Genomic DNA, 57,671 nt, shown 5'->3' with positions numbered 1-57,671 from the left:
GTAGAATCAAAACGCCCACCCAAGCCAGTTTCCATGATTACGAAATCAAGACTTGCCTGCTTGAAATATAATAGAGCCATGGCAGTAATGACTTCGAATTCAGTTGGTTCACCTAATGGAGTCTGGGCTAATTCTTCAGCTAAAGGCTTGATTGTCTTTACAAGCTGCAGCCAGTCATCATCTTGGATTGGTTTTCCATTTACACTGATCCTTTCATTAAAGTGAATGATATAAGGAGAGGTGAAAGTACCGACATTCTTTCCTTGAGCTTCTAAAAGATTCCGTAAAAAAGACAGTGTCGACCCTTTCCCATTAGTACCAGCAATATGGATGGCATTCAGTTCTCGTTCTGGATGATCCAGCTTTTCCATCATCCATTCCATCCGTTTCAAACCTGGTTTAATTTTGAATTTTTCTCGACTATGAATCCATTCAATTGCTTGTTCATACGTCAACATCTGATATTCCTCCCTTCATAACAAAGAGAGGGCATCCCAACTTGGAACACCCTCTAGTTTTCCTGTTCTTTACGCTTTCAACTCATTGATACGTGCTTCCACTTTTGCCCGCTTATCTAAGTAGTCGGTTTCTTTTTCACGTTCTTCTTGAACCACGTGCTCAGGAGCTTTATTGACAAAACCTTTATTCGAAAGTTTCTTCTGTACTCGCTCCACTTCTTTATCCCATTTTTCCTTCTCTTTTTCTAGCCGTTGGATCTCATCTTCGATATTGATCAGTCCAGCTAAAGGAAGGTAAAGTTCTGTACCTGTTACAACAGCAGACATCGCTTTTTCTGGAGCTTGTAGACTTGTTGCAATCGTAAGTTCACTTGGATTACAGAAACGCTCCAAATAGTGGCGGTTTATTTCTAATTCTTTTTCCACTTCTTCATTTTTTGCTTGAATCAGCAACTGAATTTCTTTGGACATCGGCGTATCTACTTCCGCGCGAATATTACGGACTGCACGAATGATGGTGACGAGTCGTTCCATTTCACCGACAGCTTTCTCATTATCGAATTCCGGCTTCACTTTTGGCCAGGCTGCTTGAGTAATAGACTCGCCTTCGTGAGGCAAGTGCTGCCAAATCTCTTCTGTAACAAATGGCATGAATGGGTGCAGCATTCTCATGATGTTATCCAATGAATAAGCAAGCACGGAGCGAGTTGTTTTGATCTTCGCTTCATCTTCACCATATAGAGGCAGCTTTGCCATTTCAATATACCAATCACAAAACTCATCCCAGATGAAGTTATATAGGTGACGTCCAGCTTCCCCGAATTCATAGCGGTCGATATTTTTTGTCACTTGTTCTACCGTTTGGTTCAAGCGAGTCAAAATCCATTGATCTGCTACCGATTTTTCCCCGGACAAATCAATATCTTCATAGGTCATATCTCCCATATTCATTAATGCAAACCGGGAAGCATTCCAGATTTTATTGACAAAGTTCCAGGTAGATTCTACTTTTTCCCATTGGAAGCGCAGGTCCTGCCCAGGCGCTGATCCTGTAGATAAGAAATACCGTAGTGAGTCCGCTCCATATTTCTCAATGACATCCATTGGGTCTACCCCGTTGCCAAGAGACTTACTCATCTTCCTGCCTTCAGCATCTCTGACCAGACCATGAATTAAAACGTCTTTGAAGGGGCGACGATCTGTAAATTCGATGGACTGGAAAATCATGCGGCTTACCCAGAAAAAGATGATATCATAACCGGTTACCAATGCATCCGTAGGGAAGTGACGTTGAAAATCTTCATTATTTTCATCCGGCCAGCCCATTGTTGAGAATGGCCACAATGCAGAGGAGAACCAAGTATCCAATACATCATTATCCTGTTTCCAATTTTCTGCATCCTCTGGAGCTTCTTTACCTACATAAATCTTACCAGTTTGTTTATGATACCAAGCCGGGATGCGATGCCCCCACCATAATTGTCTTGAAATACACCAATCCCGGATATTTTCCATCCAATGAAGATAAGTTTTTTCAAAACGATCCGGTACAAAGTGTACTTTATCATCACCTTGCTGCAAGTTAATCGCTTCCTTCGCAAGCGGCTCCATATTCACAAACCACTGAGTAGAAAGGTAAGGCTCAACGACAGCCCCGCTACGCTCGGAATGGCCTACCGAATGATGATGATCTTCGATATCGAATAAAACGCCTTGTTCCTGTAAATCCTTCACCAGTTGTTTCCGGCATTCGAAACGGTCCATTCCCTGGTACTTGCCTGCATTTTCATTCATGGTGCCGTCTTCATTCATGACAAGAATACGTGCCAGATTATGACGATTCCCGATTTCAAAATCGTTAGGGTCGTGGGCTGGTGTGATTTTCACTGCCCCTGAACCAAATTCCATATCTACATAATCATCTGCAACAATTTCTATTTCACGGTCAGTAACAGGCAATGTAACCTTTTTACCGATCAGATGCTTGTAACGTTCATCTTCAGGATGCACAGCAACTGCGGTATCTCCTAACATCGTCTCCGGCCGGGTAGTAGCTATTTCAATATGACCAGAGCCGTCACTTAAAGGATATTTCATGTGATAAAAATGTCCGGTGACATCTTTATAAATGACCTCGATATCAGAGAGGGCGGTTTTCGTAGCGGGATCCCAATTGATGATGTATTCACCGCGATAGATCAAATCTTTTTCATAAAGTTTCACAAAAACTTCTTTAACCGCTTCAGACAACCCTTCATCTAATGTAAAACGCTCACGGGAGTAATCAAGTCCCAGCCCTAATTTCTCCCACTGCGTACGTATGAAATCCGCATATGCTTCTTTCCATGACCAGGCCTGTTCCAAGAACTTTTCCCTGCCTAAATCATAACGGGAAAGGCCCTGTTCTTTCAGCTTGGCTTCTACTTTTGCCTGAGTTGCGATACCTGCATGGTCCATGCCTGGCAGCCATAATACATCGTAGCCTTGCATTCTTTTTGTTCGTGTAATGATGTCTTGCAATGTAGTATCCCATGCGTGACCAAGATGTAGTTTACCTGTAACGTTCGGTGGCGGGATGACAACTGTATAAGGTTCTTTCGATTTGTCACCTGTCGCTTCAAAAAATTTCCCATTCACCCAGTATTTGTACCTTCCATTTTCAACAGTGGTCGGGTCATACTTGGGCGGTAACGATACGTCCTGATTGGTCATAAAGCATTTCCTCCTTTAAATTGCCGTGTTAGAAAACCTTGGCATGTCGCTAAGTCTTATGACGAAAGCCGAAGTTTTTCATATACTTTATTCCTTTAAAAACTTTCATAAAGTCAAAATAAAAAAATCCCCTTCATCCAAAAAAGGACGAAAGAGATTGATCTCCGTGGTACCACCTTTATTCACAAGGTAACATGCTTCTCCCTTGTGCACTTCATTCGTTAACGGCTTCAAACCGGCTCCTCCTACTCTTTTTCGTTTCAAAGAAGCTGCGTCCGGGGCGACCTTCTAGCATACAATATCCTGGAAAACTTTCAGCACATGTTTCCCTCTCTGTAGGTTTGCATCCTGTACTCTTCCCCATCACGGCATTTCACGTGTTCAATTATATTTCATATTGTATAGAGAAATGTAGTTAAAATCAACAGTTACTTAGTTCTTGCTGCTAAAATCCGCATTTTCATCATTTTATCCAATTCATCATATTTTATACAAAGAGGTGATTAAAATGAGTAGACTGTATCGTTACCGACTGCCTCCATGGTGCCGCAGGTGGCTTTACATTATCGAAAAAGCGATGCTGCCGCTTATGATTTTTCAATTACTACGCACGCTCCTCTTTCCGACTACATTGGATGTATTTCTGCTTGGAATATTCATCGGGATATTCATTGCGTTTCATCTGGAGTGGATATAGACTCATTTTCTTTTACTTGCTGAGCTTGAAAAGAAGAAAAAAGAGATTCGGCAATCAACCGTCCATATACCATACGCCGAAAACTTTTCTCTAATTTCTGTACCTTTTCAAGCTCACTTGAATTTTTATCTCCTGCCAATTGATCCAACCGGCGGAAATAATGATGAGGATCAATAAGGTGAATCGCTAAAAGAAGACGCTCTTGGTTAGTCATTCCATATAATTGCTCATAGACAGAAAATTTCTTAATATATGCATCAACGGGACTGTCATGAAAACGGAAATCATTCAAAAAGAACCTGCTGACGTCCAACATGGCAGGTCCAACAAACATTCGTTCCCAGTTAAGAAAATAGCTATGACCGTGATATTGAATGATATGATCGTTTTTCAGGTTGCCATGATTAATGACCTGTGGTATTTTCCCCGACATCTTTTCGCGATCAGGAAACTCGCGAAATAAATCTTTCATAAATTCTAAAGAATAATGAATCTGCTTATACTGCGAACAAACAGCCAGTCCCAGCGGGGGCATATAATGGCGCTTTTCAAATTCCTCTATCTTAACGAGCAGATGTTGATGCGCTTGCTCGCTCGCCTCTCTTCTATTCCATAAATATTCAATATAGGGTTGATTAGCCGGAGATGTCTGCTTCGTTTGTTTATGCAATATCCCCAGGCTGCGATAAAAACTTTCTATATCATGAGTTGGATACTCATCTTTGGTGTGCTGCACCCATGGGGTGAGATAATAAAGCCAATTTTCGCTTTTTACATATGGGCTTCTATCTCTTGTTCGGGCTATCGGTGGCGCAAGCTGTCCCCCGTTAGCTTCGAGCCATTCTGCAATGGAAAGCCATTTATTTTCTTCATTCGAGTGATAGCGGGACTGTTTTAGCGCAAAATCACCATAATCGGTTTGGATACGATATAATTTATTAGTGATTTGTTCGGTTCTTTGAATCGACATCCCATACCTGTGGATAATAGTTTGTAAATAATTCAAAAAATCCCTCCCTCAAAACAGATCGGGCTGTCGAGGAAGGGATGGAATCTTCCAGGACAGCCTTTTAGGAATCCTATTATGATTGCGAAGGAATATAAATGATTTTACCAGGTTTAAGATCATCTTCGAAAACATTATTCACCTTCGTCAAATTAGTAATGGAAATTTGATAGCGGTCTGCAATACTTTCAAGTGTATCTTCCTCTTGAACAATACACATTTTCATCTTTGTGTAAGTTTCTTCCCTGTCTTCAAACATACTGAACAGTAATTGATTGCCTATATTTCGGCTTTCAGCATCAGCTTCTCCTTCATCATCTTGTACTTCCATCTCATCCTCCATATATTCTAAGGAAGGAGATGCCTCATAGGATGGGGACGGGCTAGGCTCATTTTCTTCTACTTCCGGAGCGGATCCATGGTTAAAAAATTCAGAGAGTGTCTGGACTTTTTTATATTTCCAGCGATCCCCACTTGAAGATTCTGATTTAGATTCAACAGCTTCTTCCTCAATAACTGAACTCTCTTGCTCCAACGATAAAGTATTTTCCTCAGGAGACGTAAGTACTTCATCATTTTCTGGGTAATCCACTTCAAATTGAGAAGATTGTTCCCAGGGAGTGTTGTTTTCGCTCCTTACCTTGGACGAAGCAGATTCCTCTTTTTCTCTATCCGCCTCCTCTATTCCATGAATAGCAATAGTTGCATGGAGTTTGAGTTGGTTTGCAGAAGGCAATTCATAATCAAAAACGTCAATACTTACAGATACATCATCTACATTTTCAACACGATTCCTGGGGATGGAAACCTCTACAGGAAATTGATGATAAAACTGGCTTGCACCCTCTTCTTCTTGTTCTACTCTTTCAACTAGCTTCCTGGAAGGGAAAGGTGCTACAGTTTCCGCTTCTGAGTCCTCGTCTGATTTAGCAAAATACTCCCCAGTAAGGTTGATCGCCCCTTGAATCAATACTGTCTCATCCAAGGGATGTATGACGATTTCCGGATCCAGCGAAATCCCCATCAACTCATTGACTTCCTGTCCTCTTTCAAACCATAACGATTCGTCTAAATAAAAAGAAAACACATTGGTATTATCATTAGTCACGTACTTTTCCTCCTCCCTTATGACGCAACATCCATCTCTGTTCCACTTTATGCACAGGGAAGGGAAAATATACGAAACAAAAAGAAACCTCCTTACAAAAAGGCTTAGAGGAAAATCTCCTCTAAGCCTTTTTATGCTATGTGAATAATCAAAAGTAAATCCATGTCCTTTTATTATGAGTGATTATTTTTTACTGTTATCCGCAAATACTTTTCTCGCTGCTTCGATTGTCTTTTCGATATCTTCATCCGTATGAGCAGTGGATAAGAACAAACCTTCAAATTGAGAAGGCGGCAAGAAAATTCCTTCTTCAATCATTCCACGATAATATTTTGCAAATAATTCTAAATTAGAGGAGCTGGCTGTTTCAAAGTTATAAACGCCTTCTTTATTGAAGAAAAAGCCTACCATGGATCCCGCACGATTTACCGTAAGTGGTATATCATTTTCTATTGCTGCGTCCGTAAAGCCTTCGATCAGGCGGTCCACTTTTTCATTGATTGCTTCATAAGCAGCCCTATCCATTGCTTTTAATGTTTCGTATCCTGCTGTCATTGCTAATGGATTTCCAGACAATGTACCCGCCTGATAAATATCACCCGTAGGTGCGACTCGCTCCATGATTTCTTTTTTGCCGCCGTATGCGCCAACAGGAAGTCCGCCACCGATGACCTTGCCCAGGCAGGTCATGTCAGGCGTTATACCGAAATGGCCCTGCGCACAGTTATACCCTAGGCGAAAGCCGGTCATCACTTCATCAAAAATCAGTACCGTACCATTATCCTCTGTGATTTTACGAAGCTCCTGCAGGAAATTATCCTGTGGAGGTACAACGCCCATATTTCCAGCTACAGGCTCAACAATTACCGCTGCCAGATCATCACCAAATTGTTCAAATGCATAACGGACACTCTCCATGTCGTTATACGGCACAGTAATCGTGTTTTTGGCAATTCCCTCTGGGACCCCTGGAGAATCAGGAAGTCCAAGTGTAGCTACTCCTGAGCCTGCTTTAATCAGCAGAGAATCTCCGTGACCGTGATAATTTCCTTCAAATTTCAAAATTTTGTTCCTGCCCGTGTAGCCTCTTGCAACACGGAGCGCACTCATAGTTGCCTCCGTACCTGAATTAACCATCCGAATCATTTCGATAGAAGGTACACGGTCGATGACTAATTGAGCAAGCTTATTTTCAATTTCTGTCGGGGCACCAAAGCTTGTCCCTAATTCTGTAATAGATTTAAGCTTTTCTACAACACGGTCATCCGCATGGCCCAGAATCAATGGTCCCCAGCTTAATACATAATCAATATACTTATTTCCATCAATATCGTAGATTTTTGAACCTTTTCCACGTTCCATGAACACCGGGTCCATATGGACAGATTTAAAAGCACGTACAGGTGAGTTCACTCCACCTGGCATCAGCTGCTCGGCTTCTTTATATGCTTCAATTGAACGATCAAATTTTTTCATTGCTCCGCACCACCTTAGAAATATTATTCATTCAGCCAGTCTGCTGCATCCTTAGCAAAGTAAGTGATGATCAAATCAGCGCCAGCACGTTTCATCGAGGTCAATTTCTCCATGACGATTTCTTGTTCATTGACCCAGCCGTTCATCGCTGCTGCTTTGATCATAGAGTATTCTCCACTGACATTATAAGCAACAAGCGGTGCATTGAATCGGTCTTTCACTTCCCGCATGATATCCATATAGGATAAGGCGGGCTTGACAATAAGAAAGTCAGCTCCTTCTTCGATGTCAGATTCCGCTTCTCGCAACGCTTCCAAACGATTGGCAGGATCCATCTGGTATGCCCGACGGTCACCAAATTGAGGCGAACTATGGGCAGCATCCCTGAACGGGCCATAAAAAGCCGAAGCGTATTTAACAGCATAGGACATTATCGGGATCTGACTGTAGCCCGCTTCATCCAATCCTTGTCTGATAGCAGCGACAAACCCATCCATCATGTTGGAAGGAGCAATAATATCAGCTCCTGCTTCAGCCTGGCTGACAGCTGTTTTGACCAACAACTCTAATGAGGGATCATTCAATACTTCTCCGTTTTCTACAAGGCCGCAATGACCATGATCCGTATACTGACAAAGACATGTATCGGCAATCACAGTCAGGGAAGGAACGTCCCTTTTAATTTGCCTGATTGCTTCTTGTACAATGCCGTGTTCGCAATAAGCCTGGGAGCCTTGCGAGTCTTTTTCATTCGGTACCCCGAAGACAATTACCGAACGGATTCCTTTTGCCTCCAGCTCCTTCATTTCTTCAGTCAGATAGTCCAGGGAAATATGGAATACTCCTGGCATGGAGGATACCTCATTTCTGATTCCTTTCCCTTCCACCACAAAAATAGGATAGATGAGATCATCTTTCGTTAATTTAGTTTCTCTGACCAACGCACGAAGGGACTCTGTACGGCGCAGGCGTCGATGTCTTTTAAAGCCTTTATTGTCCATCAATATCTTATCCTTTCTCCCTGAAATAACATTCCATAAGCTCTGTCATGCCTTCTATCGTGTAACTTTGTTCTGACATCAGGATGTTCAGAAATCCTTCCTGTTTCGCTTTCTCCTCTGTGGTAGGTCCTATACACACGCAAGGAACAGAGAGAAATTTATAAAAGGCTGTGTGTTTATCACACAACCTTACGAACGCTTCAACCGTAGAAGGGCTTGTGAAAGTATAAGCGTCGATTTCAAGGTTTTCCAGTGTCTTGATTAAGGGGCTATGATCCTTCGCTAATAGCGTATCATACACGGTCATTGATTGGAAAAAAACATGCCCTTTCATTGCTTCAGGCAATACATCCCTTGACCTATTTCCACGAACTAATAATAGGGGGCCTGGGTTATTATAATTTTTAAGAAATTCATCTGCCATAACTTCTGCGGTATATGTACTTGGAACGAAGTCTGCAGATACCCCATATTTTAACAGCATTTTTTCTGTTTTCTCGCCTACAGCTCCTACCTTCAATTGTTCAGGCCATGCTCTAGCTTTCTTGTCCCATAACTTGAAAAAAAACCTCACGCCGTTAGAGCTTGTAAAAAAAATCCAAGCGTATTCGTGAAGTTGTTCTACATAGTGCTTATTTTCTTGGTTATTGCGTAAAGCGAAATGAAGCAGCGGGACCTCTATCGGGGTCCCTCCTGCTTGCATTATTTTTTCAGATAATGAGGCGGCCTGAGATTGAGCACGGGTGACAAGAATATTCCTCCCCGTCAGTGCTCCCATTATTGATCAAGCTCCTCTTTCGCATCATCCACAATTTTTTGGGCACCGTACTGTTTCAGATGATCAGCAGCTTCTTTCCCCACATCGATTGGATCGGCCCCTTTGAAAGTCTCCTTCAAAATGGTCTTCCCATCCGGGGTAGCTACCAGCGCAGTCAAAACAATTTCATCACCTTCAAGGTATGCATAGCCACCGATCGGAACTTGACAGCCCCCATTCAAGTCGTGAAGAAATTTACGTTCTGCTGCCACTGTCTTCTCGGTATAACTGTCATTAATTTTGGCCAACAATTCGCGTAACTCAGTGTCAGATTCTCTTGTTTGAATCGCTAATGCCCCTTGACCGACAGCCGGGACACAAACGTCTTTATCCAAATACTCCGTAACCAGGTCCTCGCTCCAGCCCATACGCTTCAAACCAGCAGCAGCAAGAACAATCGCATCAAATTCACCATCTCTCAGCTTTTTTAGACGCGTATCGATATTACCGCGAATCCATTTCACTTCCAGATCAGGACGGGCTGCACGAATTTGTGACTCTCTTCTTAAACTGCTTGTCCCAACGACGGCACCGGCCGGCAGGTCCTTCAATTTTATATGGTTATTAGAAACGAACGCATCGCGGTGATCCTCACGCTCTGGCACAGAGGCAATCATCAAGCCTTCAGAAATGACGGAGGGCATATCTTTCATGCTGTGTACAGCCATATCGATTTCTTCTTCATACATCGCTTTTTCAATCTCTTTAACAAACAAACCCTTGCCACCAACCTTGGATAGAGTGACATCCAAAATCTGATCTCCTTTAGTCGAGATACGCTTAATTTCAAATTCAGCGTTTGGCTCCACCTTTTTCAATTGATCGATGACCCATTCTGTTTGAGTAATTGCTAAATTGCTTTTTCTTGAACCAATAATAATTTTTCGCACCAAATTGCCTCCTCAATCTTAAAAGTGGAAGTTCGACAGTGAACCGAATAAAAAGAAATTTACAAGCAAAAACAAAAATGCCGCAGCATTATACATAGCTATCGACCTGCCTTGATACCCTTTCACTATCCGTAAAAATAAAAAGATAATATAAACGAATAACACAATGAACGAACCCATTGTCTTCGAGTCATACCAATAAAAAACATCATCCGAGTTATAACCCCATACAACACCGAGTATGACAGCTAACAACAGTAAAGGAACGCCTCCAGTCACTGACAGGTAAGAGTAATGATCGAGTTTCGATAAATCTCCCAAACGCCACAACCGCTTATCCCATTTTTTTCTTTTCAACAAGCGGTATTGCAGCAGGTACATTAAAGAAAAAATAAACGAAAACGTAAAAAATCCGTAAGAAATAAGTGCCAATGTGATATGAGCGACAAGCATTTCATCTATAAAACGAACCCCTTGTTCAACTAAATCAGCCCGGGCTTTCGTAGTAATGTGAAGCAGCATGACTGAGAAACCAAGCACATTCGTAAAAAATACTAGAAAATCTACACGGTACAAGCGGTTAATAATCAATGAGAAAGTCACTAGAATCCAAGCGTAAAAATATAATCCGTCGTAGACGCTCATTACTGGAAAGTTATCTTCAATAAAAACTTGTGTTAATAAAAAAATGGTTTGTAAAGACCAAACCATACTAAGTAACCAGAAGGCTGCATGGTTCGCCTTCCGGTTTTGTTGAATGAAATCAATAAAATAGCCAATAACACTTAGAGCGTAAATGAAAATAATAAACTCATAAAGCCATTTCACATCAAGCATATAGTAATCCTTCCTTACTAGTGTGTGGAAGCATTTCTTATGGTAGGAAGGGATAGTTCCCCATTACGATCCAGGGACACCACTTTATTATCTTTCTGTTGCTGCTCCTGGATTTCATTCTGCACACGCTCTTCGATTCCGAATATCTGCGTGAACAGGCGCAGTGACTTATCCGCATCCGGTTGAGCTGCCAGTTCCTTGGCCTGCAAAATAGGATCTTTCAACATCTGATTGATAATACTTTTCGTGTGCTTATTCAACACTTTCTTCTCCCGCTCAGTCAAATCTGGCATTTTACGCTCAATGCTTTTCATTGTTTCTGATTGGATCGATAATGCTTTATTCCTTAAAGCGGAGATGACGGGCACTACACCAATGGTTTGCAGCCATTCCTTAAATGCAATTATCTCTTCTTCAATCATGATTTCGATAACCTCCGCTGCCTGTTGTCTTGCAGCCAGGTTAGCATCAACAATCCCCTGCAGATCATCAATATCATATAAAAATACACTTTCCAATGCTTCCATAGCTGGATCCAGATCCCGTGGCACAGCAATGTCTACTAAGAATAACGGCTTCCCTTTGCGCGCTTTCTGAATAGGAGCCATCACTTCTTTTGTAATCACATAATCTTTAGCACCAGTGGAACTGATTAGAATATCCGCATCTTTCAATGTCTTTGACAAATCATCAATCGTTTTAGCTTCTCCATTGAATTGGTCAGCAACTACTTGTGCTTTAGCTAGCGTTCGATTGATTACCGTAACCTGTTTCACCCCGGAGCCTTGCAGGTTCTTGGCAGCAAGTTCACCCATTTTCCCTGCACCTAAGATGACCACATGCTTGTTGACGAGGTCACCGAAGATTTTCCGAGCTAGTTCAACAGCAGCGTAACTGACAGACACCGCATTTTCTCCAATTTCTGTTTCTTTATGGGAACGCTTAGCGAGTGTTACTGCCTGCTTGAATAATTGGTTGAAAATGGTACCAGTGGTTTTCACTTCTTGCCCCTGTAGGAAGGCCTGCTTCATTTGACCAAGAATCTGAGTTTCACCCAGGACCATAGAATCTAAGCCACAGGTTACGCGCAGCAAGTGCTCCATGGCACCATCACCTTCATAAATAGACAAGTATGGGGAAAATGTCTCTTTCTCCACCTCAAACCAATCAGACAAGAACTGTTTGATATAATAGCGTCCTGTATGAAGTTGATCAACGACAGCATAAATTTCCGTTCGATTACATGTGGAAATAATCACGTTTTCTAACACACTCTTTCGCTGGTTCAATTCAACCATAGCTTCCGAAATGTGGTTTTCAGAAAACGTGAGTTTTTCCCTGATTTCTACTGGGGCTGTTTTATAATTTACGCCGACAACTAAAATGTGCATATCATCTACCCCCAAAAAACTTTCCTGACGAGCAGTATTTTATAAAGTACATTATAACATGAGAAATAGTACTAACTGATGGAAATTATGAACAGAATATGAAACTCTATGGTAGGATTAAATAAAAGACAAATAAATGTAATCCCTTCGTAAACAAATCAAACCCGACTGTAATGTACCACAACCTAGGTATATACGCAACAATTCGACATATGTAAAGGGAGGCTGGACATGAGAAGGCAGAACACTTTTACAGGTTTTCTATTGATTGGTTTAGGAGCTTATTTTTTACTGCGACAATTACATATTCCCCTATTAACTGATTTTTATTCTTGGCCGACAATTTTAATGATTATCGGTATTTCGTTTTTATTACATAGTTATATTACGAATGAATTCCATAATATTTTTGCTGGCGCTGTACTGTTAGGATTCGGGATCCATTTCCACGGGCTTACTACTTACCGGTTTTGGCTCGATCACTGGGGTGTCTACCCGCTCATTATCGGAAGTGCGTTCGTACTTCGCTCTAATAAAACAAAGCAGGGTTTGGTACCAGGTCTGTTATTAGTCGTTCTTGGATTATTCGCCTTATTTTCTCCGGTTAATCCAGGGTGGTTTCATTGGGTCTATCAGTTATTTGCCCTTATCGAGCAATTTTGGCCATTAGCGCTGGTCATTATCGGCCTGTTCCTCTTAAAGAATAAGAAGAACACTAAGAATAAAAGAAACAAATGAAATCCCGGGCCTTTATGGTGTCCGGGATTTTCATTTGAAAGTCAAAGTAAGGCTAGTATTAATATTAATTCAGGATGAACCTAGGCTATAACTTCTAAGATAACCCAGAAAAACTCATTTATAAGATAGAACTCAAAAATTCCTGTGTCCGTTTTTCTTGAGGGTTATCAAACAATTGGTTAGGCTCACCCACTTCAACAATACGCCCGTCATGCATATATACAACTTTATCGGCAACTTCACGAGCAAAGCCCATTTCATGGGTGACAACAATCATCGTCATCCCTTCTTTCGCAAGTTCCTTCATAGTTGCCAGCACTTCCCCTACAAGTTCTGGATCGAGAGCGGAAGTGGGTTCATCAAATAGCATGATATCCGGTTTCATCGCCAATGCACGTGCAATGGCCACCCGCTGTTTTTGTCCACCAGATAAACGGGAGGGATAAACATCGGCTTTATCTCCCAGCCCTACCTTAGCTAATAATTCCTTTGCTTCTTTTACCGCCTGTGCTTTTTTAATTTTTTTTACTTGAGTAGGAGCCTCTATGACATTCTCCAGCACTGTTTTGTGAGGGAATAAGTTGAAATGCTGAAATACCATTCCCACTTTCTGTCTTACCTCATTCAAGTTATCTTTTTTGGGGTCTGTCTCTTTCCCTTCAATAATAACTTTCCCATCATTTTTCAACTCTAAAAAGTTCAAACAGCGCAGCAGTGTACTCTTCCCTGAGCCACTTGCCCCTATGAGTACAACCACTTCACTTTCTTTGACTGTAAAATCTATATCTTTCAAAACATGAAGAGCACCAAAAGATTTATTCAGTTTTTCTACTCGAATCATTTCTCTAACATCTGACACGCTTTTGTTCCTCCTCCTTTAATCACTTGCCGCCATTTTCTTTTCGATGAATGATACTACTAAGGTCAACAAGAAGACTAGTATCAAGTAGTAAACAGCACTCACCAATAACCAGGTCATATAATCAAAGGTATTGGCACCCATCGTAGTAGCCGCTCCAAAAATTTCTGTCAATCCAATAAATGCCGCGAGAGAAGAGTCCTTTAAACCGATGATGAACTGGTTGCCAAGTGGAGGCAGGGCTCTTCGGAATGCCTGCGGCAGAATGATTCTTTTCATCGTCTGAGAGCGGTTCATTCCAAGAGATCTGCCCGCTTCTGTCTGGCCTTTTCCGATCGACTGAATCGAGCCTCGGAAGATTTCAGCTATATAGGCTCCGTTATGGAAAGCCAGCCCCAATGTTGCCGACCAAAATCCTGAAATCATCGCTATTTCAGTAAGTCCATAATAGAAAACAAATATTTGTACGATTAATGGTGTACCTCTTACTATAAAAATATAAAAGTTCGCTATCCATTCCAAAACTTTTATTTTTGATATTTTAATTAATGCAAAAAATAGTCCGATAAATATGGCAATGAATATCGAAACAGCAGTCAGCTTAAGCGTCAGCCATGCAGCTTCAGCAAAAAGATTTCTACTTTCGAATAAGGCTTCACCAAATTTGATGATATTCAAGTACAAAACGTTCAGCTCCTCCTAATGTTTAAAAAAAACAGGCTTAACGCCAGACCCTTATGGCGATAGACTTAGCATTTCTTATACTTTAACCATTCAGCCAGGTTAAGCTTATTTAAAGTGTAAAAAGAGCACGCCCGGCGTGCTCTTCTATTGACTTTTTACTCTGGTTTTGTGGTGATATCTTCTCCAAAATATTTTTTACTGATTTCTGTCAAAGTCCCGTCTTCACGCAGCTTTTCAATAGCTTCATTGACTGCTTCCAAAAGTTTCTCGTTATCTTTTGCGACTGCTACTGCCTGTTCACTACGCTCAATCATTTCTTTCCCTTCGATATTCAAGCCTTGGCCCATTGCTTCTTTACCAGTCAAAAAATCAGTGATCACCGCATCATGACGACCTTTATCCAGTGATTGCAATGCCACGACATCACTGTCATAACTTTGAACCTTATCGGTTACCTGATTTGCGAATTCTACATAAGTAGAACCTTTAGAAACTGCAATTTCTTTACCTTTTAAATCATCCAGTGATTCTACATCACTATCGGGACGAACAAAAACCTGGGCACCTGAGTAGTAGTAAGGGGTGGAGAAATCAACTTCCTCTTGACGTTCAGGGGTGATTGTGTGGCTGGCAACTGCGGCGTCAAAACGACCGGTTTTTACACCTTCTACAATAGATGCGAACTTGAACTTCTTTTGATTCGGCTCTAAGCCCAGCTCTTCAGCAATTGCATTAGCAACGTCTATATCAAATCCTTCCATCTCACCAGAAGGTCCGGTTGAACTGAATGGACGAAATTCACCCGATGCAGCAAAAGTGAATTTCCCATCTTCTACTAAATTATATTCGCTTCCACCTTGAGATTCACCGTTCTGTTTTTCTGTCGATTCTTCTGACTCACCGGCTCCACAGGCAGCGAGTACGAAAAGCATTAATACGCTAAATAAAAACAAAGATATTTTTTTCATTTCTCGTAATCCTCTCCTTTTCTTTTTTTTAGAATAAGAACACCCTTCATCATAACAACCAATCTGATTTTTCTCAAAATTCAAATTAGGCTATTATAGCGAACAAAGCTCGTCTGAACCAGGAAGAGCCAGGTGAACATTGCTTTTCCTTAGAATTTCAGGGAAATACTCGACTTACTAGGTAAATATTTTAATTACCAGACCTTATAATAACCATTTTTGTCCAAGTTAAACCTTTTTTTATAAAAATACCCGGTCATCCTGTGTAGATGGCCGGGTATTTATTTAGTTCAAATATGACAGCATAGCTGTCCATGCTTTATCTTTGCCTTCCCCTGTCTCTGAGGAAAAGGGAATGACTATATCCTCTTCTTCGACTTCTAGAGTTTTCCTTACAATTTTTATATACTGATCACGTTTATTTTTTGGGATTTTATCAAGTTTTGTAGCGATTACCATTACCGGTAATTCAAAATATTTCAGGTAATCGTACATCATGATATCATCTTCGGTCGGCTGGTGACGTATATCGATGATTAAAGCGGTAGCTCGCAAGTTTTCTCTTTCCGCGAAGTATTCTTCCATCATCTCGCCCCATTTTTTTCTTTCTTTCTTGGATACTTTAGCATACCCATAGCCAGGAACGTCTACAAAATAAAACTTTTCATTTATTTTATAAAAATTCAAAGTCTGAGTTTTTCCAGGCTTAGAAGAAGTCCTGGCAAGACTTTTCCTTTGTATCATCTTATTAATAAAAGATGATTTTCCGACATTAGATCGGCCTGCCAATGCTATTTCAGGTAAGTGATCAGATGGGTACTGTTTTTTACTGACAGCGCTGATGACAAGCTCAGCATCATTTACTTTCATTTTTATCCTCCAATAAGGCATGTTCCAGCACTTCATCCAAATGTTTGACGGGCACATATTCTAAATCATCACGGACACTTTTAGGAATATCCTCTAAGTCTTTTTTATTATCTGCAGGGATAATAATTTTACGAAGACCCGCTCGATGAGCACTGAGGGATTTTTCCTTCAGACCTCCGATCGGTAATACCCGTCCACGCAGTGTTATTTCCCCGGTCATACCCACTTCTTTTCTGACCGGACGACCAGTTAATGCTGAAACAAGCGCAGTTGCCATTGTGATTCCTGCTGATGGTCCATCCTTTGGTGTAGCCCCTTCAGGTACGTGAATATGAATATCATTTTTTTCAACAAAATCCACATCGATTTTTAATTCTTCTGCTCGGGAACGAATATAGCTGAAAGCTGCCTGAGCCGATTCTTTCATTACATCTCCAAGCTTACCTGTCAGCGTCAGCTTGCCCTTTCCAGGATAAATCGATACTTCAATAGAAAGTGTATCTCCACCTGCAGAGGTATAAGCCAGGCCAGTAGCTGTTCCGATTTGATCTTCCTCTTCCGCCTGCCCATAACGATATTTGGGACGGCCTAATAATTCTTCCAATAAGTTCTCTGTTACAACTACACGCTTCTTCTCCCCTGCAACAATGATTTTTGCAGACTTCCTGCAAATAGAGGCAAGTTCCCGCTCCAAATTACGAACGCCAGCTTCACGGGTATAGGTTCTGATCAGTTTTAGCAAAGCTTCCTCCCGGAATTGCAATTGGCCTTTCGTCAATCCATTTTCTTTAATTTGCTTAGGAAGCAAATGCTCCTTAGCAATATGAAGCTTTTCAACTTCTGTATAGCCGGCAATCGAAATGACTTCCATACGATCAAGCAACGGGCCTGGAATAGCAGACATATTATTGGCTGTTGCGACAAACATTACTTTGGAAAGATCATAACTTTCTTCAATGAAATGGTCACTGAATGTACTATTTTGTTCTGGATCAAGAACTTCAAGCATGGCTGCTGATGGGTCCCCCCGGAAATCGCTTGCCATCTTATCAATTTCATCCAGCAAGAAGACTGGATTGATTGATTCAGCTCGCTTCATACCCTGAATAATCCGCCCAGGCATAGCTCCGATATAGGTACGCCGATGGCCGCGAATTTCAGCATCATCGCGTATTCCTCCCAGGGAAACTCGTACAAACTTACGGTTGACTGCCCTAGCAATGGATTTTGCCAGTGAAGTCTTACCGACCCCCGGAGGACCAACCAAACATAAAATAGGTCCTTTGATAGACTGTGTCAGCTGTTGGACAGCTAAATATTCTAATACTCGCTCTTTCACTTTTTCAAGTCCATAGTGATCTTCATCTAAAATCCTTTGGGCGTTGTGTATTTCCAGGTTGTCTTCCGTTTCGGTACTCCACGGGAGTGATACCAGCCATTCGATATAGTTACGGATCACAGAGCTTTCTGCTGAACTTTGTGGTACTTTTTCATAGCGGCCTAACTCTTTTAGTGCTACTTCTTCAATACGTTCTGGCATGTTAGCTTCATGTATCTTTTCTCGTAATTCAGCTACTTCTCCACTTTTTCCGTCTTTATCTCCCAGCTCACTCTGGATTGCTTTCATTTGCTCCCGGAGATAATATTCTTTTTGTGTTTTCTCCATAGAACGTTTGACTCGTTGACCGATTTTCTTTTCAATTTGAAGGACTTCTTTTTCATTACTTATTTGTTCGATTAGATGCCGTAAACGGTCTTTTACGTTGACGGTTTCCAGAACTGCTTGCTTTTCTTTCAGTTTTAATGGTAAATGGGAAGCGACCATATCGGCTAAGTGACCTGGTTCATCGATATCAGCTACCGTATCTAAGGTTTCTTTACTGATTTTCTTTGAAATTTTAATATATTGTTCGAAATGTTGTAACAGCGTACGCATTAGTGCTTCTTCTTCATTGATATTACCATGCTGGTCTTTATGTGTTTCGACTTCCACCACATAAAATTCATCGTCGGATAAGAAATTGACGATTTCAGCACGAACGAGACCTTCTACAAGTACACGATTTGTTCCATTAGGAAGTTTAACCATTTGTTTCACTTTAGCTATGGTGCCAAATGGATAAATGTCGTCTTGTGTTGGGTCATCGATATTCATTTCTTTTTGAGAAGCTAAAAATATCTCATTATCATTCATCATTGCCTGCTCTAGGGCTTTGACGGACTTATCTCTACCTACGTCAAGGTGTAACACCATTGAGGGATATACAAGCAGTCCTCTTAGGGGCAGGAGGGGAATCTGTTTCTTTTGATTAGCTGTCATATTTTGCGCACCTCCAAATGGATTAGCAATTTCGTACTTTTATCGTATTAAATAGCATGTACATTGTAAAATGAGTGAGGTCTTTTGACCGGTTTCTTCCTGATATTTAGTGTTACCTATGTAGTACATTTCATCCTATATAAGCTACTCTATCATCATTCTGTATCACTCTAGAAAGCAGTAATGAAAGCAGGCCGCGCTACAGTCTAATTGCAGCGCGGCCTGAATCTTCAGCTCATTCGCTTTGACGATAACTACCTAAGCTTAAGCACTTTCTTTTGGTGATTCTTTATTTTCATCCTGTACGGTTCCATCGGTCAAAACCAGCTTCGGCTTACCATCCTCATTCAACACAGTTTCTTTGGTGATGATACATTTTTCTATATCATCCCTTGATGGTAGTTCATACATGACATCTAACATGATGTTTTCAATGATGGAGCGTAGTCCACGAGCACCCGTCTTCCGTTCAATTGCTTTTCTTGCAATTTCACGAAGCGCATCTTCTTCGAATTCCAACTCGACATCATCGATTTGTAGCAACTTCTGGTACTGTTTAACAAGAGCATTTTTCGGTTGGGTAAGAATTTCAACCAATGCATCTTCATCTAGAGGCAACAAGCTTCCAATGACAGGAAGACGTCCGATGAATTCTGGAATTAACCCATAACGAAGGAGATCTTCTGGTAGAATTTTTGAGAGTAATTGACCTTTATCCAGTTCTTCATTTGTATCTTCGGAACCGAAACCGATTACCTTCTTACCAAGACGGCGTTTGATGATTTGATCGATTCCATCAAATGCTCCCCCAACAATGAATAAAACATTAGTAGTATCAATCTGAATGAACTCCTGATGTGGATGCTTTCTTCCACCTTGAGGAGGTACACTAGCCGTAGTACCTTCCAGGATCTTAAGCAACGCCTGCTGTACCCCTTCACCTGAAACGTCACGTGTAATAGAAGGGTTTTCTGACTTACGGGCCACTTTATCAATTTCATCGATATAAATGATACCTTTTTCAGCTTTTTCTACATCATAGTCTGCAGCCTGAATTAGTTTAAGCAGGATATTTTCTACATCCTCCCCTACATAACCAGCTTCAGTCAAAGATGTAGCATCTGCTATCGCAAATGGCACATTCAATATACGTGCTAATGTTTGAGCAAGTAACGTTTTACCACTACCTGTAGGTCCAATCATACAGATATTACTTTTCGCCAGCTCGACATCATCATTCTTAGGAGTTGCATTTACACGCTTATAATGGTTGTATACTGCAACCGACAAGTTCTTCTTCGCCTGATCCTGCCCGATGACATAATCGTTCAGGATTTCACGGATTTCCTGTGGTTTAGGTACCTCTTTAAATTCTACTTCTTCTTCATTCCCGAGTTCTTCTTCTACAATTTCTGTACATAACTCGATACATTCATCACATATATAAACACCTGGTCCAGCTACAAGTTTTCGAACTTGCTCTTGGCTTTTTCCACAGAAAGAACATTTCAATTGTCCCTTTTCATCATTAAATTTAAACATCCAATTCACCCCTTATTTATATCAGCCAAAAAATCTATAATCATTTCGGTCTCACCAATTGCAACAGTTTCTTTAGCCTATCATAACAAATATAAGTTGGCATACAAAGTAAAACACTATAAGAATGACACAATTTCTGTTACTTGCGTCAACCCCATTATGTAGATTTGTTAGAGATAAGTCAAACAATAGAATATCCCTAAATTCGACAGAAAATGTTGTTCTAAATGCTGGCTGTCCCACTTTTTATACTATATGTAATTACAACCCACCTTCATTCTTATCGTTACAAAATAGTCTATCTTTCCGGGAGCTAATATATACATGGATATGAGAAAACAAGGCACGTTAGCCGCGCCTTGTTTTTGATAAAAAATTATTTAGTTTTACTGTTATTCACTAGGACATCGATTGCATTACGGACTTTCAGATCTTCTTTAATCATGTCCGTATTGCCACCAAGCATTTGGGTAAGATTAGCTACATCTGTTTGATACATAGCAGCCATGTTTTCCAACTCAGCGTTGACATCTTCATCAGAAACTTCCACATCTTCTGCGTTAGCAATTGCTTCTAAAGTCAAATTAGTCTTAACCCGCTTTTCAGCATCTTCTTTCATTTGCTCACGAAGACCTTCTTCATCGGAACCAGTGAACTGGAAGTACATATCTTTAGTCATGCCTTGCATTTGCAGGCGTTGCTCGAATTCCTGGATCATACGGTCAAGTTCTGTATCAACCATTGAATCTGGAATTTCCACACTCGCATTTTCAGATGCTTGCTGAACTAATGAATCACGCTTCGTATTTTCAGCGTCTGTCTTTTTCTGTTCTTCCAGGCGCTCACGAGTTTTCTTTTTCAATTCGTCCAATGATTCAACTTCTTCATCTACATCTTTAGCGAATTCATCATCAAGTTCAGGCAATTCTTTTGCTTTTACTTCATGAATTTTAACTTTGAAAGTTGCTTCCTTACCAGCAAGTTCTTCTGCATGGTATTCTTCAGGGAAAGTAACTTCTACTTCTACTTCTTCCCCAGCTTTTTTACCTTGCAGCTGTTCTTCGAATCCTGGAATGAAGCTTCCTGAGCCGATTTCTAAGGAGTAGTTATCTGCCTGGCCGCCTTCGAATGCTTCACCATCAACAAAGCCTTCAAAGTCCATGACTACCGTATCGCCTTCTTCCACTTCTCCTTCTTCTTTTACCACAAGCTCTGCTTGCTTCTCTTGAAGTGTTTTCAATTCGTTTTCGACATCTTCGTCAGTTACTTCTGTATCCATTTCTTCCACTTCAAGTCCTTTGTATTCGCCAAGTTCTACTTCAGGCTTTACAGTAACTTCGGCTGTGAAAGTTACTCCCTTACCCTGTTCAATTTCTTGAACATCTACTTCCGGACGATCGACAGGTTCAATTTCAGTTTCCTGTACAGCGTTCATGTAAGCTTCTGGTAGAACGATATCCAAAGCATCCTGGTAGAGAGATTCTACACCAAAGCGCTGTTCAAATAGTTTACGTGGCATTTTCCCTTTACGGAATCCTGGCACTTGTACTTGCTTCACTACTTTTTTAAACGCTTGATCCAACGCACGATCAAATTCTTCGGCAGGGACTTCTACCGTAAGGACCCCTTGATTACCTTCTTTTTTTTCCCATTTTGCTGACATAAAAATTCCCTCCAACATCTATGATTTCCTTTCGCCACTGGCGAGGTTCATTTTTTCTCTGATTCTATTTACATACGAATCTAAATTTGCAACCACTACATTATAACATAAAAGAAACACCTTTCAACATATGTATCCCTATCGATCAAGGAATTTACTTTAAAGGTAATGCTACTCTTCCATAATAAGTGTATAGTGCTGCTCGCATAAGAGAATTTCGTGTTTGTACTCCTCCACTTTTTCTGATTCTTCGACCACTGGAGAAGGCAGCTGCAAGTATTCATGTCCGAGCTGTCTTAAGGCAGCTACAATTTGCGGCACTTCTTCGTCCCCCGGAAATAATGGATACCGGACAAACAGGTAGCGATAAAGCAAATTTTGTACAATTTCATACATCGTCGGGTTCTTTTGCTCCATATCCCCCAGCCTCATTTTCATTTGCTGCATCACATAATCGGAATGAAGTTCCTTCAATTGAGATGGATTGATACGTTCAGTCAATCCAAATTTAGAAACTTCCATATTACGATTGACCTGATGCTCCTGAAACCATTGGATAATCCCTGTTTTAATTATCGGATGCAGCTGCTCTGATGTAAGGAGGTCCTCAAAAGGCTGGATATAGGGAGAAGCACTTAATTTTCTAAGTTTAATGATCGATCGCCATTGCTTATGTATATCTTCATCACTCAAGCCTTCAAAAAATTCATCTACTAACTTGTTGTTTTGCTGTTCATCATCCTCCTGGACCAGCTTCCTGCTAACTTCATATAACTGCCAGAATTGGGTGCGCATTTGTTGAGGCATATCTTCTTCCTGGAAGACTTCATCCAATAGACCTACCAATTCTTCATATCGGCTAGTTTGAAATAAAATCGTTAAATAAATATGTAAATATTGATAATAATTATCCTCATCGTGTTTCATGAGGTATTCACAAAGCTCCTCAGCAGCTTCATACTTTCCCAGCTCCATCAAACTGACCAGTTTCCCTGTCACGACATCGTGTGAAGCAACATCATGTTCAAACAAAGGTTCAAATGTTTCCAGCGCTTCCTCATAACGCTTCTCTTGTATGGCCTTTAATCCCTCATTTTCCAGCCTGGTTTTCCATTTGGGGAACATGACAATATTCCCTTGTTTCTTTTTCATAGGACACCCTTCCTAACCGCTCTATGTATTATTCTTTATTATCTTTCTATCTTTTCCCGAGTTCAAGTAAAACAAACATTTAATTTATAAAAAATACATCCTGAAATTTCTTTGCTTTAAGGACTATGATACTTTTATTCTTTTGTCTCTGTTAAAGGCTGTTATTGGGTTTTGTAAGAGGTATATTCAACATTTTGACTGTAAAGTCGAAGACTTTATTTCGAAATATTGTTGGAGTTTAGGTACTTCGGGAAAGATTCGCTTTCCGTGGGCGTGTGCTGAGTCTCCTCAGGCTTCGCCTTGCGGGGGCCTCAGCGATCCCGCATTTCCCACAGACTTTGAATTGTCATCCCTGAGAAACACCGCACGAAGCAATTCCTAGCATTTCGAGGAGTCTCACCGTTTCTCTACGCCCCTTGTGCACTATTCTCTTAATTAAGGGGCCGTTTAGTACAAAACTGGCTGGATGGGAAGGGAAATGGCGAGACTCCCACGGAAGAAAGGCCTTCTTCCCGTTGATGGACTGCTTATGTCGCGAGTGTTTAGGCGATGAAGCTGGAAAGCGATTTGTTTCCTAGACCATCCCATTTCTCTTGTGGTAACGGACCCACTATCTCGAAACTGAGTCTTCATGTAAAGGAAGCTTATCTGTAAAATCAACACTAAGATTAAGCACAGGCTTTTTTTAGGTAAATAAAAAAAGCACTGGGCTTCCCCAACGCTTTGTATGTAGTAATAAAATGGCGTCCCAGGAGAGATTCGAACTCCCGACCCACGGCTTAGAAGGCCGTTGCTCTATCCTACTGAGCTACTGGGACGTGTATTTAGAAGATTAATGGCAGGACCTATTAAGTTGTTTATTGAATTTATTTAGAACTTCTACACAGTCTTTAGAAGAGCGGGTGATGGGAATCGAACCCACATCATCAGCTTGGAAGGCTGAGGTTTTACCACTAAACTACACCCGCACGATATAAAAAGGTGGTTTTTTGTCTTGCTTACACACTATCATGCCTCTTCCTCTACCAGTTAAATCACTGAAGTGAATCCGTCGAGGCAACTCGCAGCCTATTCGGTGGAGGTTTTACCACTAAACTACACCCGCATGATATAAAAGGTGGTTTTTTGTCTTGCTTACGTACTGTCATGCCTCTTTCTCTTCTTAATTAATGGAAGTAATCAAGCTGCTCGAGGCACCGAAAAGTATAGAAATATAACAACATGGTCTTTTTAGAGACAAGACCTATTATATTAACTCTCTTTTAGTTTGTCAACACCTAAATCGGGTCAGGGGTCTAGCCCTCTGACCTTAAAGATGTATGAAATTTCAACTCTGTTGGCTGATGATTCATATTGTAATACTTAAGCTTTATATCGCTTTTATCCGTCCAGCTTAACAATGCATATGTGGGCTCTCTATGGTCTCTCGGCTGACGACAACTGCCAGGGTTAATGAATAACCGGTTGTCCACCTTTTCAGCGCCCGCCATATGGGAATGGCCAAAACAGACAACATCAGCTCCTGCTTCTTCAGCCCGATAATTCAACGGCATTAATGTTGACTTTATGTTGAAAAGATGGCCATGGGTAATGAAGAATGTGATTCCTTCAATAGTAAAAGACTTTTCCTCTTCCATACCAGGATCAAAGTCTACATTGCCTTTAACATAATAGAAGCCTTGCAATTCTTCAGAGGAAAGTTCGAGCTCAGAATCTCCACAATGAATCATACCATCTACTTGCCCTTCATACTTTTGTTTAATATCCATTACCTCTTCAGTCATTCCGTGGCTGTCACTCATAATAAGAATACTTGGCATAGAACGTCCTCCTCTCACTCTAGTTCTTTCAGCCAATCCTCTACTTTTAAAATTGCATTCCTGCGATGACTGATCGTATTTTTTTCCTCTGGTTTAAGTTCGGCCATGGATCGGTCATACCCATCCGGAATAAAGATAGGGTCATACCCAAACCCATTTTCCCCTTTCGGCTTCAAACCGATACTCCCCTCGCAAGTCCCTCTTTTCACAAGAGATTTCTGACCTGGCTGGATAATAGCTATACTGCATACAAACCGGGCGCTCCGATTTTCTGGAGCTACACCTTCCAATTCAGCTAAAACCTTTTCCAGGTTTTTTTGATCATTTTTTTCTTCACCGGCATATCGTGCGGAATATATCCCTGGCCTGCCATCCAGGGCATCTATTTCAAGACCTGAGTCATCCGCTAGTACTGGGGTGTTCAACTGATTGGAAATCGCTTCTGCTTTTATAAGAGCGTTCTCCTCAAATGTTCTGCCTGTCTCTTCAATGTCACCAATCGGTTCCTCTAAATCATGAAGCGATCTGACTTGGATGTCATATTTATGGAATAATTCCTGAAACTCTTTGACCTTGCCAACATTTTTAGTAGCTATAATCAGTTCTTTCATTTTTTATCACTTGCTATTGCTTTATCAACTTGGTCTGTATAAGACCCAATTGCTTCTTTTTGAATAGTAATTATCTCTTCCATTCCTATTTTTGCTAATTCAAGCATATTCTGCAACTGGGACATAGAAAAAGTCGCTTCTTCCCCCGTACCCTGTAATTCTACAAACTCTCCGTTTCCTGTCATGACCACATTCATGTCTACATGTGCTTTACTATCTTCTTCATAACATAAATCAAGAATTTCTGAACCATCAGGAAGCACCCCGACAGAAGTTGCTGCTAAGTAATCTTTAATCGGCATTTCTTTCAATACCTTTTTATCAAAAAGCTTTCCAAAAGCAAGTACTACTGCTACAAAAGCTCCAGTAATGGAGGCTGTACGAGTCCCTCCGTCTGCCTGAATCACATCACAATCTACCCAGACAGTTCGTTCACCGATTTTATCCAGGTCAACCACAGCTCGTAATGCCCGACCAATCAGGCGCTGTATTTCCATTGTTCTCCCAGAAACCTTTCCTTTGGAAGATTCACGGATGTTCCTCTGATCCGTAGCACGAGGAAGCATTGCATATTCAGCGGTAATCCAACCTTTGCCTTGGCCACGCATAAAAGGGGGAACGCGGTCTTCGACACTGGCATTGCAAATAACCTTTGTGTTTCCGACCTTGATCAACACAGATCCTTCTGGATGCATTACATATTCCGTTTCTATTTCAATTGGTCTCAACTGATTTCTCTTTCGCTCGTCTGCTCTCATGATAACGTCCTCCTTTTTCCATATCCTTGCCCATCTTAACATAATTAATCAGAAATGCGTAGCATCAGCATGCCTCGTATCAAGTCAAAAAGCCCCCTTTTTCGGGGGCTTTATAAACTTATTATAAACTATCTGCTCCAATGATATCATTTCTTGTAACAGGTTCAGCGTACGGGGAACCTTCTTCACTGTATACCTGATCCACTCCATCCACCTGTACTTCCACCGCTTCTACATCAGCTTGTTCAGTCATTGTCATGACTAAACTCTTCATTACATGTTTGGAAACAGATTGCTTTTCTTGATTGGAGAGTAGGGCTTCGTTAAATGATAATGTTAAAACCCCATCCTCCAAGCTTGTCCCTTTTAGTTCAGCTTCATCGTTAAAAGCTGACAGAAGGGGAAGGTCGAATGCAGGTCCTTCCACTAATGCTTTGACGATTGACTCATAGGATTGATCATTCGATGTATTGAGATGAGTGGTTACAGGTACATAATAGAATTCTTGATTGTCGTTTTGTGCAGGATAGTAAAGCGTAACTGCTTTACTATCCACAGGGTCAGCATCGTCACTCGCATATACATTAATCCCATCCGCTCTGGAAACTCCACTGGAGATCGGGGTGCCATTAACCGGCATAACCTCTTGCTCATGGCCATTGATCCACAGTTTAATGCGCTCGACACTATCAAATTGGGTAAGCGTATAGGTCATCGCTTGTAAAATCTTTTGTTCATCCTTTGGTGCATAATCTGCAAATTCTTTTGAGACATCGACAATCATTGTCCCATCCTTAAGGTTCAATCCCAATATTTCTGTACCTGCAGGCAGTACTGCTTCAAACCCATTAGGAAGCAGCTCGGTTACTGGACCGCCCTTCACCAGGTACTGCAGCGATTGGGTAGCCACCTCTTTACTGGAAATGTTAGGAAGTTCCAGAGTTTGAGGTACTACCATTCCATTGGCATCTAATAAATAGAGTTGACGGCTGGTAGTTCCTGTCGCTTCTTCGCTTGCTTCTTCGCTTGTATCCTCAGCCGTTTCACCGGCGTTCATCTCTGCTTCCTCACCATTTTGATCTATATAGTCTACGTCCTGAGGTGCGTCCATCTTTTCTATGGACTGCTCGCCTTCAAAAAAACATCCTGTTAATAACAAAGTGCTCGACAGGCCGATCACCAGTGTGCCAATAACACGCATTTTCATGCATTCCCCTCCTATGATGGTTTGTACTATTATATATACGAGCTCGTGGGGAATTTAGACCAATGACCTGATTATTAAAAGTCAAAAAAGCCGGCTGGAAGATTACCAGACGGCTTCATAAAGGTAAGTATCAGTCTATAATAACTGGTTTCAAGTATTGTATCGGTTCTTCAAACCAAACATTGGCTACTCTTTCAAATTTATCCAAGTCGCCAGTGGAGTAAAATTCATGATTCGGTTTCTCTTCTCCCTGATAAGTTAAATCCTGATAAGCTAAAATTAAACTCACTTCACGGGCTGTTTCTTCTCCGGAACAGATGACTTGTATGTTTAACCCCATTTCTTTCTGAATCAGATGCCTTATTAATGGGTAATGGGTACATCCTAGAATCAGTGTGTCGATGCCATTGTTCACCTTTAGTGGATGAAGAGAATTTTTAACAGTTTCCTCAGCTACTTCACCTTCTAATATCCCATCTTCTACCATCGGTACAAACGCCGGACAGGCCAGACCTTTTACGACAATGCTTTTATCAATATAGTGTAATGCTTTTGTATAGGCTTCGCTGCTGATTGTTCCTTCCGTGCCTATTACACCTATCCGTTTATTCTTACTTACCTTAATAGCAGCTCTCGCTCCGGGTTGGATGACTCCGATAACCGGAATATCCAATTGTTGTTGTAATTGCTCCAAGGTAAATGCTGTGGCGGTGTTACAGGCAACTACCAATAATTTAATATTTTTTTCAAGTAAGTGATTAACCATTTGCCACGTAAATGCAACCACTTCTTCTTTGGACCTGGGACCGTATGGGCAGCGCTTTGTATCCCCCAGATAAATCAATTGTTCATTAGGCAGCTGTCTCATCAACTCTCTCGCCACTGTTAACCCGCCTACTCCAGAATCGATAACACCAATTGCTTGTCGCACAATCCTTCCTCCTCTTTCTTAGATGACTGATCATTCTGTTGCTTGTTGATCGGATTCCAGCATTTGGTCATGAAGCATATGCAATAGCTGGTTTAAAGTTTCGACCTGTTCAGCAGGTACATTTTTTAAAACACCTTCTAAATAAGCCTGTCGTTTTTCAATAACTTCATGAATGATTGCCGTCCCCTTGGCTAAAACATGTATGCGCACTACACGCCGATCCTTAGGGTCTCTTATACGCTCTACCAGTTCGTTTTTCTCCATTCGGTCCATAAGGTCTGTGGTAGTGCTGCACGCAAGGTTCAGATGATTAGAAAGTTCACCAATTGTCATATCCCCTTTTTCTAATAACCATTGCAATGCTAGAAATTGCGGGGCAGTAATCGGATAATGGTTTAATATTTCCCGGCCTTTTTGTTTTATAATGCCGGATATGTATCTCATTTCTTTCTCGATCTCAGAAATTACGGTTGTTGTTTGGGTCTTTGCCAAATCCACGCACTCCTCAATGAATAAGCTTTTCCTACATTCTCATTGTTTCCATGTAAAATTTCAAGAAAGAAGTTTATATAATTCTTCGTCTTCTAAAAATATGCAATCAAATATTAGAAAAACTGTCATGTCACCAAGTACTTATGGCGAAAGCCTTAGTATTTTCTTAAGTATTTTTATCCTTTAACTAACAAAGTTAAACTTTATTAGTTAAAGGATAAAAAAAGAATCACAAAAAACTTGTGATTCTTAAAGGAACGGCAGTTCATTAACCGTCAATTAAAAGTGAACTAAAGCTTTAATTCCCCCATCCTTAACAGCTCAATGACCGCTTGGGATCGCCCCTTGACACCCAGTTTTTGCATGGCATTTGAAATATGGTTGCGAACAGTCTTTTCAGAGATAAAAAGTTCTTTTGCTATTTCTTTTGTAGTCTTATCTTGGACAAGGAGCTCAAAAACTTCTTTTTCGCGTTTCGTCAGGATTTGTTTTGGCCTGTAGTCGTTCTCCTTCAAATGTGTACCCCTCCTTGCTCTCTGAGCTGCCCTGCGAGGGAATTATTTAGTCATGATATCGTATGAAGGGAGATTGACTGCTGTTCCGCTTCTATGAAGATTTAGAGATTAATCCTAATTCTTGGGCTTGTAATAGTGCTTCCGTGCGTGATCTGACATTCAATTTATTAAAAATTCCAGTTAACGTATATTCTACACTACGCTGGGACATATGGAGCTTTTGTGCGATTTCCCTATTCGTCAGGCCGGCAGCGATTTCTTGAAGAATCGATTGCTCCTTTTCATTCAATGAAATAGCAGCCCCTTCGGGTGAATCTGCCTGATTGCTCGGACAAGCTTCAGTCCGGCGTAATTGCTTGAATAAATGAAGCGGGATAACTACTTCATCCCGCAACGCACACCGAATGACTGTCACTAATTCTTCTTTGCTGGCAGTTTTACTTACAAATCCAGAAATATCAGCTTCAACCAGCATATTGAAATGAGTACTCAAATCAAATCCTGTATAAATCAATATGATGATATCGGGGAAGCGACGCCTCACCTTCTTTGCTAATTCGACTCCATTTAAACCTGGCATGTAAAGATCAAGCAAGAGGACATTGTATTTGTTTTCTGCCAAGTAGGTGTCCGTCTCTTCACTGTTTGCAATTACGTCCACTTGAATATCCTCTTCTTGTTCTAACATCGCTTTTGTACCTTCGCCAACAGCTGGATGATCGTCAACAATTAATATTTTATTCATGCCAATACCCCCTTGTTAACTGTAAGCGGAATGGAAACATGCATCTGAAAACCTTCCCCAGGTGCTGTTTCTACATTCATTTCTCCGAAAAATCCGTTGATCCTTTGCTCGATTCCCGATAGACCGAAATGAGAGAAAAGATCCTTTTGTACGGAATAATCCATCCCTATCCCGTTATCAGCATACTGTAAATAAATGTTGTTTTCGTCACTATATAAATGCAATTTTACAATCTTTGCATCCGAGTGTTTCATGGCGTTAGATAGCAATTCCTGTACAATTCTATAAATTGCCAGGATTCTTTCCTGATCTAATTCTGCCTTAAACCAGCGATCATCAAAATAAACAGTAAAATTTGAACGTAATTGGTATTGTTGAATCAAGTTGCGGAGCGATTGAACTAATCCTAATTCTTCAATGAAGGCAGGGCGTAATTCATTACAAGTTTCTCTGATCAAATGAATACTGTCTAGTAATGATTCTCTGAACATGTCCAACTCGGTTTTCAAACTTTCAGATAAAGCGGGACGATTTTGTAATAAATCATCTACTTTTCTATATAAATATAATTGTTCCTGAAGTACCGTATCATGAAGGTCGATGGATAATTGCTTTCTTTGATTTTCTGCTATCGTAAAAAGCAAACGTGACAACCAAGTCGGGTATTGCTGAGTTTGGTCATTTTTCAATGCTTTCAGTTCTTTCACCAGGTCTTCTATCAACGATAGGTTCTCAAGCGCAATATTTGTATTGTGAGCGATAGTTTGAAGGTACGTCTTTTCATCACGATTCAACGTCGTGAAATCTTTCTTTCCTGTACACCAAAGTAAGGTCATTTTATTTAATGAATGACCGACCACTATCCCAAATCCTTCATCGGTCTCAATCAAATCACCGATTTCAGCTGGCGAATCTTTCAAATACTTCTCGACATATTCAAATACCCCTTCAGGTACGTGTTTATACACACAATAAAACTGGTCTTTCAAATTTTTCGAGAAGACATAAACTTCTCTTACATTCAATACATTTTTTATTTCATAACGCAAACGTTTCAGTAATTCCACTACGTTTGTTTCCTTTTTCATATCCTGCGATAACCGGTGCATACTATCCTGATAGCTATATTTAGCTGCAATCAGCCTGCGCTGCAATCGAAAATCGAGACTTTCTTTTAAAGATAAAAAAATGATGAAAACGACATGGATAAATAGATATAACTGCACAAGTGTAATGGCAGGTAATAAAGGGTCTACTAACAAAGATCCAACCACTAAGATAATAATACTGGGCAAAAAGCTGATAATTGTATAATATCGGACCCTTCCCATGACAAAGGTAATATCCATCAATCGTTGTCGTGTAACCAAATACACGAACGTAACCGGTAATGCAAAAGCAAAAATAGCTGCTACATCCAATGGAATAATATGCTCTCTAATAAGCAAACCCGGAATTAGATAAAATAAAATATAAGGCAAAAAAGCGATGCCCATTCCAAGGTTCATATATTTGAACATAGGACCATAACGGGTCGTCCTGTATTTAAAATATCCGGAAAGGATCAATCCAAGTGAAAATAGAATTAGAAAGAATAAAATGATTGCCGGTAACCTGTCCATAAATGACGGATAATAAAGCGTCATCAAAAAGTACGCTTCCGCAGAAGATATCACACCTACAATAATATACAACAGTTGATAGATATAGCGGGAAAACCATTTAACATCAAATTCATTAAAGTATTCATATAAGAAATGCAACAGTATTACTGGAGCAAAAAGAAACATAGCTACATTGAGAAAAGAAGCATATAGATCATCACGAATTGCCCCGCTATTCGACATATACCCAAGAGCAATAGTCAAAAAAAACAATATCAACAAATGAGAAGAATGCCGTGGGCGTCCTTGTCCATATAAAAAATAGGCAATACCTGATATCACTAAAAAGAACAATACAGGCAGGATGATATAGAGCAGCCAATGCTGCAGACTCACTCCATCGATATTTTCATATTGAACACGTTGTCCCTCGTGTTCGATCGTAAATGTATGTACCTTTTCAATTTCTCCATTCAAGGGTACAGAGAAGTGTTCAAGTGGAGGCTTACCGTCAATGGTAATGACACTACTACCAACAGGGACATTATTATTGATTGCCCATCCTTGCTTTTCTAAGTTTACTATTGTCACTTCTTCAGCCCGCTCCTCTACTTCAATTCCTATGTAGGGGTAAGCTAATGAAACGTATAACAAGTAACAAGCTGACAAGACAAAGAATAAACTTATGATTAAACTTTTCTTGCTGAAGATCCCCACGCCGCTCTTCCCTCCCTTAAGAAAAATACTTCATTATAAAAAGAAGTCAGCAGTCAACCGCTGACCTCTCTATTATACAAAAATATAAAAGATTTTTCGCTGTCAAATACAAGCAGTCGATTGTTCTGCCAGTTTCTCTTTGAATACTTCATCTAGAGGGACAGATTTCCCTGTCACCGAGTCTACTTGCACGAGTCTCCCCCGTCCGGTTAAAGCTATGTCACCGTCCTGGTTGACTGCAAGGTAATGAAGGTCAAAGGAAGTTTTTCGATATGATCAGCTTTTACATAGATGTCCAGTGTGTCATCAAAATATAACTGTCTATGAAAATCACATTGAAGGTCTGCGACCACCGGCACTACTTTCGGTTCTTTATCCTTGTGCAGAAAAAAACCTAAGTGCTTCATAAATTCAATCCGCGCTTCTTCAAAATACACAAATGGAACTGTATTATTCATGTGTCCGAATTGATCGGTTTCAGAAAAGCGGATACGAACTTGAGTATTAAATTGAAAACCAGCTCTCCACTTCTCTAAGTCATTAATATATGCTGCCCTTTTCATCGGAACTTCCTCCATTCAGGTAATATTACTATGTAACAAAAGAGCCTCTCCATGATAGGCGAGGCTCTTTTACAATGGATAAGCGTATGATTACAGCTTATTGTCGCTACCGAAAAAGCTTTTGAAAGATTCAATAGCAGTATCACGATAGATGGCTGCAAGAGATGTGGTCAATGGAATCCCTTTCGGGCAGGATTGCACACAGTTTTGTGCATTTCCGCAACCCATGATTCCTCCATCTCCCATTACTGATTGCAGACGTTCACTTTTATTCATTTCCCCGGTTGGGTGGGAGTTGAATAAACGTACTTGGGAAATAGCAGCAGGTCCTATGAAATCTGACTTACTGTTAACATTCGGACATGCTTCCAAGCAGACACCACAAGTCATACACTTGGATAATTCATACGCCCATTGCCGCTTACTTTCTGCCATACGAGGACCAGGTCCTAAATCATAGGTTCCATCAATCGGTATCCAGGACTTCACACGCTTCAAGGAATCGAACATCCGGCTGCGATCGACAGCTAAATCCCTTGTTATTGGAAAGGTACTCATTGGGGCAAGGCGAATAGGCTGCTCTAATTGGTCAACTAGTGCTGTACAGGATTGGCGTGCTTTCCCGTTAATGATCATGGAGCAGGCCCCACATACTTCTTCCAAACAGTTCATATCCCAAAAAACAGGTGTCGTCGCTTCTCCTTTTGCATTTACAGGATTACGGCGAACCTCCATCAAAGCGGAAATCACATTCATATTTTCACGATAAGGGACCTCGAAAGTTTCTTCATATGGGGCAGAATCAGGACTATCTTGTCGTTCGATGATGAGTGTGATCTTTTTCTCTTCACTCATGATCATTTACCCCCTTTGCTTTTTGAATAGTCACGCTTACGTGGCTTTATCAAGGAAGTGTCCACTTCTTCATAGGTGAACACAGGTTTGTTCTCAGCTTTATCATACGTTGCAATCGTTGTCTTGAGCCATTCTTCATCATTACGCTCTGGGAACTCTGGTTTATAATGGGCCCCACGACTTTCATTACGATTGTATGCTCCAAGTGTCATTACTCGAGCTAACTGCAGCATATTTTGCAACTGACGGATGAACATAGCTCCCTGGTTGCTCCAACGGGAAGTGTCATTGACGTTGATACGCTCATAGCGTTCCATAAGCTCCTGGATTTTCTTATCTGTTTCAAGCAATTTAGCATTGTCACGGACAACCGTTACATTATCTGTCATCCATTCCCCAAGTTCTTTATGGAGCTGGTAAGCGTTCTCGTCTCCATCCATTTTCATGATTTTTTCAAAATTATCTTTTTCCAGCTGTAGTTGTTTTTCAAATACGCTCTCATCGATATCTTCATAAGTCTTCTCTAAGCCATCGATATATTTTGCAGCATTTGGACCGGCTACCATACCGCCGTAAATGGCAGAAAGTAATGAATTGGCACCAAGACGGTTAGCACCGTGTTGGGAATAATCACATTCACCAGCTGCAAAGATTCCTGGAATGTTGGTCATCTGATCGAAATCGACCCACATACCACCCATAGAATAATGGACGGCAGGGAAAATTTTCATTGGAACTTTACGTGGATCTTCACCGACAAATTTTTCATAAATCTCGATGATACCACCCAGTTTGACGTTTAAGAATTCAGCATCTTTATGAGAAAGATCCAGATATACCATGTTCTCTCCATTGATTCCTAATTTCTGATTGACACACACATCAAAAATTTCCCGTGTAGCGATGTCACGAGGAACAAGGTTTCCATATGCAGGATATTTTTCTTCAAGGAAATACCAAGGCTCTCCATCCTTATAAGTCCAAACTCGACCACCTTCACCACGAGCAGATTCACTCATCAAGCGAAGTTTGTCATCACCAGGGATGGCTGTAGGGTGAATTTGGATGAACTCGCCGTTAGCATACTTTACCCCTTGTCGATAAAGCGCACCTGCAGCAGAACCAGTATTGATAACAGAATTGGTTGACTTCCCGAAAATGATTCCCGGTCCGCCGCTTGCCATAATTACCGCATCGGACTTGAAGGCTTTTATTTCATGGGTGTGCAAGTTTTGAGCAACTACCCCTCGGCCAGTACCTTCTTCATCAATGATAGCCGATATGAACTCCCAGCCTTCATATTTAGTAACTAGTCCGTTAACCTCATGGCGGCGGACTTGCTCGTCTAACGCGTAAAGCAACTGTTGACCTGTTGTTGCGCCAGCAAATGCTGTGCGGTGATGCTGTGTGCCACCGAAACGACGGAAGTCTAACAGCCCTTCAGGAGTACGGTTGAACATAACCCCCATACGATCCAATAGATGAATGATGCCAGGAGCTGCGTCAGTCATCGCTTTAACTGGTGGCTGATTGGCAAGGAAATCCCCGCCATATACAGTATCATCAAAGTGTTCCCACGGGGAATCACCTTCACCTTTTGTATTTACGGCTCCATTAATACCGCCTTGCGCACAAACAGAGTGAGAACGTTTTACAGGTACAATGGAAAGCAAATCGACGTGAACGCCTGCCTCCGCCGCTTTGATGGTTGCCATCAAACCAGCCAAGCCTCCGCCGACAATAACTATATTTCGATCGCTCATTTTTAAAACTCACTCCCTCTAAGTACTATCATTTCTATCTAATTACATTATGTTAAACATTTAAACACCATAGGCGAATGTAAATAGTGTACGTACGCCTACATAGGAAACAGCCAAGAACACGATGATGCTTGCATACGTCATGATGCGTTGAGATCTTGGTGTCATCGTAATCCCCCAGCTGACAAAGAAAGACCAAAGTCCATTTGCAAAGTGGAAGGTTGTTGATACTACACCCACTACATAGAACCAGAAGAAGAATGGGTTAGTCAAAATGTTCTCCATCAATTGGTAATTGAGGTCTACCCAGCCCAACCCAATAGCAATACGAGTTTCCCATACATGCCATGCGATGAAAATCAAGGTGATTACTCCCGTGTAACGCTGGAGCATAAACATCCAGTTACGGAAATATCCATAATTGGAAACATTGTGTTTTGCTGTGAATGCAATGTACACCCCATAAATGCCATGGAAAAGGATCGGTAAGAAAATGATGAAAAGTTCAAGTACATACCGATATGGTAAACTTTCCATAAAATGTGCTGCAGCATTGAATGCTTCTGGACCTCGTGTAGCAAAAAAGTTAACCGTCAAGTGTTGAATCAAAAAGATCCCGATGGGAAGGACCCCAAGTAAAGAATGGATTCTTCTGTTAATATAGTCGCGATTTCCCGCCATGTTTTACCCCCCTCAAGTTAAATGAATAGTTGTTATGTGTACATTATCACCAATAATGAGGTTCCATATTTGAAAAAACCCGCCTAAAATGTAAAGGTCGTGTCTCAACAGGCACTCGAACAACATAAAAGCTCCAAGACAGCGCTTCCTTAAACACTTAAGGCTTACTTTCTTCTCTCTATGTGAACACTCATCCATTATAAAAGCGCTTTAAAAAGCGCACGAACAAAATAAAGCATACGCCTGAATCAGGACGCAAACCCGTTCCTCTTACACTTTGCCATGTTAAAGCGATGGTGGCAAGGTATAAAAAATAATGGGGGTGTAAGCCCCGCTTAGCGTATTTTGTTGATAAATGTACAAAAAGTGACATATTTATTGTACTTCTATCGGATGAGAGCGTCAAGAAGCCAACTTAAGAATTTGTAGAAAGAAAAGATTAATCAAAAATAACTAAATCATTCAATTTTGGTTGCACTAAAATTCAAATCAAGTGATAATGGATCATGTAGAAAGGAATGACCAATTATGAGGGGAAACACAACCAAGATTAACCTGGATCAATTACAATCACTTGTACATACAGGAGCGGGGTATGACCTGCTCAGGTACTATACACTTCCGGACTTATTGGGAAAAGAAGCACCTTTTCTTCTTTATTACATGGGAAAAAACCTGGCCAGACAAAGCGACATGACTACTTTAGATGATATCATTCAATATTTCCAGCAATTTGGCTGGGGTTCCTTGTCTATTTCACAAGAAAAGAAGAAAGAGACCCGCTTCGAACTAAGCGGACATGTGTTAGAAAAGAGATTGCAAAATCCTCTACTGGAAGTAGACTTCAGGATGGAAGCTGGCTTTCTCGCTGAGGCAGTAACCGTCATCAACGATGTGAATGGAGAAGGTTTTGAGGAAATTGATGAAAAGAAATACCGGGTTATATTCACTGTAATGCATACATAAATGAAAGAGCCAGCTCATTCTTCCGCTGGCTCCTTTTCTTGTTTTTGATTCAGTTGTTCTAGTATCGTTTTTGCAACTGGTAACGGAATACCTAGTTTAGTGATATCTTCAGGTGACGCATTTCTGATTTCTTGTACGGACTTGAAATGACGCAATAACAACCTTCTTCGTTTTTGGCCGACGCCTTGAATTTCATCTAATTCTGACTGAATTGCCCCTTTTCCTCTTAATTGCCTGTGGAATGTTATAGCAAATCGGTGTACTTCATCCTGGATTCTTTGAATCAAGTAAAACACTTGAGATTTTCTGTCTAATTCTACTATCTCTGGAGGTTCTCCATACAATAGTTCACTTGTTTTATGCTTATCATCCTTAGCCAGCCCACAAAGTGGGATATCTAAACCGAGCTCATTTTCAAGCACGTCCATAGCAGCGCTCATTTGACCTTTAGCACCATCGACTAAAATCAAATCTGGTAAAGGGGCCCCTTCTTTCAATACTCTGGAGTACCTGCGTCGGATGACTTCCCTCATTGTCTCATAATCATCCGGTCCTTTTACATTACGGATTTTATACTTACGATATTCTTTCTTATAGGGTTTACCATCAATGAATACGACCATAGCAGAAACCGGATCAGTTCCCTGTATATTAGAGTTATCAAATGCCTCAATTCGTCCTGGGGTTTCGATATGAAGTTTTTCACCTAGCTTTTCAACCGCCTTGATCGTACGTTCCTCATCCTGTTCAATCAATGCGAACTTCTCATCCAAAGCTATTTCCGCATTTTTCATCGCCAGCTCCACCAGCTCTTTTTTACGGCCCCTCATAGGGATATGGACTTTGGTATCCAATACACCTTCCAGTAAATCGATATTTGTAGCGACTGGTACCAGCACCTGTTTTGGGTAAGGGTGATTCTGATGAAGGTAAAAACGGCCGATATAGGATAAAAAAGTTTCCTCCGGGTCATCGAAGAAAGGAAATAGTGCAATGTCACGTTCGATCAGTTTACCTTGCCTTACAAAGAAAACCTGGACACACATCCACCCTTTATCATAAGCATAACCGAACACATCACGGTCGACTTGATCGTTCAGTGTCATTTTCTGCTGTTCCATTACGGACTCGATATGTTCGATTTGATCTCGCAATTCTTTCGCCCGCTCAAAATCCAAGTCCTCCGAAGCCTGATACATTTTTTTCTTGAGATCTTTTTTTATCTCTTTATGCCCGCCGTTCAAAAAAGAAGTTATGTTTTGAACAATATTTTGATTCGTTTCCTGAGAGACCGGATACTCACAAGGTCCCAGACATTGGTGCATGTGATAATACAGACAGACCCTATCGGGCATGGTATTGCATTTTCTTAAGGGGTAAAGCCTGTCCAGCAGCTTCTTGGTTTCACGGGCGGCTAATACGTTAGGGTAAGGCCCGAAATACTTCCCTTTATCCTTTTTGATTTTTCGTGTAACAATCAAACGGGGCTGCTTTTCTGCTGTAATTTTTAAATAAGGATATGTTTTATCATCTTTCAACAGCACATTATATTTAGGATCATATTTTTTGATAAGATTCATTTCCAGAATCAATGCTTCTATTTCTGATGTGGTGACAATATATTCAAAGTCTACGATTTCCTGAACCAGACGCTGCGTTTTTCCGTCATGAGCTCCTCTGAAGTAAGAGCGGACTCGATTTTTTAACACTTTTGACTTACCTACATATATAATCGTGTCATTTTTATCTTTCATAAGATAACAGCCTGGCTGATCAGGAAGGACAGCTAATTTCTCTTGTATTTGCTGGTTCATAACCACTCCCCTCCCATCTATCGAGTGTAAGATAAATTTATCATATTCTGCCATCTATATACAGCATCACGATTTGTTCCATATTAAAAGCCACGTTACATCATGTAACGTGGCTTAGGGTATGCAAAATTACGTAATATTAAGCATGTTTGTTGATAAGGTCAGTGAGCGCTTCTTTTGGCTGGAAGCCGATTACTTGATCTACTACTTTTCCATCTTTAAAAAGAAGTAGTGTCGGGATGCTCATTACTCCGTATTTGCTAGCTGTTTCCTGGTTTTCATCCACATCCAGCTTCACGATTTTCACTTGATCGCTCATTTCGTCATCAATTTCTTCTAGTACAGGAGCGATCATTTTACAAGGTCCACACCAAGGTGCCCAAAAATCGACTAGTGCTAGACCTTCATTAGTTTGCTCTGTAAAGTTTTGATCAGTTGCAGTTACAATTGCCATTAAAAATTCCTCCTCGAACAATCTTTTTAAACATAGATAGAGTATATCATGTCCTAAAATTAGTGGCTAATACTTTGTTTATACCACAAATCAGCTGCTCTTATGCAATAAAATACCGGAGCATAAAAACTTGCTCCGGTATCTTTCTATTAAGCATTCACTTTAATTTGTTTGATTTCTTCAATCAACTTAGGGACCACTTCAAAGAGATCACCAACAATACCATAATCAGCTACATTGAAAATATTAGCTTCTGGATCTTTATTGATGGCTACAATCACCTTCGAGTTGGACATTCCTGCCAAGTGCTGGATAGCCCCGGATATGCCAGCTGCAATATATAAATCCGGTGTAACGACTTTGCCTGTCTGACCAATTTGAAGGGAATAATCACAGTATCCTGCATCACACGCACCACGGGATGCACCGACAGCCCCTCCTAACACTTCTGCCAGCTCTTCCAATGGTTCAAAGCCTTCCGTACTTTTCACTCCGCGCCCACCTGCTACAATCACTTTAGATTCGGATAGATCGACACCTTCAGACCCTTTACGAATGATATCCTTGATGATTGTACGGAGGTCAGCTATTTCAACGCTCTTAGAAGTTACTTCGCCAGAACGGGAATCATCCCGGTCCAATGAAGCGATGTTATTCGGACGGATCGTAGCAAAAATGACTCCGTCTGTAATGATTTTCTTTTCAAAAGCTTTACCAGAATAGATAGGACGAGTAAATATAACATTTCCACCTTCATTGCTCACTTCTGTGGCATCGGAAATCAACCCGGTTTCAAGCTTACTGGCGAGCTTAGGTGTCAAATCTTTTCCGACAGCTGTATGTCCCATTACGATTCCTTCAGGACTTTCATCATCGATCACAGCTTTAATCGCTTGTCCGTAACCTTCTGATGTATACGTTTTCAATTTTTCGTCTGAAACAGTGATGACTCGATCTGCACCACAATAAACCATTTCATTTCCTTGTTCAGTCAAATCACCATCACCGCATAAAACGCCTACCACTTCACCATCCGGACTAATTTGTTTTGCAGCCGCGATGGCTTCGAACGTTACGTTACGTAAAGCGCCTTCACGTGCTTCCCCAATCACTAGCATTTTTTTACCCATAACTGATTCTCCTTTCCCGGTAACTCCTATATTTATAGTACCTTCGCTTCGTTTCTTAATAAGGAAACAAGTTCTTTCACTTGATCGTCAATTTCACCCTCCAGCACTTTTCCTGCTTCTTTCTCAGGAGGAAGGAAAATATCCACTGTTTTTGTTTTAGGTTCTACGTCATCTTCATCAAGGTCAAGATCATCCAGTTCTAATTCTTCCAGTGGTTTTTTCTTCGCCTTCATAATTCCAGGCAATGATGGATAGCGTGGCTCGTTCAACCCTTGTTGACAGGTCACTAATAAAGGCAGGGAAGTATCTACCTTTTCCACGTCGCCTTCCACATCTCGTTCGATCTGGACAGTTTCTCCATCTATAGTAATGGAAGTAATTGTTGTAACATAAGGGATATCCAATCGTTCAGCTAAACGAGGTCCGACTTGGCCGCTCGCTTCATCGATAGCGACATTCCCGGCAAGGATAAGGTCGACATCTTTATCTTCGAAGAAAGCCTCTAAGATTTTAACAGTAGTATATTGATCGCCATCTTCTAAATCATCTTCTGTATTGATAAGTACTGCTTTATCTGCTCCCATAGCAAGCGCAGTACGCAATTGTTTTTCTGATTCCTCTTCACCAATGGTGACGACTGTGACTTCACCGCCATGTTCATCACGGAGGTTGATCGCTTCTTCCACCGCATATTCATCATATGGATTGATGATGAATTCAGCGCCTTCCTCTTCAATACGTGCATCATTGATGGTGATCTTTTCCTCCGTATCAAATGTTCGTTTCAACAACACATAAATATTCATACAAAAACCTCCTGGACTATTTATCGTTAAAATTAGGTTTTCTTTTTTCCATAAATGCCTGGATACCCTCTTTGGCATCCTCCGTGCCAAACGCTTCTCCAAAAGCTTTCGCCTCTGACAAAGCTCCTTCTTCAAACCTGGAACTGCGGGTGTATGTCGCCAGTTCCATCACTTGACGAATCGTCGGACCACTTTTTTCAGCAATTGCATCTGCTAACTTTTCAGCAGCGGCAAACAATTCTTCTTCAGGAAAACTTTTATTTACCAGACCTGCCCGAACGGCTTCTTCGCAGGTAATAGGAATGCCGGACAACATCATTTCGTATGCTTTTGCAGCACCCACATATGCAGGCAGTCTCTGCGTTCCAGCAAAACCAGGGATGATACCCAGGTTCAATTCAGGTAAACCGAATTTTGCATTATCAGCTGCATACCGAATATGGCAGGCCATTGCAAGTTCCAGACCACCGCCCAGTGATGCACCATGAATGGCTGCTATAACAGGAACGTGGAAATTTTCCACCCGATTGAACAGTGCCTGTCCTTTTTGGGAGAGACTTGTGTAATCGGATTCATTTTGCAGCGAAGTAAATTCTTTGATATCAGCTCCCGCTGAAAAGAATTTACCTTCCCCCTTTAAAATGATCGCTTTAATGCTGCTATCCTTTTCTACCTCATCCAATCTTTCTGAAAGTGCCTCCAACAAGGACGTGGATAACGCATTCGCAGGCGGACTTTGTAATGTAAGTGTAGCTACATGGTTTTCTACATGATAGGATATGTTCCCCAAACCACTACCTCCCCTTGCTAAGATCTATATGTCAAGCCACGGACGATCAAGTCATGGACCGTCCCGGCCTGTTCAACTAAATCGTAATGCTGCTCTTTCATCACCCAGTTAGTGACTGCTTCATCCAAGGTTCCGAAAATCATCTGACGGACCAGCCGCGTGTCGATGTCATCCCGGAAAATTTCATCTTGGATACCCTCTTCTATTATTTGATCAATAACGCTCAAATACCTTTTTAAAACTTCATTTATTTTCAATCGTAAATCTTTATTAGATTGTCTTAACTCCAACTGTGTGACGATGGCAAGATGATGATCTGCTGTCAGCTGTTTAAAATGCATTTCAATCAACTTCAGCAACTTTTCAACCGCCGTCTGCTGTGAATTGGTTTCTTCCTCAATTTTTTCAATGAAGTTTCCCATCTTTTGCTGGAATAAAGACACCAATATATCTTCTTTATTTTTGAAGTACAAATAAATGGTACCATCTGCCACCCCTGCTTGTTTTGCAATCTTTGAAACCTGCGAGGAATGGTATCCATTTTCAGCAATCACTTTGACAGCTGCATCTATGATTTGCGTATACTTCGGCTTATTTTTTTTCACTGCAATCTCCTGCCTTATCTCTTCTGAAAATGAATGAATGGTCATTCATCTATTATTCTACATTCCTATTAGAATCCTGTCAATAAAAAGAGGACAAGCCTCTCAAGATCATACGGGTTCTGTACTTCCCGTACCCTGTTTGTTTTTTTCTTCTTCGATAAGGGTTCTGCGTAATATTTTCCCTACTGCTGTCTTCGGAAGCTCATCTCTGAATTCATAAATTCTCGGTACTTTATAGGCTGCCATATGTTTTCGACAGAAATCATTCAATTCCTGCTCCGAAACCGAAGAATCTTCCCTTTTAACAATAAATGCTTTAACCGTTTCACCACGGTAAGGGTCTGGAATACCTACTACTACAGCTTCCTGGACTGCCTCATGTTCATAAAGCACTTCTTCTACTTCTCTCGGATAAATATTAAATCCGCCGGCGATGATCATATCTTTTTTCCGGTCTACCACATAGAAGTATCCTTCTCCATTCATATAACCCAGATCCCCGGTACGGAACCACCCTTCTGCATTCAACACTTCATCCGTGTCTTCTTTTCGTCCCCAATACCCTTTCATAACTTGAGGGCCTTTCACTACAATTTCTCCTACTTCCTCAAACTCAGCTTCTTCATCACTTTCCATTCTGAAAATCTTCGCATCTGTATCCGGCCACGGTACACCGATACTACCATTTACTCTTCGATCCCATACAAAGTTAGAATGTGTGACCGGCGATGTCTCCGTCAGTCCATATCCTTCTACTAATTTCCCTCCTGTCACTCGTTCAAATCGCTCTTGAACTTCTACAGGTAAAGGTGCTGAACCACTGATACAAGCTTCAATGGAAGATAAATCATACTTTTTCAAACTAGGATGATTCAACAATGCAATATAGATAGTCGGTGCTCCAGGAAACAATGTTGGTCTCTGCTTATCGATTGTTTTCAACACTTCGCCGGCATCGAATTTTGGCAATAGAATCATTTTCGATCCCATCATTATTGATAGATTCATCACTGCTGTCATGCCATAAACATGGAAGAATGGGAGAACGCCGAGTACTATCTCTTCACCTCGTTTACACTTATACAGCCAATTCATTGACATTTGTGTATTAGCTACAAGGTTTAAATGGGTCAGCATTACACCCTTCGGATAACCAGTAGTTCCTCCTGTATATTGTAATAACGCAAGATCCTGCTCGGGATCGATATCAACAGGGATTACTTTGTCCTCAGTAGATTGTAGGATATTCTCCCAAAGATGCGTATCATGCGTCTGTTCCGGTGTAACTACCAGTTTATATTGACGCTTTTGAACGAAAGGGTAGATTCGGTTTTTAGGAAATGGCAAGTAATCCTTGATGCCTGTTATGATCACATGCTCTAAATCAGTATTCCCTTTGACATCACTTACTTTAGGATAAAGGATATCCAAACAGATGATCATTTTCGCTCCGGAATCGTTCATCTGATATTCCAGTTCTCTTTCCATATACAGTGGGTTGGTTTGAACGACAATCCCTCCAGCCATTAAGATTCCATAATAGGCTATCACTGACTGGGGGCTGTTTGGCAGCATGATCGCCACCCTATCTCCTTTTTCTAAACCCAGCTTTTGCATATATGCGGCAAATGTCTCTGTTTGTTGTAGCACTTCCTCGTACGTAATTTCTTTGCCCATAAAGTGAAGCGCTTTCTTTTTCGGATATAGATCAGCTGCTTCATATAAAAATTGGTGCAGGGCTTTTCTGTCATAATCTAAGGTGGCGGGAATTTCTTCTGGGTAATGACGATGCCATGGTCTTTCAAACTTTTCTGTCATCAGAATTCCTCCCTAAACTTCGCTTATATCTATTATAACGATTTATGCCCATAAAATGAATTATTATTTGAAATTTTGAAAAAATAACGTAGGTCTATAGTAACAAAAGAAGGACAAAAGACAGGTTTCAGACCCGTCCCTTGTCAATTTAAAATAACAAAAACCACGCCGACAATAATAAACAGGGCTGATACGACGCCCAGCACCTTTGCTAATGTTTCCATGCTTATTGTTCGCCCCTTAAATAATATTTGCTCCAATAACAAAAGAAAGTCCGACCGATATAACTAAAGAAATAAACCCTACAGCCCGGTTATCATTTTCTATTTCCGCATCTATTTTGAAATTAGGCGTCAAAAATTCGTAAATGAAATAGCCGATCAAAAGTAAGAAGAACCCATACAATCCCCACCCCATGGTTTGCAGCAGAGAATCATTGTGTTCAATGGAATAACGGAAAATATTGGCGATTCCGAATATTTTCCCTCCTGTCGCCATTGCTACAGCTAAATTTCCTTGTTTAATTTCCTTCCAGTTGTTGTACCGGGTCACCAGTTCAAAAACTGCCATAAAAATAACCAAACATAATATAACTACGCTGTACCTTGCCGCAGTCTCAATCAATGGGTGCTCCCAAAAGCTATTCATCTACGATCCCCCCTGTTTCTCAAGCAAATTCTAATATAGTAACCCCACCGCCGCCTTCATTCATTCCGCCAGAACGGTGAGACTTGATAGCAGGATGGTTATCCGCGAAATTTTTAACACCATTCCTTAACGCACCTGTCCCTTTCCCATGAATGATGGAAACTCTAGGGTAACCAGCCAATATGGCATCATCAATATATTTTTCTAAACGGGTTAAGGCTTCTTCATATCTCTCCCCACGCAAATCCAATTCTGTCTTTACATGGTAGCCTTTACCTTTGACTGTAGCCATTGGTTTTTCCTTCAAAGGCTGTTCCGACTTGATATATTCTAAATCTTTCCGCTTAGCCTTTACCTTCATTATCCCAACCTGGACTTGAAACTCATTTTCACTTATGACATCTATAACTGTACCATTCTGATTCAGGGAAAGCAGCTTGACTTCATCCCCAGCTTTTAACTCACGTTTACCTGCGCTTGAAGGTTTGTTTTGTTTCTGTTTCTTATTAGCAAGTTCCGGCCGTGCTTCCTCTAATGTTTTACGTGCTTCAATCCACTCATGCTCTTTGAAGTCTGCCTGCTGTTTCCGATTACGTAATTCTTTTACAATTTCTTCAGCTTCCATTTTAGCCTTTTCTACAGCCTTTTCAGCCTTCTGTTCCGCACGTTGATAAAGTTGTTCCCGCTTGTCTTCGAACTTTTTCCAATTATCTTCCAATTCTCTGTGAAGCTCCTGGGCCTGCTCTAAAATCTTCTCTGCTTCTTCATAATCCCGGTCCGCTCCCCTTGTAGATTCTTCCAGGGAAGCAATCATATTTTCAACACTTTTCGAATCACTGCCAATATGGCCTTTAGCTGTTTCTATTACGTGTTCATCCAACCCTAAACGCCTTGAGATCTCAAACGCATTGCTTCGTCCTGGCACTCCGATCAATAACCGGTATGTAGGCTGTAAGGTTTGTATATCGAATTCAACCGACGCGTTGATGACACCTTCCCGGTTATAACCATATGCTTTTAATTCAGGATAGTGCGTGGTTGCAATCACCCTTGCATCTCTTTGGACCACTTCATCCAAAATAGACATAGCGAGTGCTGCTCCTTCTTGCGGATCTGTGCCGGCCCCCAGTTCATCAAATAACACCAAGGTTTTGTCATTGACGTATTGGAGTATATCCACAATGTTAGTCATATGGGAAGAAAAAGTACTTAGGTTCTGTTCGATTGATTGTTCATCTCCAATATCCGCAAAGACATTTTCAAACACTGCCATTTCTACCCCATCAAAAGCAGGGATCTGAAGTCCAGATTGAGCCATCAACGTACATAGGCCGACCAGTTTCAAGGTAACTGTTTTCCCGCCCGTATTAGGACCGGTGATTACAATAGAAGTAAAAGATTCACCCAGTTCGATATCATTTGCTACTACTTCTTCTTGATTGATTAAGGGATGTCTCGCTTGTTTCATTTTAATGATTCCACGATCATTCATAGCAGGCATGGCTGCTTTCATGGATTGCCCAAGCTTGGCTCTTGCAAACATAAAATCTATTTTTTGGAGAAGTTCCACATTTTGATAAAGGAAAGATTTGTCCGAAGCTATAGCCTCTGATAATTCTTTTAAAATCCGTTCGATTTCATGTTTTTCCTGGACTTTTGCTTCTTGAAGTTGATTGTTCAAGTCCACGATGGCCTGGGGTTCAATAAACAACGTAGCACCTGAAGATGATTGGTCATGCACGATACCCCCAATCGACCCACGGTACTCCTGCTTTACTGGAAGTACATACCTGTCATTTCGGATGGTTACAATAGCATCTGATAACATTTTACTTTTTGACTTTGTATAACTGTCCATTTTATCCCGTACTCTGCTTTCATAGGTACGCACACGAGAGCGGATCGTGCGGAGTTTATCCGACGCACCATCCATCACATGACCGTTGTCATCAATACACCCCCGGATTTGCCGCTCTAATTCATTTAGGGGAACAATCCCTTCTACTAAACCACGCAGGATAGGGACCACAGGCTCTTCCATTTGGTCGATAAATCTTTTCATCTGTTTTCCGCCATATATAGTTGAAGCGACATCCAAACATTCTGATGGGCTCAACACGCCCCCAATGGTAGATCGCTTAATGCTCGGTTTAATATCAAAGATACCTCCGAGCGGTACATTGCCATGTAATCTAATCACTTGAGCAGCTTCATCTGTCTCGTTTTGCCACTGTACTACTTCTTCAAAATCAGTGGATGGCTTTAAGGCGGCAGCTTTAGCTTTACCGAGTGAAGAAGCTGCAAATTCCGCTAATTGATCAATAATTTTTTTATACTCTAATACATGAAATACACGTTGATTCATGAGTGATTGACTCCTTTATTTCTCAGCTTTCCCATGGAAAAGGTTCACTAGCTCCTCCTTTTTCCAGGTATTGATGACATTTTCTTTTCGCAGCCATCCTTTACGTGCTGCCCCAACACCTATTCTCATATGGTCCAGCATGGAATAGTTATGAGCATCCGTATTGATAGCTACTTTGACACCAGCTTCATGAGCTTTGATTAAAGTTTCCCAACTCAAGTCAAGCCTGTTCGGGTTTGCGTTCAGCTCCAACACTGTTCCAGTTTGCTGAGCTGTCTCTATTAATACGTCCAAGTCCACAGCATATCCTTTTCTTCTGCCAATCAAACGCCCGGTCGGATGGGCGATCATATGAACATGAGGGTTCTCCATAGCATTGACTAACCGTTTCATGATCTTATCTTGAGATTGATTGAAACTTGAATGAATCGATCCGATTACAAAATCCATCTCCTCCAGGAATTCATCTTCAAAGTCAAGGGTTCCATCAGGAAGGATATCCATTTCAATTCCTGCAAAAATATGAAAGTCGTCCATTTCTTTGTTCAGCTTATCTATTTCTTTCCTCTGTTTCCGTAAACGTTCCTCATTTAATCCGTTTGCAACTCGTAAATATTTTGAGTGATCGGTAATTGCAATGAATTCATAGCCTTTCGCTTTTGCCTCCTCTGCCATTTCTCGAATGGACTGGGCACCATCACTCCAAGTGCTGTGCATATGAAGGTCTCCTCTAATATCCTTCATATCTACTAAATCAATTTTCTTCTCTGCTTTTTCAATCTCCCCTAAATTCTCCCTGACTTCAGGAGGGATCCAGCTGAGCCCAAAGTGAGCAAAAAAGTCTTCTTCTTTTTTGAACGTTGTCACTTCTCCAGTTTCAATGTTTTCAATTCCATATTCACTGATTTTTTCATTTTGCTGTTTCGCTAATTGGCGCATCGCCACATTATGGTCCTTCGATCCTGTAAAATGGTGGAGTGTTGTCGCAAATTCTTCTGGTTTCACGATCCGGAAATCAATGTTGATATCGTAACCTTCATTTACCACTACGGATACTTTCGTTTCTCCGGATGCGATCACTTCCTCTATATCTTCGTACTCCAACAATTGATCACGAGTTGCTGGAGCATCTTCTGATACGATGATAAAGTCAATGTCCTTGATCGTTTCCTTCATTCTACGTAAACTTCCAGCCCTGGAATAATGTTTTACGGTCTCCAAGCTATCCAGGAATGCTTCGATTTTTTCTGCTAGTGGAAGCATCATGGCGATCGGCAGTCGTTCTGGTCTGCTGTCTGCGTCTTCCAATGCTTTTAAGATCTTTTCTGCTGATTTTTTTCCAAAACCTTGCAGTTGTTCGACGCTTCCATCTTCACACGCTTTCTTCAGGGATGCGGCATCCGTAACACCAAGTTCCTGATATAATTTAGATAGCTTTTTTCCCCCAAGGCCAGGTAAGTCAAGCAACGGCACTAACCCTTTAGGCACTTCTTCCTGAAGTTGGATCAATGTATCCGATTGACCGTTGTTGATATATTCGTTAATAACTTCAGCAGTTCCTTTTCCTATCCCTTTCAACTTAGTGAAGTCTTCGATTTCACTTAAGGATCGCTCGTCCTGTTCTAAGGCTTGAGCAGCTTTTCTGTATGCAGATATTTTAAAAGGGTTCTCTCCTTTCAGTTCTAAATAAACAGCTACCTGTTCCAGTAACTTAATAACCTGCTTCTTATCTACTGCCATGTCATTCAACTCCTCTTTATGAGTTTAGTGATATCGTAAAGAAAAAACTTCTCCAAGTAAGAGAAGTTTTATACTAGTGCTGCTACATGCTCAAACCACAGCGTTTTCAGCTGCTGTGAGAACATTGGCGTGTGTTCGATTATTGCCTGGGCAATTCCGGCGTTATCCAGTGCACTTTGCACTGACTCAATCGGCATCAGGGCTGCGATAGAGAGTAAAATGAACAAAATCAAGTATGTCTCAATAAAGCCTAAAACGCCTCCTAACAATCCATTCAATGTTTTTAAAACAGGCAGATCAGCCACGAAATCCAGCATAGAGGCAATGATTTGAACGATGATTTTCACACCAAAAAATAGAATGGCAAAGGCAACCGCATTATAGAATGCTACTTCCAGCGGCAAGCTATCTAAAAATACGGACCACTCTGCATTTTCAGGCAAATTCGGGTACGGCACCCAAAGTGTCAGTCGTTCTGCAAGGTCATCATAATATAGTACTGCTACTACAAAAGCGGCTATGAAGCCAATAATATGGAACAGCTGAAGAATAAAGCCCCTGCGTAATCCGTTCAGTATTCCAATAATCAAAATTATAATCAGTAATAAATCAATCATCTTGTTTTCTTTCCTTTTCTTCGTTGATTTTCAGCTTATCAAGAAGCTCATTATACGATTCTTTCAAGGCTATGTAATCATTCATTGTATTGACCGCAGTAAGTACTGCAAGTCTGGAAGTATCCAGAGAACGATTTCCCTCTTGGATTTCACGCATTTTTTGATCCACAAGTCCCGCCACCATTTTTACACGGTGAGCTGGCTCATCTCCCACAATGGTATAGGAACGATTATATATTTCAACCGTAGTACGTGATTTTTTATTTTCTGAATGGGACATATTATCCCCCCTGACAATAGAATCCTAAAGTTTATATTAACACGAAGGAGAAAAATTGGGAAACTAAATCTATCGTATACTGCATGGTTCTGTCTTATTCTGTCGTCTGATATACTTATCATGAGTGAAAGCAACCTAAACGTAGAAAGAGAGAGGAATTCATACATGGGCCAAGTTGTACTTAAAGTAACAAAACACACCCTGAACAAAATGAAAAATTATTATAAGGAACAAATAAAACCGGATATGCCTCCAGCTGCCTTATTTGTGGCAAAAACACCTGGAAGTACCATCACAGCCTATCAATCGGGCAAAGTTTTATTCCAGGGGAAAAGTCCTGAAGATGAAGCGGCTAAATGGGGGAAAGCTGACCAGCCCGTAAAGACAAAAGTTAAAAAGCAACACGCATACCATCCGCCAGAATCACTGTTCACGAGTTCCCACATTGGCTCGGATGAGGCCGGAACAGGTGATTACTTTGGTCCGATTACAGTAGCTGCTGCTTATGTAAAAAAAGACCAGGTTCCCTTGTTGAAAGAACTTGGTGTCAAAGATTCTAAGCATTTGACAGATGATAAAATCCGCTCTATCGCAAAGGATATTGTCCACCTGGAAATCCCTTATACATTATTGAAATTAGATAACAAAAAGTACAACAAGCTTCAAGCTAAAGGGTGGAGCCAGGGCAAAATGAAAACGATGCTCCACCATCACGCTTTAGAAAAATTGCTGGAAAAAATCAAGCCAGAACATCCTGACGGTATTTTAGTCGACCAATTTTCAGAACCTGAAGTATATAAGCGTCACCTTGCTACAGAAGGGAATAAACTACAGGAAAATGTCTATTTCATGACCAAAGCAGAAAGCTACTCAATCGCTGTCGCTACAGGATCGATTCTTGCGAGGGCAAGTTTCGTAAAAGCGATAGAAGCACTCTCTACAGAACTTGGACTGACTGTCCCTAAAGGTGCATCCCTTCAAGTAGACAGGACTGCAGCTGCTATCATCAAAAAGTTTGGCAGGAAGAAATTAGAAGAGATTGCGAAAGTACATTTTGCAACTACTCAAAAAGCAAACAAATACTTATAAAATGGTACTTCCCCCATTTCCCTTTGTTAATAAATGACCTTCCAGGTTAATAAATCCCCATAAGGCGGACAGTTTTATTTTTTTAATTGTCCACCTTATGGGGATCATCCCGATGGTACTGAGCTTATATATAGGTTTTATTTAATTAAAACATCCGATAGTTAAAGCACTTAAAAACAAAAACTATAGTTAGCGTTGCCGTTCATTTTTAGGATTACTTAAAGAGAAGAAGGCACGTTGGCGGCACTCTTCGAACTGACTCGCTGCAGCATATATTCAAGCAGGAAGAGATAATCCTTCTGATTCCCTGTATTTTTCGCAAGCTCGGATAATTGCTCTAAAATATACAAGCAGTCATTTTCGTACAGGCTATAGTTATCAAATCCAAAAATGGTCTGACGGGCAAATTCCCATAAATCATGGTGTACCTCATTATCCATTGTTTTACTAAGCAAGGATACCATTGTGATAAGCTCCGTCATCACGGTTGAGTTCTGGTTCGCATACTCACGAATGGAGGCAAAACCCTTATGAAGGTAATAACGAAAATCCTTTTGATTTAAGATAATACGAAGCTTCTGTTCCTGGTCGAAAAGGTAGGGAGATAAATTCGTAGACTGGCCAATGCTTTTTAACAAATCCGCAATCTGATGAATTGTATTTGTAACCGTAAGCGGGTCATTATGACCTAAAGCCTTGATGGCGACTTCGGCAAGCTTATTTAACCCATACTCCAGATCTTGAATTTCGGTTTGTTTGAGCCCGATCTCAATGAACTTGAAGTACCTTTCAGGATTAATGGTTTGTCCGTATTCCCAATAAGTAAACAGCGGTGTTCCTTCTACTACAAACTCCCCGATTCTAACCTCGAACTTCAGGAGGATACTATCTCTATTCGCCTGTTTGATCAGCCTTGAAAAGTCAGCGACTTGAAGATATCCGGATTGATTGGTTTTTATAACCTTCCCATCAGACTCAGGTGGGAGGGATTCTATCTCTACCTCTTTCTCCAGGTGGTAAGGCTTTAATTCTTTTTCCAGAGCAGCCTGCACCGATTTTGACTTGGCATTCATATTAAAGCTGATATTATGAACCTGCATCCAGGTGGTTGTATGGTTGATAAAATAAACAAACGTCACAGCAGCCGTAATAGCTGTCAGAATTGATAAGACTGGTGTCGCGACAATAAACTCCTCTTCTTCATGTGTTACATATAAAAAGTTTAAGAGCACATAAATAAAACTGCCGTTAAAGATACCGAGTACATGCTGTGTCGCTCGGTCACTGACAAAGTTTACAAGCATTTTGGAAGAAAACTGCCCGCTGAACGTCGTCAGGGCGACGAGTAGAGAGTTAATGGTAAAAGCGCTTAAGGTCAGCACTCCTCCTACGAGTGCACTCAAAAGCACCTGCAGGGTCTGTCCGCTGAAACCGATGGCGGCTGGCAGATATAAGCTGACATCCACCCCGTAATCAAGATAAAAGGTAAAAGCGGATAAACCGATCGCTCCAACGATATACCAAAAAGGCATAAACCAAAGTGTTGATTTTAATTCACTTTTCCGCTGACGTCTCGACATTTTAAAATATTTCTTTATATAGTAAAAGAACCCCATATGATCACCATTCTATTCTTAAGATTTAAATTCTCCTATTTCCTACCCTGGAAAGAAGTAAACTAACCTAAGTTTTAATGTTTCCCTCAAAAATAGGGAAAAATCTCCAGACTCCTTAACCTAGAAGGGCTCCGTTCAAGCTCCTTGTTAACTTGCAAATAAGCTCGCTGTTTGCTGATAGTTTTCGTTTCTTTTTCAGTTTAGAAAATGGGGTTTGGGAATAGCTCGCATTCCGCTGGGAAAATCGCAAGTCTTCATCGCACTTCACTCTCTGGGGTTCAACAGTCAATTCTTTCCCGCCCGAATAATGTTTATTACCATTCTGTTTATGTTGTGTGCAAATTCACTTGTTAATTCGGTAGGGTAACAAAAAAACGAGTATAAAATCTTTAAGATTTTATACTCGATTTAACCTGTCATTTATATTGATTTTTTACACATTATCTGAATTTATCCCGTAATACCGGCAAGTTCTTTTTTTCAGCCTCTTAATTCTGCCTGGTGCCTTTCCTTTACTGCGGATAGGATTTTTTCATGCGCTTTTTCAACTTCCTGATCCTTTAGGGTCCGGTTCGGATCCATATACAGGAGATTGAAGGCGATCGACTTTTTACCTGATTCTAGATGTTCTCCTTGATAAACATCGAAAATGCGTACATCTTTCACTAATGGAGCACCTGCTTCCAGTATCGTATCCGCAATTTCTCCAGCGAAAGATTGCTCGTCCACCACTAGGGCAATGTCCCTGTTGATGGAAGGATATTTAGGGATAGCCTGGAATGCTTCTTCTATCTCATAGCTATCGAATAAAACTTCCGCATTCAAGTCAAATACATAGGTTTCCTTTAAATCCAAATCATTTTGCAACTTCGGGTGTATTTGGCCAATAAAACCGATCACTTGATTATTGAGGAATACTTCCGCTGTACGACCAGGATGCATATCTGGGAGTTTAGCCTGTTGGTAACTCAATGGCAAATCAAGTAATTCAGACAACCCCTCTACGATTCCTTTAACAACAAAGAAATCGACGGATTTCTTCTCTTGCTGCCAAGGATGTACGTGCCATTCCCCAGTAAGGGCACCTGACAAACGTAACTGCTCCTTCGGCTGCACAATCACTTGTTCTTCTTCACTGATGAACACTGTACCAAGTTCATAATAAGCGAGATCTGTTTGTTTTCTGGCTATGTTATAAGAAAGAGAGTCCAGCAATTCCGGCAATATGCTCAAACGGAGATGGCTGTGCTCTTCACTCATAGGCATCGCTAACCTGACGGCTGCCTTTGCTTGCTCTTTTACCTCGCGACTGACCAGTTGCTCTGCTCGATTTGCTTTTGTCAACGAGTAAGTAATCGTTTCATCAAGCCCTGCTCCCTGTAGATAATTTTTGACTTTTCGCTTGAGTTGCTGGTGTAACGTGAGACCGCCAGCTTGCGAAGCTCCTCCAGGAAGTGTATAAGGAAGATTGTCATAGCCATAAATCCTTGCAATCTCTTCCAGCATATCTTCAAACAACTCTACGTCCCCACGGCGAGTAGGCACGGTGACCTTGAATAACTCCCCGTTTTGTTCATATCCAAATTGGAGCCGACGAAGAATATCAGCGATTTCCTCATCCGAAATGCCAGTACCCAGTCTTTCATTGATATGAGAGGTGGTGATTTCCACTTGCTCGGGCTCTCTATTCAAGTCATCGAACTCTACTACCCCGTTCAACACTGTTCCTTCAGCATACTTCTCTAGTAATTCACATGCTTTCTTACCAGCAAGGTTTACCCGGTTAGGGTCGACCCCTTTTTCATAGCGGGTACTGGCTTCACTCCTTAGACCATGATCCTTGGAAGATGTACGTACTGCGTTTGGGTGGAAGTAAGCCGCTTCCAGCAAGATATTAGTCGTATCCTCTTGTACTTCTGAATCAGCCCCACCCATGACTCCAGCAATTGCTGTCGGCTGTTCACCATTCGTAATCACTAAATGTTCAGGCTTCAATATGCGCTCCTGCTCATCTAATGTAGTGATTGTTTCATTTTCCTTCGCTCTCCGTACTACGACCTGGTCAGAGCCGAACCGATCCAAGTCAAAGGCATGAAGCGGCTGCCCATATTCAAGCAACACATAATTCGTAATATCAACTACGTTATTGATCGGGCGTACACCGGCAGCTATTAAGCGGTTCCGAAGCCATAAAGGCGATGGACCGATTTTTACATCCTTTATAATAAAAGCGCCATAATAAGGGTTTAAGTCAGGTGCCTCTACTTTCACAGAGATATAATCTGCAGCTGGCTCTTCCACAGGATTGATGACTTCTTCCTGTGGTGTGAATGGCTGATCTAAAATAGCCGCCACTTCATAAGCGACCCCTAGCATGCTTAGACAATCCGCACGGTTTGGAGTTAGTCCTAGTTCGATAATAATATCATCCAGATTCAACAACTCCACCGCATTGTCCCCGATTTTCACTTCGTCATGAAATACAAAGATGCCATCTGCAAATTCTTTTGGTACATCTTTCTCATCTACGCCAAGCTCTTGTAAAGAACAGATCATCCCATTAGATTCTACTCCGCGGAGTTTAGCTTTTTTAATTTTGAAGTCCCCTGGAAGAACTGCTCCTGGCTTGGCAACCGCCACTTTTTGGCCGGAAGCGATGTTAGGCGCACCGCAAATAATTTGCAGCGTCTCTTCTCCAACATCTACCTGACATAGATTTAATTTATCTGCATTCGGGTGCTGTTCGCAGGACTGCACATGCCCCACTACTACATCGGTCATTTTTTCAGCTATCGGGGCGACACTTTCTACTTCAATGCCTGTTTTTGTAATAAGCTCTGCCAACTCTTCAGGCGTATGACCATTTATATCAACATATTGTTTCAACCAATTTAAAGATACTAACATGGTAGACCTCTCCCTTACGCTTTATGGTATTGCTTTAAGAATCGAATATCGTTGGTATAGAAGTGGCGGATATCATCGACACCGTACTTCAACATGGCAATCCGCTCTGGACCCATTCCAAAGGCAAAACCGGAATAAACATTCGGATCGTATCCTGCCATTTCAAGCACATTAGGATGTACCATTCCTGCACCTAAGATTTCAATCCAACCGGTTCCTTTACATACAGAACATCCATCACCACCACAAACCTTACAGGAGATATCCATTTCGACAGATGGTTCAGTAAAAGGGAAAAAGCTGGGACGAAGGCGGATATCACGTTCTGATCCGAACATCTGCTTGGCAAATGCATTAAGTACTCCCTTTAAATCACTCATCTTGATATTTTCATCCACTACCAGACCCTCTACCTGAGTGAATTGATGTGAATGGGTAGCATCATCGGTATCACGCCGATAAACTTTACCAGGGCAAATCATACGAACTGGTTCATGCCCGTCTTTCTGCTTCATCGTACGAGCCTGTACCGGGGATGTATGTGTACGCAGCAGTAATTCTTCGGTAATATAGAAAGAATCCTGCATATCGCGTGCTGGATGACCCTTCGGAAGATTAAGTGCCTCAAAATTATAATAATCCGTTTCTACTTCAGGTCCTTCTTTAATTTCAAAGCCCATTCCGATGAATAGATCCTCGATTTCTTCAATGATACTGGTCAACAGATGAGGTCCGCCTATCTGAACTGGACGTCCCGGCAAGGTTACGTCAATACTTTCCTCTTCCAGTTGCTTTTCCAAAGCTTCTTCTTCTAACTTATTCTGCTTCGTTTGAATAGCCTCGGATATTGTTTCCCTTACTTCATTGGCTAATTGTCCGATTACCGGACGTTCTTCTTTGGATAATTTCCCCATCCCTCGAAGGACTTCTGTAATCGGTCCTTTTTTTCCAAGATATGCGATGCGTACATCCTGTAAAGCTTTCAAATCTTCGGCTTGCTGCACTTTTCCTAAAGCTTCTGATTGTAATTCCTGCAAGCGATCCTTCATCATTTGCTCCTCCTTTTTTACATTAGAAAACCCAGATAACCGTCAAGTCTTACTAGCGAGCCTAAGTTGATAATTTATACTTTACTTTTTTAACAATGTTAAATTTTCATAAAGTATAAAAAAAAGTCTCATCCCCTGGTAAAGGGACGAGACTTGTATGGTCATTTCGCGGTACCACCCTTGTTGACACACGTGTTGTGTGTCCACTTCATTACGGATAACGGAATTACATCCGGGACATCTTTATAATCAGATGCCAGCTCCAGAGTGAAAGTTCAATAATCACCACGATGGAAGTGCTCGCAATCTCTGGCACTTCTTCCCTGTATCGATCTTATGATCATCTACTGGCTCCTTCAACGCTATTCGCTCTATAACTATTCATATATTATAGAAAATCATTTTCAATCTTGCAAGTCTATATTTTCATCTGATACATTAAAATGCCTGCGGCGATGGCAACATTCAATGATTCTGCCTGGCCAACAATAGGAATGTACACCTGGCTATCAGCTAACCCAATCAT

General features: G+C 41.0%; 50 protein-coding genes, 2 tRNA genes, 1 pseudogene and 2 other annotated features (2 of these 55 cut by a window edge). Of the genes and pseudogenes, 4 read left to right on the top strand and 49 right to left on the bottom strand.

The features are described 5' to 3' along the window. Positions 1–458: the 5' portion of a bifunctional folylpolyglutamate synthase/dihydrofolate synthase gene (locus BLV00_RS08270; protein ID WP_093044331.1), read on the bottom strand. It extends 832 nt beyond the left edge of the window; 458 of the gene's 1,290 nt are visible here — the first part of the coding sequence; it begins with the start codon at positions 456–458; its stop codon lies off the left edge, out of view. 69 nt (positions 459–527) lie between these two features. Next, a complete protein-coding gene (locus tag BLV00_RS08265) occupies positions 528–3,170 on the bottom strand; it encodes a valine--tRNA ligase (RefSeq protein ID WP_093044329.1) in 2,643 nt (880 codons plus the stop codon). 140 nt (positions 3,171–3,310) lie between these two features. Beyond that, positions 3,311–3,546 (bottom strand) — a binding site (T-box leader). A 132-nt stretch (positions 3,547–3,678) separates the two neighbouring features. Here BLV00_RS08265 and BLV00_RS08260 point away from each other — a divergent pair. Beyond that, the gene (locus BLV00_RS08260) at positions 3,679–3,867 is read left to right on the top strand and encodes a hypothetical protein (protein ID WP_093044327.1); all 189 of its coding nucleotides are present in this window, start codon (positions 3,679–3,681) and stop codon (positions 3,865–3,867) included. Here the strand turns inward: BLV00_RS08260 and BLV00_RS08255 are convergent. The 8 genes from BLV00_RS08255 to hemA form a co-directional block, all read right to left on the bottom strand. Then, positions 3,839–4,873 carry a protein kinase family protein gene (locus BLV00_RS08255; protein WP_093044325.1) on the bottom strand — a complete coding sequence of 345 codons (1,035 nt, stop codon included), beginning with the start codon at positions 4,871–4,873 and terminating at the stop codon, positions 3,839–3,841. The genes BLV00_RS08260 and BLV00_RS08255 overlap by 29 nt on opposite strands. Before the next feature lie 76 nt (positions 4,874–4,949). Next, positions 4,950–5,981, bottom strand: a complete 1,032-nt coding sequence (spoVID, locus tag BLV00_RS08250) for a stage VI sporulation protein D (RefSeq protein WP_176791403.1) — start codon at positions 5,979–5,981, stop codon at positions 4,950–4,952. 183 nt (positions 5,982–6,164) lie between these two features. Then, complete coding sequence (gene hemL, locus BLV00_RS08245) at positions 6,165–7,457, bottom strand: glutamate-1-semialdehyde 2,1-aminomutase (protein WP_093044321.1); 1,293 nt, start codon at positions 7,455–7,457, stop codon at positions 6,165–6,167. A gap of 23 nt (positions 7,458–7,480) precedes the next feature. After that, a complete protein-coding gene (hemB, locus tag BLV00_RS08240) occupies positions 7,481–8,458 on the bottom strand; it encodes a porphobilinogen synthase (RefSeq protein ID WP_093044319.1) in 978 nt (325 codons plus the stop codon). A gap of 7 nt (positions 8,459–8,465) precedes the next feature. Continuing rightward, a complete protein-coding gene (locus tag BLV00_RS08235) occupies positions 8,466–9,236 on the bottom strand; it encodes a uroporphyrinogen-III synthase (protein ID WP_093044317.1) in 771 nt (256 codons plus the stop codon). Then, on the bottom strand, positions 9,236–10,165 hold the full coding sequence (gene hemC, locus BLV00_RS08230) for a hydroxymethylbilane synthase (protein ID WP_093044315.1): 930 nt from the start codon (positions 10,163–10,165) through the stop codon (positions 9,236–9,238). Before hemC ends, BLV00_RS08235 begins: the two co-directional genes overlap by 1 nt. An 18-nt stretch (positions 10,166–10,183) precedes the next feature. After that, positions 10,184–11,002, bottom strand: coding sequence for a cytochrome c biogenesis protein (locus tag BLV00_RS08225; RefSeq protein WP_093044313.1), 819 nt, complete (start codon positions 11,000–11,002; stop codon positions 10,184–10,186). Positions 11,003–11,019: 17 nt separating this feature from the next. Continuing rightward, positions 11,020–12,393: a glutamyl-tRNA reductase gene (hemA, locus tag BLV00_RS08220; protein ID WP_093044311.1), complete on the bottom strand. Its 1,374-nt coding sequence runs from the start codon at positions 12,391–12,393 to the stop codon at positions 11,020–11,022. A 231-nt stretch (positions 12,394–12,624) separates the two neighbouring features. On the opposite strand from hemA, the gene BLV00_RS08215 reads away from it, so the two are divergent. Further along, on the top strand, positions 12,625–13,131 hold the full coding sequence (locus BLV00_RS08215) for a LiaI-LiaF-like domain-containing protein (RefSeq protein WP_093044309.1): 507 nt from the start codon (positions 12,625–12,627) through the stop codon (positions 13,129–13,131). 118 nt (positions 13,132–13,249) lie between these two features. On the opposite strand, the gene BLV00_RS08210 is transcribed toward BLV00_RS08215, so the two are convergent. The 23 genes and pseudogenes from BLV00_RS08210 to BLV00_RS08100 all read right to left on the bottom strand — a co-directional run bounded on the left by BLV00_RS08210 (position 13,250) and on the right by BLV00_RS08100 (position 36,451). Next, positions 13,250–13,972 carry an amino acid ABC transporter ATP-binding protein gene (locus BLV00_RS08210; RefSeq protein WP_176791418.1) on the bottom strand — a complete coding sequence of 241 codons (723 nt, stop codon included), beginning with the start codon at positions 13,970–13,972 and terminating at the stop codon, positions 13,250–13,252. 36 nt (positions 13,973–14,008) lie between these two features. After that, on the bottom strand, positions 14,009–14,659 hold the full coding sequence (locus tag BLV00_RS08205; protein ID WP_425441660.1) for an amino acid ABC transporter permease: 651 nt from the start codon (positions 14,657–14,659) through the stop codon (positions 14,009–14,011). Positions 14,660–14,829: 170 nt separating this feature from the next. After that, positions 14,830–15,642, bottom strand: coding sequence for a transporter substrate-binding domain-containing protein (locus BLV00_RS08200; protein ID WP_093044303.1), 813 nt, complete (start codon positions 15,640–15,642; stop codon positions 14,830–14,832). 285 nt (positions 15,643–15,927) lie between these two features. Beyond that, a complete protein-coding gene (yihA, locus tag BLV00_RS08195) occupies positions 15,928–16,512 on the bottom strand; it encodes a ribosome biogenesis GTP-binding protein YihA/YsxC (protein ID WP_093044301.1) in 585 nt (194 codons plus the stop codon). Continuing rightward, positions 16,499–18,832: an endopeptidase La gene (gene lon / locus BLV00_RS08190; protein WP_093044299.1), complete on the bottom strand. Its 2,334-nt coding sequence runs from the start codon at positions 18,830–18,832 to the stop codon at positions 16,499–16,501. The genes yihA and lon overlap by 14 nt, the downstream gene beginning before the upstream one ends. Before the next feature lie 264 nt (positions 18,833–19,096). Next, positions 19,097–20,374, bottom strand: coding sequence for an ATP-dependent protease ATP-binding subunit ClpX (clpX, locus tag BLV00_RS08185; RefSeq protein ID WP_093044297.1), 1,278 nt, complete (start codon positions 20,372–20,374; stop codon positions 19,097–19,099). A gap of 376 nt (positions 20,375–20,750) precedes the next feature. Further along, positions 20,751–22,037 (bottom strand): trigger factor, encoded by a 1,287-nt coding sequence (gene tig, locus BLV00_RS08180; RefSeq protein ID WP_093044295.1) that lies wholly within the window; start codon positions 22,035–22,037, stop codon positions 20,751–20,753. Between the two features lie 171 nt (positions 22,038–22,208). Beyond that, positions 22,209–23,189: a tetratricopeptide repeat protein gene (locus BLV00_RS08175; RefSeq protein ID WP_093044293.1), complete on the bottom strand. Its 981-nt coding sequence runs from the start codon at positions 23,187–23,189 to the stop codon at positions 22,209–22,211. A gap of 741 nt (positions 23,190–23,930) precedes the next feature. Continuing rightward, positions 23,931–24,007 (bottom strand) — tRNA-Arg (locus BLV00_RS08170). Positions 24,008–24,086: 79 nt separating this feature from the next. Next, positions 24,087–24,157 (bottom strand) — tRNA-Gly (locus BLV00_RS08165). A gap of 327 nt (positions 24,158–24,484) precedes the next feature. Next, positions 24,485–25,009: a metallophosphoesterase gene (locus BLV00_RS08160; protein ID WP_093044291.1), complete on the bottom strand. Its 525-nt coding sequence runs from the start codon at positions 25,007–25,009 to the stop codon at positions 24,485–24,487. 14 nt (positions 25,010–25,023) lie between these two features. After that, positions 25,024–25,620 (bottom strand): XTP/dITP diphosphatase, encoded by a 597-nt coding sequence (locus BLV00_RS08155; protein WP_093044289.1) that lies wholly within the window; start codon positions 25,618–25,620, stop codon positions 25,024–25,026. Further along, the gene (rph, locus tag BLV00_RS08150) at positions 25,617–26,378 is read right to left on the bottom strand and encodes a ribonuclease PH (protein WP_093044286.1); all 762 of its coding nucleotides are present in this window, start codon (positions 26,376–26,378) and stop codon (positions 25,617–25,619) included. The genes BLV00_RS08155 and rph overlap by 4 nt, the downstream gene beginning before the upstream one ends. Before the next feature lie 121 nt (positions 26,379–26,499). After that, the gene (locus BLV00_RS08145; protein ID WP_342722297.1) at positions 26,500–27,585 is read right to left on the bottom strand and encodes a GerMN domain-containing protein; all 1,086 of its coding nucleotides are present in this window, start codon (positions 27,583–27,585) and stop codon (positions 26,500–26,502) included. A 130-nt stretch (positions 27,586–27,715) separates the two neighbouring features. Continuing rightward, positions 27,716–28,516, bottom strand: coding sequence for a glutamate racemase (gene racE, locus BLV00_RS08140; protein WP_093044284.1), 801 nt, complete (start codon positions 28,514–28,516; stop codon positions 27,716–27,718). A gap of 30 nt (positions 28,517–28,546) precedes the next feature. Continuing rightward, a complete protein-coding gene (locus BLV00_RS08135) occupies positions 28,547–29,008 on the bottom strand; it encodes a MarR family winged helix-turn-helix transcriptional regulator (RefSeq protein WP_425441658.1) in 462 nt (153 codons plus the stop codon). Between the two features lie 290 nt (positions 29,009–29,298). Beyond that, positions 29,299–29,523 carry a helix-turn-helix domain-containing protein gene (locus BLV00_RS08130; protein WP_028783382.1) on the bottom strand — a complete coding sequence of 75 codons (225 nt, stop codon included), beginning with the start codon at positions 29,521–29,523 and terminating at the stop codon, positions 29,299–29,301. 91 nt (positions 29,524–29,614) lie between these two features. Beyond that, on the bottom strand, positions 29,615–30,268 hold the full coding sequence (locus tag BLV00_RS08125) for a response regulator transcription factor (protein WP_093044282.1): 654 nt from the start codon (positions 30,266–30,268) through the stop codon (positions 29,615–29,617). Continuing rightward, positions 30,265–32,589: a sensor histidine kinase gene (locus BLV00_RS08120; RefSeq protein WP_093044280.1), complete on the bottom strand. Its 2,325-nt coding sequence runs from the start codon at positions 32,587–32,589 to the stop codon at positions 30,265–30,267. The genes BLV00_RS08125 and BLV00_RS08120 overlap by 4 nt, the downstream gene beginning before the upstream one ends. A 102-nt stretch (positions 32,590–32,691) precedes the next feature. Then, positions 32,692–33,152: pseudogene (locus BLV00_RS08115) on the bottom strand (acyl-CoA thioesterase). Between the two features lie 90 nt (positions 33,153–33,242). Then, entirely contained in the window at positions 33,243–34,007 is a 765-nt protein-coding gene (gene sdhB, locus BLV00_RS08110) for a succinate dehydrogenase iron-sulfur subunit (RefSeq protein WP_093044278.1), read from the bottom strand. Between the two features lie 2 nt (positions 34,008–34,009). Continuing rightward, on the bottom strand, positions 34,010–35,770 hold the full coding sequence (gene sdhA, locus BLV00_RS08105) for a succinate dehydrogenase flavoprotein subunit (RefSeq protein WP_093044276.1): 1,761 nt from the start codon (positions 35,768–35,770) through the stop codon (positions 34,010–34,012). A 60-nt stretch (positions 35,771–35,830) separates the two neighbouring features. Continuing rightward, positions 35,831–36,451 carry a succinate dehydrogenase cytochrome b558 subunit gene (locus BLV00_RS08100; protein ID WP_028783388.1) on the bottom strand — a complete coding sequence of 207 codons (621 nt, stop codon included), beginning with the start codon at positions 36,449–36,451 and terminating at the stop codon, positions 35,831–35,833. A gap of 528 nt (positions 36,452–36,979) precedes the next feature. Between BLV00_RS08100 and BLV00_RS08095 the strand changes: the two genes are divergently transcribed. After that, positions 36,980–37,417, top strand: coding sequence for a YslB family protein (locus BLV00_RS08095; protein WP_093044274.1), 438 nt, complete (start codon positions 36,980–36,982; stop codon positions 37,415–37,417). Between the two features lie 14 nt (positions 37,418–37,431). On the opposite strand, the gene uvrC is transcribed toward BLV00_RS08095, so the two are convergent. The 12 genes from uvrC to zapA form a co-directional block, all read right to left on the bottom strand. Next, positions 37,432–39,231, bottom strand: a complete 1,800-nt coding sequence (gene uvrC, locus BLV00_RS08090) for an excinuclease ABC subunit UvrC (RefSeq protein ID WP_093044272.1) — start codon at positions 39,229–39,231, stop codon at positions 37,432–37,434. Between the two features lie 139 nt (positions 39,232–39,370). Continuing rightward, complete coding sequence (gene trxA, locus BLV00_RS08085) at positions 39,371–39,685, bottom strand: thioredoxin (protein WP_093044270.1); 315 nt, start codon at positions 39,683–39,685, stop codon at positions 39,371–39,373. 149 nt (positions 39,686–39,834) lie between these two features. Next, on the bottom strand, positions 39,835–40,815 hold the full coding sequence (locus BLV00_RS08080; RefSeq protein ID WP_093044268.1) for an electron transfer flavoprotein subunit alpha/FixB family protein: 981 nt from the start codon (positions 40,813–40,815) through the stop codon (positions 39,835–39,837). Positions 40,816–40,847: 32 nt separating this feature from the next. Continuing rightward, complete coding sequence (locus BLV00_RS08075) at positions 40,848–41,621, bottom strand: electron transfer flavoprotein subunit beta/FixA family protein (RefSeq protein WP_093044266.1); 774 nt, start codon at positions 41,619–41,621, stop codon at positions 40,848–40,850. Positions 41,622–41,637: 16 nt separating this feature from the next. Beyond that, positions 41,638–42,411 (bottom strand): enoyl-CoA hydratase, encoded by a 774-nt coding sequence (locus BLV00_RS08070; RefSeq protein ID WP_093044264.1) that lies wholly within the window; start codon positions 42,409–42,411, stop codon positions 41,638–41,640. Between the two features lie 17 nt (positions 42,412–42,428). Further along, positions 42,429–43,016 (bottom strand): fatty acid metabolism transcriptional regulator FadR, encoded by a 588-nt coding sequence (locus BLV00_RS08065; RefSeq protein WP_093044262.1) that lies wholly within the window; start codon positions 43,014–43,016, stop codon positions 42,429–42,431. A gap of 108 nt (positions 43,017–43,124) precedes the next feature. Then, entirely contained in the window at positions 43,125–44,834 is a 1,710-nt protein-coding gene (locus tag BLV00_RS08060; protein WP_093044260.1) for a long-chain-fatty-acid--CoA ligase, read from the bottom strand. 240 nt (positions 44,835–45,074) lie between these two features. After that, positions 45,075–45,482, bottom strand: a complete 408-nt coding sequence (locus BLV00_RS08055; RefSeq protein WP_093044258.1) for a DUF350 domain-containing protein — start codon at positions 45,480–45,482, stop codon at positions 45,075–45,077. Between the two features lie 19 nt (positions 45,483–45,501). Further along, a complete protein-coding gene (locus BLV00_RS08050) occupies positions 45,502–47,847 on the bottom strand; it encodes an endonuclease MutS2 (RefSeq protein WP_093044256.1) in 2,346 nt (781 codons plus the stop codon). 15 nt (positions 47,848–47,862) lie between these two features. Next, on the bottom strand, positions 47,863–49,587 hold the full coding sequence (gene polX, locus BLV00_RS08045; RefSeq protein WP_093044254.1) for a DNA polymerase/3'-5' exonuclease PolX: 1,725 nt from the start codon (positions 49,585–49,587) through the stop codon (positions 47,863–47,865). 68 nt (positions 49,588–49,655) lie between these two features. Beyond that, the gene (locus BLV00_RS08040) at positions 49,656–50,204 is read right to left on the bottom strand and encodes a CvpA family protein (protein ID WP_093044252.1); all 549 of its coding nucleotides are present in this window, start codon (positions 50,202–50,204) and stop codon (positions 49,656–49,658) included. Continuing rightward, positions 50,197–50,484 carry a cell division protein ZapA gene (gene zapA, locus BLV00_RS08035; protein WP_093044250.1) on the bottom strand — a complete coding sequence of 96 codons (288 nt, stop codon included), beginning with the start codon at positions 50,482–50,484 and terminating at the stop codon, positions 50,197–50,199. Before zapA ends, BLV00_RS08040 begins: the two co-directional genes overlap by 8 nt. Positions 50,485–50,649: 165 nt before the next feature. Between zapA and rnhC the strand changes: the two genes are divergently transcribed. Then, on the top strand, positions 50,650–51,573 hold the full coding sequence (gene rnhC / locus BLV00_RS08030) for a ribonuclease HIII (RefSeq protein WP_093044248.1): 924 nt from the start codon (positions 50,650–50,652) through the stop codon (positions 51,571–51,573). A gap of 218 nt (positions 51,574–51,791) precedes the next feature. Here the strand turns inward: rnhC and BLV00_RS08025 are convergent, their stop codons facing one another. The 4 genes from BLV00_RS08025 to BLV00_RS08010 form a co-directional block, all read right to left on the bottom strand. Continuing rightward, positions 51,792–53,153 carry a DUF2254 domain-containing protein gene (locus BLV00_RS08025; RefSeq protein ID WP_218131894.1) on the bottom strand — a complete coding sequence of 454 codons (1,362 nt, stop codon included), beginning with the start codon at positions 53,151–53,153 and terminating at the stop codon, positions 51,792–51,794. Positions 53,154–53,669: 516 nt separating this feature from the next. Further along, positions 53,670–56,096: a phenylalanine--tRNA ligase subunit beta gene (gene pheT / locus BLV00_RS08020; protein ID WP_093044244.1), complete on the bottom strand. Its 2,427-nt coding sequence runs from the start codon at positions 56,094–56,096 to the stop codon at positions 53,670–53,672. 14 nt (positions 56,097–56,110) lie between these two features. Next, the gene (gene pheS, locus BLV00_RS08015) at positions 56,111–57,145 is read right to left on the bottom strand and encodes a phenylalanine--tRNA ligase subunit alpha (protein WP_093044242.1); all 1,035 of its coding nucleotides are present in this window, start codon (positions 57,143–57,145) and stop codon (positions 56,111–56,113) included. Between the two features lie 139 nt (positions 57,146–57,284). Continuing rightward, positions 57,285–57,514 (bottom strand) — a binding site (T-box leader). 49 nt (positions 57,515–57,563) lie between these two features. Continuing rightward, positions 57,564–57,671: the end of a TrmH family RNA methyltransferase gene (locus BLV00_RS08010; protein ID WP_093044240.1), read on the bottom strand. It continues 630 nt past the right edge of the window; the window shows 108 of its 738 coding nt (coding positions 631–738); its start codon lies beyond the right edge, outside the window; the stop codon is at positions 57,564–57,566.

This window comes from Thalassobacillus cyri (assembly GCF_900107755.1).
GTDB lineage: Bacteria > Bacillota > Bacilli > Bacillales > Halobacillaceae > Thalassobacillus > Thalassobacillus cyri.
The sequence above is the reverse complement of the archived record's forward strand: the minus strand, read 5'-3'. Positions and strand labels throughout refer to the sequence as shown.

What these genes read in the sequence shown, in the direction of transcription:
- BLV00_RS08055 (WP_093044258.1), bottom strand. Translation starts at nt 45,482, where the DNA reads ATGAATAGCTTTTGGGAGCACCCATTGATTGAGACTGCGGCAAGGTAC.
- uvrC (WP_093044272.1), bottom strand. Translation starts at nt 39,231, where the DNA reads ATGAACCAGCAAATACAAGAGAAATTAGCTGTCCTTCCTGATCAGCCA.
- hemL (WP_093044321.1), bottom strand. Translation starts at nt 7,457, where the DNA reads ATGAAAAAATTTGATCGTTCAATTGAAGCATATAAAGAAGCCGAGCAG.
- BLV00_RS08075 (WP_093044266.1), bottom strand. Translation starts at nt 41,621, where the DNA reads ATGAATATTTATGTGTTGTTGAAACGAACATTTGATACGGAGGAAAAG.
- BLV00_RS08040 (WP_093044252.1), bottom strand. Translation starts at nt 50,204, where the DNA reads ATGATTGATTTATTACTGATTATAATTTTGATTATTGGAATACTGAAC.
- BLV00_RS08155 (WP_093044289.1), bottom strand. Translation starts at nt 25,620, where the DNA reads ATGAAAGAACTGATTATAGCTACTAAAAATGTTGGCAAGGTCAAAGAG.
- BLV00_RS08095 (WP_093044274.1), top strand. Translation starts at nt 36,980, where the DNA reads ATGAGGGGAAACACAACCAAGATTAACCTGGATCAATTACAATCACTT.
- pheT (WP_093044244.1), bottom strand. Translation starts at nt 56,096, where the DNA reads ATGTTAGTATCTTTAAATTGGTTGAAACAATATGTTGATATAAATGGT.
- yihA (WP_093044301.1), bottom strand. Translation starts at nt 16,512, where the DNA reads ATGAAAGTAAATGATGCTGAGCTTGTCATCAGCGCTGTCAGTAAAAAA.
- sdhA (WP_093044276.1), bottom strand. Translation starts at nt 35,770, where the DNA reads ATGAGCGATCGAAATATAGTTATTGTCGGCGGAGGCTTGGCTGGTTTG.
- zapA (WP_093044250.1), bottom strand. Translation starts at nt 50,484, where the DNA reads ATGTCCCATTCAGAAAATAAAAAATCACGTACTACGGTTGAAATATAT.
- sdhB (WP_093044278.1), bottom strand. Translation starts at nt 34,007, where the DNA reads ATGAGTGAAGAGAAAAAGATCACACTCATCATCGAACGACAAGATAGT.
- BLV00_RS08210 (WP_176791418.1), bottom strand. Translation starts at nt 13,972, where the DNA reads ATGATTCGAGTAGAAAAACTGAATAAATCTTTTGGTGCTCTTCATGTT.
- BLV00_RS08160 (WP_093044291.1), bottom strand. Translation starts at nt 25,009, where the DNA reads ATGCCAAGTATTCTTATTATGAGTGACAGCCACGGAATGACTGAAGAG.
- rph (WP_093044286.1), bottom strand. Translation starts at nt 26,378, where the DNA reads ATGAGAGCAGACGAGCGAAAGAGAAATCAGTTGAGACCAATTGAAATA.
- BLV00_RS08260 (WP_093044327.1), top strand. Translation starts at nt 3,679, where the DNA reads ATGAGTAGACTGTATCGTTACCGACTGCCTCCATGGTGCCGCAGGTGG.
- BLV00_RS08050 (WP_093044256.1), bottom strand. Translation starts at nt 47,847, where the DNA reads ATGAATCAACGTGTATTTCATGTATTAGAGTATAAAAAAATTATTGAT.
- tig (WP_093044295.1), bottom strand. Translation starts at nt 22,037, where the DNA reads ATGTCAGCAAAATGGGAAAAAAAAGAAGGTAATCAAGGGGTCCTTACG.
- BLV00_RS08225 (WP_093044313.1), bottom strand. Translation starts at nt 11,002, where the DNA reads ATGCTTGATGTGAAATGGCTTTATGAGTTTATTATTTTCATTTACGCT.
- lon (WP_093044299.1), bottom strand. Translation starts at nt 18,832, where the DNA reads ATGACAGCTAATCAAAAGAAACAGATTCCCCTCCTGCCCCTAAGAGGA.
- pheS (WP_093044242.1), bottom strand. Translation starts at nt 57,145, where the DNA reads ATGAAGGATCGCTTGCAGGAATTACAATCAGAAGCTTTAGGAAAAGTG.
- trxA (WP_093044270.1), bottom strand. Translation starts at nt 39,685, where the DNA reads ATGGCAATTGTAACTGCAACTGATCAAAACTTTACAGAGCAAACTAAT.
- BLV00_RS08025 (WP_218131894.1), bottom strand. Translation starts at nt 53,153, where the DNA reads ATGTCGAGACGTCAGCGGAAAAGTGAATTAAAATCAACACTTTGGTTT.
- rnhC (WP_093044248.1), top strand. Translation starts at nt 50,650, where the DNA reads ATGGGCCAAGTTGTACTTAAAGTAACAAAACACACCCTGAACAAAATG.
- BLV00_RS08145 (WP_342722297.1), bottom strand. Translation starts at nt 27,585, where the DNA reads ATGAAAATGCGTGTTATTGGCACACTGGTGATCGGCCTGTCGAGCACT.
- polX (WP_093044254.1), bottom strand. Translation starts at nt 49,587, where the DNA reads ATGGCAGTAGATAAGAAGCAGGTTATTAAGTTACTGGAACAGGTAGCT.
- hemA (WP_093044311.1), bottom strand. Translation starts at nt 12,393, where the DNA reads ATGCACATTTTAGTTGTCGGCGTAAATTATAAAACAGCCCCAGTAGAA.
- BLV00_RS08265 (WP_093044329.1), bottom strand. Translation starts at nt 3,170, where the DNA reads ATGACCAATCAGGACGTATCGTTACCGCCCAAGTATGACCCGACCACT.
- hemB (WP_093044319.1), bottom strand. Translation starts at nt 8,458, where the DNA reads ATGGACAATAAAGGCTTTAAAAGACATCGACGCCTGCGCCGTACAGAG.
- BLV00_RS08175 (WP_093044293.1), bottom strand. Translation starts at nt 23,189, where the DNA reads ATGAAAAAGAAACAAGGGAATATTGTCATGTTCCCCAAATGGAAAACC.
- BLV00_RS08235 (WP_093044317.1), bottom strand. Translation starts at nt 9,236, where the DNA reads ATGGGAGCACTGACGGGGAGGAATATTCTTGTCACCCGTGCTCAATCT.
- BLV00_RS08060 (WP_093044260.1), bottom strand. Translation starts at nt 44,834, where the DNA reads ATGACAGAAAAGTTTGAAAGACCATGGCATCGTCATTACCCAGAAGAA.
- BLV00_RS08080 (WP_093044268.1), bottom strand. Translation starts at nt 40,815, where the DNA reads ATGGGTAAAAAAATGCTAGTGATTGGGGAAGCACGTGAAGGCGCTTTA.
- BLV00_RS08200 (WP_093044303.1), bottom strand. Translation starts at nt 15,642, where the DNA reads ATGAAAAAAATATCTTTGTTTTTATTTAGCGTATTAATGCTTTTCGTA.
- clpX (WP_093044297.1), bottom strand. Translation starts at nt 20,374, where the DNA reads ATGTTTAAATTTAATGATGAAAAGGGACAATTGAAATGTTCTTTCTGT.
- BLV00_RS08100 (WP_028783388.1), bottom strand. Translation starts at nt 36,451, where the DNA reads ATGGCGGGAAATCGCGACTATATTAACAGAAGAATCCATTCTTTACTT.
- BLV00_RS08125 (WP_093044282.1), bottom strand. Translation starts at nt 30,268, where the DNA reads ATGAATAAAATATTAATTGTTGACGATCATCCAGCTGTTGGCGAAGGT.
- BLV00_RS08215 (WP_093044309.1), top strand. Translation starts at nt 12,625, where the DNA reads ATGAGAAGGCAGAACACTTTTACAGGTTTTCTATTGATTGGTTTAGGA.